Genomic DNA, 57671 nt, shown 5'->3' on the forward strand with positions numbered 1-57671 from the left:
TGCCCGAGAAATGTATTTTGACTTTGTGGTGCAGTTAAACCGGCTCGGCTGCCAGCTGGTGATTTTAGCCGGCAACCATGATTCGGTTGCCATGCTCGGGGAATCGAAACAGTTGCTGGCACACCTGTCCACCCGGGTGATCCCGGCGGTCAGCGAGGACTTGGAGCAGCAAGTCTTTGTAGTTCAAAATAAAAGCGGCCAAGATGCCCTGGTGTTATGTGCCATTCCCTTTATCCGGCCAAGAGATGTACTCAAAAGCCGGGCCGGACAAAGCGCACAGGAAAAACAGCAGGCACTGCAGCTGGCCATCAGCGAACATTACCAAAAGCTTTACCGCCGGGCCGGGCAACTGGCAATAACTCCCGCCGGGCAAAAACTGCCGATCATGGCAACAGGACACCTCACCGCCTTGGGGGTCACAACCACAGAGTCGGTGCGGGACATTTATATCGGCACCCTGGAAGCTTTTCCCGCCCGGGAGTTTCCCGAAGCCGATTATATTGCCCTGGGACACATTCACCGCGGGCAAAAAGTTGCCAAAAGTGAACATATCCGCTACAGCGGCTCTCCTTTGCCGTTAAGTTTCGATGAGGCCGGGCAGGGCAAGCAGGTCTTGCTGGCAGACTTTGCCGGCGGCGCGCTGGATAAGGTGACCTCAGTAGCCGTTCCCTGTTTTCAACCCCTGTTTATGGTGAAAACGTCGCAGGAGCGCTTAGGGCAGGAAATACAGCAGCTGGCAACGGAGCACCAGCAAGGGTTGTTGCCGGGACAAACACTGTGGCTGGATATCGAGATCGACAGCGGCGATTATCTGCAGGATGTACAGGGGCGGATAGAAACTTTGCTTGAAGATCTGCCGATAGAAGTGTTGAGGATAAGGCGCAGCAAGAAAAACCGGCAAGCGCTGGGCAGTGTCCGGGAGAAGATCACGTTAGACGAATTATCAATATCCGATGTTTTTACCGCCCGCTTGGCGCAGGAAAACTGGCAGACGGATGCAGAGTTTGAGCGCGAACAAAGGTTAACGACGCTCTTTTTACAGGCGGCGGAAGCGGTAAAAACGGAGCAGAATGCATGAAGATCTTAAGCCTGCGTTTTGAAAACATTAATGCCTTAAAGGGCAGCTGGAAAATTGACTTTAGCGCTTCGCCTTTTGACAGCAACGGGGTTTTTGCCATTACCGGTCCTACCGGTGCCGGTAAAACCACAATATTAGATGCCATTTGCCTGGCTTTGTATCATCAGACCCCGAGATTAACGGTGTCGGATAAGCAAAACCAGCTGATGACCCGTAATACCGCGACTTGTCTGGCGGAGGTGGAATTTGAAGTGAAAGGCCAGGGATACCGGGCCTTTTGGAGCCAGCGCCGGGCCAAAAACAAGTTAGACGGAAAATTACAATCCCCTAAAGCTGAGCTGGCCTTACTCGACGGCAGTATAGTGGCGGAAAAGCTATCTGTGGTGCGCAGTGAAATTGCCCGTATTACCGGACTGGATTTTGGCCGCTTTACCAAGTCGATGATGTTATCCCAGGGGCAATTTGCCGCTTTTTTAAATGCCCCCGCCAATGAACGGGCAGAGCTGCTGGAAGAGCTCACCGGTACCGAAATTTATGGCCTGATCTCGCAAAAGATATATGAAGACTTTAAAAGTGAAAACGAAGCGTTAAGACTCCTGATGGCGCAAAGCCAGGGCGTGGTGGTGCTGACAGAAGAAGAGTTAAGGCAAATTCAGCAAGCGCTCGAACAAAATGAGTTCAGGGAAAAACAGCTGCTGACACAGCAGGAAAAAGCCCAGCAGGCCCTGAATTGGCAACAGCAATATCAACAAGCGTGCACGCAATTGGCAAGTGCCAGGGATGCCCTGGCACAGGCGCAGGCAAAAGAAAATGACTCCCAGGATTTGCTGGTGCAGTTACAAAGGGCCGAGCCTGCCGAAGCGTTGCGCAGTACTTATGAGCAAAAACAGGCCCTTGATCAGGCTCAGGTGCAAAACCAGCAGGCGATTGAGAAAATCAGTGCAGCGTTATCGGCAGCCGAAGAGAAAGCCCAAAGCCAGCATGCGCAATTAGCGCAGCTTACTCAAGAGCAGGCGGTTAAAGAGCAGGATTTTACCCGCACCGAAACCTTAGTGGTAGAGACCATTATTCCCCTGGATCAGGCGATTGATTCAGATCTGGGGCAGGTTAATCGCCAACAGCAAGTACTGACACAAATAAAAGAAAAACTCGGTGGTGCTCAACAGCAATTACAGCAAGATCAGGTTCAGCATAAGGCCTTGCTTGATGACTATGAAAAAAACACGGCTTTTATCGGCCAGCATCCCTTTTATCCGCAACTGGCGGAAAAATTACCCCTGTGGCAGGAGAAGTTTGCCCAAATCAATCAGCAAAGGAGCGAACAAAGTTCCCTGGGCGGAAAAATAGCTGAGCTTGAGCAGCAACTGATACAGGCCCGGGATGAACATGAGCGCCAGCAAAAAAGCCGTGAACAGGCCGGCGTCTTATACCAGCAGGCGCAACTGAAGATGCAAGCGCTTAGCGATGAAAAGCAAGGGCTGTTCGCACAAAACAGCGGACTTGATGAGCAGCAGCTCATTGATGAGTTAACCCGGCTGCAGGGACAACAAGCGCAAGCGGGTCAGGCATTGCAAAATGTCCGGCGTTTTGCCCGGCTGGCACAGCAAATCAATGAGCAAGAACAGCAGAGCAAAGGGATCACCCTCGAATTATCAGGCATTACCGCCAAGCGGGATCAATTAAGGCAGACATTTTCCCGGGAGCAGCAACAGTTAAGGGATTTAGACGCCTTGGTCTTGCAGCAGCAAACCATTATGTCCTTGTCACAGCACAGGCAAGCCTTACAGGCCGGGCAGGCCTGCCCGTTATGTGGTTCGAAGGAACATCCGTCTGTTGTTGAATATGCCGGTGCAAGCAGCAATGAATATCAGCAAAGACAAGAGCAGCAAAAGCAGCTGTTAAAGGAGATTGAAAAGCAGGGACTGGAGCTGAATAACCAGGGCAGCAAGCTCCAGGGACGCCATGATACCTTGCTCGAAAGTATTAACGTTAATCGCCGGGAGCAGGAAGAGTTATTGCTTGGCTGGCAGCAATTCCAGGATGTGTTGCAGCTCTCCTATCCGTTAAGCCAGCTTGAGGCTATTGAGGAAAATTTACTGAAAAATGAGTCAAGGTTGGAATGGCTGACGGCACAAAATCAGCAATTACAACAGCTTAATCAGCAAATAAACCAGCAGCAGCAAGAAGTCACCCGGCTGGACAAACAAGTGATGGCGCTGCAAAACCAGTTTGACTTATCGGGCAGTAAGCTCAGCTTTGATCAGAATGCTATCTCCCAGATGAAGCAGCAGTATCAGCAGCAGCAAGCGGCGCTGGAGGAAATTACGCAGCAGTTAACCGGCGAGCTTAAAGGCTTGGCGCTGCATTATCCTGCGCCGGAAAGCTTTGATGCCTGGTGGCAGCAGCAAGTGACTAAGGTACAAAGTTATCAGGATGCCTTAACCAGGCAAGGGGAGCAAAAAGAGCAACTGGCAGCACATCAGCAAAACCTTGCGGTGCAGGAAGAGCAGGTACGCTATTTAGGCCAGGAGCTGCAACAGGCACAGGATTTACTCAAGCAATATCAAGAGTTGCTTGGGCAAAAACAGGCCCAGCGGCAGGCATTGTTCGGCACTCAGTTGGTGGCGGATGTCAGGGGCGATATCCAGGAGCAGCGTAAGCTGCTTGAACAGCAGTTACTCGGCTGTCAGCAGGCCCTGGCGGATGCCCAGCAGCAGCTTAAGTTATTGCAGGGGCAGTTACAGGTCAGTCAGCAGCAGTTACAGCAGGGGATGCAGCAAGTAGCAAGCAGTCAGGAGCAATGGCAATCCCTGCTGAGTGCCAGTCCGTTCGAGCTTGAAAGTGACTTTCTTGCCGCCTTGCTGCCGCAGGAAAAACGCCTGGAGTTAACCCGGTTAAAACAGCAAATTAGCGAGGAAATACAGCAGGCGCAAACCCTGATAAAGCAGGGGGAGCTTGAAAGTGAAAAGCTGCTAGCCGCTAAAGCCGGTTTCGGCGATGGCCAGGATAATGCCGAAATGTTAAAGCAGCAGCTGGCTGCCGTGCAGCAAGAGCTTAAGCTGCTGCAGCAAAAGCAGGGGGAGCTTAGCCAGAAACTCGCCCATGACAGGCAATTGCGTGAACAGCAGGCAGAAATTCTGCAGCAAATCAATGAGAAACAAGATCAACTGGAAGACTTATCCTGCCTCAATGCCATGATAGGCTCTGCCGACGGGGCCAAATTCCGGCGTTTTGCCCAGGGGTTAACTTTGGCGCACCTGGTTTATCTGGCGAATTTACAGCTTGAGCGTTTACATGGCCGCTACCAATTGCAATGCCAGCAAACGGATGCTCTGGCACTGGAGGTGCTCGATACCTGGCAGGGGGATACTGTCCGGGATACCAAAACTCTCTCCGGCGGGGAAAGCTTCCTGGTGAGTCTGGCGCTGGCATTGGCGTTATCTGATCTGGTGAGTGCAAAAACCAGCATCGATTCCCTGTTCCTGGATGAAGGCTTTGGCACTTTAGATAATGAGACATTGGAAATCGCCCTGGACGCCCTGGATAACCTTAATGCCAGCGGTAAGATGATCGGGGTGATCAGCCATGTGGAAACCTTAAAGGAAAGAATTGCGGTACAGATTAAAGTGAAAAAGTTCAATGGACTGGGGGTTAGTGAACTGCAAAGCCAGTTCAAATATGCCCCTGAACACTGATTTCGCGACTTTAACTTTTTCTTATTGAATATTTTGCCATGAATGCCCCGGGATTCATGGCAAGTTGTGATTATTTTTAAGGAGGATTTAATTGCAAACCTGGATTTATTTTACCTTGCTTGCCGCCTTGATGCAGGCGGTACGCACCGCGGGTCAGAAGCAGTTGTCGGGTCATTTAAATGCGATGGCGACAACGGGAGTGCGTTACCTTTATGCTTTACCTTTTGCCTGGTTTTATTTATATGTTTTGCTCGAATATCATCAGATGGAGATTCCCAAACTAAATCAGGCCTTTATTCAATATGCGACCATTGCCTGCGTGACGCAAATCCTGGGCACGGTTTTTTTGGTTGCGGCATTCAAATACCGTAATTTTGCCGTGGCCACCAGTTTATCTAAAACCGAGGCGATCCAGGTGGCAGTGGTCGGGGCTTTATTTTTTGCCGCTCCTTTGAGTCTCTGGGGCTGGTTTTCGGTGATTTTAGGCGTGGTCGGTGTCTTGATTTTATCTAAGGTCAAACTCTCGGTCAGGGAGTTATGGCAAAGCCCCGGCGCGGGTTTCGGGCTGGCTTCCGGGCTGGCGCTGGCGATCACCACGTTATTGATCCGCCAGTCGAGTCTGGCACTGGCAACCAACTTAATAGTGAGTGCGGCGTTGACCCTGGTTTTTATGATCACAGTGCAATCGCTGATCTCCCTGGTGTATTTATGGCTGAAGGATAAAGCCCAGTTGCCCCTTATGCTTAAACACTGGCGTTTATGCCTGTTTGTCGGGATCACTAGCGTGCTGGGTTCCATTGGCTGGTTTACCGGCGCCAGTTTGCAAAATGCCGCTTATGTTAAGGCCTTAGGACAGGTGGAGTTTTTTATTACGCTCGTGCTTACCTACCGGCTGTTTAAAGAAAAAATCGCTTTCGCTGAATATATCGGCATGTTGCTGGTCCTTGCCAGTGTGGTGATCCTCTTGCTTTGGGCCTGATGTCGCCCTGCTTTGTTAACACATGCTTATCAGGGATAAAAGATTAGGGATTTTAGAGGGTTTTTGCTACACTCGCGGCCAAATTAACGAAAAGAACATTTTTGGAATTGCTATGAAAATTGCAGATAAAACCGTTGTCCAGTTTCATTACACGTTAAAAGATGAAGCGGGTAAAGAAATCGAGTCTTCAGTGGGCGGGGATCCGCTTGCCTACCTGCACGGTTTTAATAATATGTTGGTGGGGGTTGAGAAGGCATTAACCGATAAAGCCGCCGGTGATAAGTTTTCTGTCACGCTTCAGCCCGAAGAAGCCTACGGCGAGCGCCAGGAAGATGCTATTCAGCGGGTACCGGTTAAACACCTGCAGGGAGCCGATAAATGGCAGCCGGGTATGACTGCCCTGGTGCACACGGAGCAGGGGGAGCGCCAGGTTACGGTTGTTAAAGTAGGTAAATTTATGGTAACGGTCGATATTAATCCGCCGCTTGCCGGCAAGGTGCTGACCTTTGATTTAGAAGTGCTGGATGTGCGTGAAGCTACAGCTGAAGAAATTGAACATGGCCATGCCCACGGCGTTGGCGGTCACCAGCACTAATTTTTCCATAACATTTTTATTACTTGGTGCCGGCTTACCTTCAGGCCGGCATCTTATGTTCATTTGCAGGTTTTGTCCTGCTCTTTTTTCTGCCCTGTGTAAATTTCGTCCCTGTTTTCCCGGGATAATTTTATACTCATTTTAGCTGCTGACCCTTATTTATCCGGGGGGCTGGGGAAAGGTTAAGTTTGTCTTTCTAAAAAGAGCATCTACACTTAAGTCACTTGAAAAGTAATTCATTAAAACTGGTTCTTAAGGATAATTCTTCTTAACTGGCAGTCGTTAACAATGAAAAGCATCTCAGTAAAAAATAAGCTTTATGTCTTCTCTTTTGTCGTAACCCTCTTTTTTGTCATCATAGGTTATTCCGGGATCAACCTTACCGGCCAGGTAGCACAATCCACCTCGGTTATCTTTAAGGAAAGCACTATCCCCTTAGCCAAACTGCAAAATATCCGCAGTATGATTTGGAATGTCTACTACCGGCTTATCGTCCATGCCAGTACTTTTGAAGATGAAACCATGACTCAGATGCAGGCGGAAATAACCGATCTTTCCGCTCAGATAGAAAAAGGCTTGCTCGGTGTTGGAAAAATCGATGCTGCCAGTAAAAAAGCCAGTCAAAAAATCCTTGGTTTGTGGCAGCCTTTTATTACCGATATTGGTTTGCAGGCCATAGATATGAGCAGTAATTTTGCCAAGGAAGATGCCATGAACAAGCTGCTTGATACCGGTAATGAGCAGTTTCAGGCATTGCTACAGGTACTGGAGCAGGAAATAGCTAAAATTGACAAGCAAACCATGGTTAACTTAGATACTTCAACACAAGATATTCAAGAAGATGCCATCACCCAGTCTATCCTTTACACCTTGGTGTTAGGCGCCATCGTTATTTCCACCTCTTATTTTATTATCCGCTCTATCGTTTCGCCGTTGGTGTTAATGAAGGATGCGGCCCAAAATGCGGCGGAGCATTCAGATCTTAAGGTCAGGGTCAATTATGATAAATCCGATGAAGTGGGCTTTGCGGTTGAAGCTTTTAATTCCATGCTCGGGCATTTTTCTACCGCCTTGAAAAATATAGAAGACACCGCCAGCTTGCAGCTGGGGGAGTCGCTGAAAATGTCTGAAGTCACCGAAGACAACAAAACCGGCATCCTGGAGCAAAGCCAGGAAATTAATATGGTAGCGACCTCAGTCACCGAGATTTCCGCCTCCATTAATGAAGTAAAACGCCACGCCAAAGAAGCCGAAGAAGCCGCCAATGATGCCATGAATAATGTCAAAGACGGTACTAAGGTGGTGGGGCAAACTATCGAAGAAATCCATTCTTTGGCGGACAATGCCAAAACCACTTCCAACGTATTAAGCACCCTGGAGCAGGAAGGGGAAAATGTCGGTAAAATGCTTAATGTGATCCGCGATATTGCCGACCAGACCAATTTATTGGCATTAAATGCCGCCATTGAAGCGGCCCGTGCCGGTGATATGGGGCGGGGATTTGCCGTGGTGGCGGATGAAGTCAGGACCCTGGCGCAGCGCACACAAAATTCCACCGGAGAAATTGAAAGTATGATCAATCATTTTCAGGCCGGAACCAATCAGGCAATAGAAGTGATCCAGGTCAGTATAGAGCAGACAAAAAGTTCGGTGGAAGTCGCCAATAAAGCAGGAGAGTCATTAAATCAAATAGTTGAAGCGGTCAATGTGATCCAGACCATGAATTCTGAAATTGCCCACGCCTCAGCGGAGCAGGCCCTGGCCATTGACAATGTCAATGAAAGTACTGAAAGGATACAACACATCGCCAGCACAGTCATCGAAAGCTCGGAAACGACAGTGACTTCATGTCGCAGTGTTACCGATATGGCACAGCAGGTTAAAGAAATGGTATCTCAATTTAAAGTATGACATTTTTGGAGGCTTCCCATGAGTATTACCCGTCGCAGATTCGTACGCAACTGTTCAGCGGCCGCCCTGGCATTGGCACTGCCTTATCCTGTTTGTTTTGCCAGGCCGGCGCCGTCCTCGGATGAAATTCGCATCGGTTTAGTGCTTTCCTCCACCGGGTTTATGGGCATAGTGGAGCCCTATCAAATAGCGGTTTTGCTGATGGCGATTGAGGAAGTTAACAGCAAAGGCGGCATCAATGGTAAGAAAGTGGTACCTGTGATGCGCGATCCCGCCAGTAACTGGGGAAATTATGCCAAACAGGCAAAGGAGTTGGTGGAAAGCGGGGTGTCTATTTTCCATTCCTGTTATACCTCGGCCAGCCGAGAAGCGTTATTGCCCATTATTCAAAAAGCCAACGGTTTATTGTTCTACCCGACTTATTATGAAGGCCGGGAATGCACCGACAATATGATCATGACCGGCTCATGTCCTAACCAGCAGGTGGATAACTCAGTCCCCTGGATGATTAAACGCTCGGGAAAAAATATTTATTTGATCGGCTCAAACTACATTTATCCCCGTACCATGAACAAAGCCGCAAAATATGCAATATCTGCCAATGGCGGCAAAGTGGTGGGGGAAAAATATGTTGACTTGAATGTGACTACTACCGCCGGATACACAGATATCGTTAAAGATATTAAAGCGAAAAAGCCCGACTGGGTATTATCCAATGTCGTTGGCGCTTCCGGCGATGCCTTTATGCAGGAATATACCAAACAGGGACTTAACAGCACCAATATGCCTATTTTATCTTACCCTATGACGGAGCCGGAAGTGTTATCCGCCGGCATTAAAAACTGTGTCGGTCACTATACCTCCTTTACTTATTTTCAAACCGTCGATTCAGTCGAGAATAAAGCCTTTGTTTCTAAATTTAAAAGCTTCCTTGAAGCGAATAAAAAACAGTTTCCGTTGCCGGCGGTGACTTCCGGGGTGATGCAGGCGGCCTATAGCGGCTTTTTAATGTTTGCCAAAGCGGCACAAATGAGCAAAAGTTTTGATCCCGCTGCTCTGGTTAATGCGTGTAAGGGCATGGAAATCAATGCCCCCGAAGGCAAGGTCAGGGTTAACAGTAACAACCTACATACGGCATTAAGGCCCAGGATAGGGCGGGTAAATGATGCCGGGTTATTCGACATTCTCGATGAATCGGCCAATTTGGTTGAGCCCATGGTTTTTAATCCTAAGATAGACCCGGGTAAAACCTGTGAAAATGGTGGTGAGTACTACATCAAAGGAAGAAGGGTGCCAACTTAGCTATTCAGCAGAAGAGCTGCGCTGAAAATGGCAATTATGCTTGATATTCAGGGGAATAAAGATGTGAACGTACTTATCTTGGACTATGTTTGTATAAAAGGTGGTAGAGCTTAACGAGTAAAAAATATATTGAAGGTATACAGCTTAAACGTGTAGTAAGTCGTACAGAAAACGGTAAATCCTAGCTTGTAGTAAGTCGTAATAAAAAGTGATGCAACTAACTTTGTAGTAAGTCGTAATAAAAATACTGAAAAACTTATTTCGCAGTGAGTCGTAATAATAATGCGGTAAAACTTAATTTAGGTAATTTTTGGAGAGGACTTAATATATGAGAGCATATACGTGTTTAACCTTATCAAGCCTGGCATTAATTTCAGCGCAAACCCTTGCGGCAACACATGATCCGATTTCGTTTTCGGGTTACCTGGATGCTTCATTTGTTTCAGAAGATGTTGATGATAACACCGAAGATGATTTTACCCTGGATGCGCTGGAATTAAGGTTTTTATATCAGGGAAAGGATAACTTAAGTGTTGTGGCGCATGTTCGCGGCAGCAGTGACGAAGACTTTGAACTGGAACAGGCCCACCTTAATTACCAGGTGAATAAAAACCTCAATATTGTTGCCGGTAAATTCTTGAGTATCCAGGGCTGGGAAGCCTTTCACGCTCCTGACTTATATCAGTTCTCTACGTCCGCAACTTTGGTATACCCCGGCATGATGAATGGCGCCAGCGTAACCTACAGTAATGATGATTTTACCTTTCACGGCGCAATAGTCGCCAGTGCCTGGGACTCCAAAGATACGGAAACGGATGATAATGCCTACGACTTTGCGGTTAAGGTGAAATCTATTCCCGACGTGACCATCCATCTGGGTTATACCACAGAAGAAATAGCCAATTATGATCAGGCGCTGACTAACCTCTGGGCCAGCTATAGTAAAAATGGCCTGACCCTGGCGGCGGAATATAATCATCTGGAAGATTGGGGCGGCAAAGATTATGAAGGGGATGGTTGGCTGGTAATGGCAAATTATGAATTTACCAGCAAAATAGGCCTGACATTAAGGACCAGTGCCCTGGAAGTTGAAAATGATGCCGACTTTGACATCACGGACATTGAAAAATGGACCATTTCACCTTCTTATAAAGTGTCTGATGACTTACTGCTTGTTTTTGAATATTCCGAAACAGAAAATAACTTGTTATCTAATGGTGATTCTGACTTATTTGCTATTGAAGCTATCGTGACTTTTTAAATAGATTTATCGGCTCTGCTGCTGGTTTAAGCCATAGCCGGAGGCAGGGGAAGAGGAATTTCGATATTAACTTGTCGATATTCTTCTTTGCCCCTGTGCATATTGTCAGACGATCACATCAATAGTGCGTGCATTTCTTTCCTGTGCGGCAATTCGGTTTTCTTCCTCTCTTTCCCTTTGCTGCACCTGAGCTTGTTGTCTTTGTTGCTGTAATGCTTCCTGTTCGCGGCGCTCTTGTGCGGCCCGCTCTGTTTGCTGTTGACGCTCGGTTGGGGTGACAGATAATTGTGTTTGAACACGATTGATTGAAATAGCCATATTAGCTCCCGTGCATTTAAGCCGTCGTTAACTCACGGTAATCTAAGTATAGTATCAATGTCGCAGGTAAGTAGGGGACAGGGCCGTTGGCAAGCTAAGCTATTGATTGACGGCTTATGCCCAGAAAAGCATGTTTGGCTTTGCTCCAATACCGGGAGCAACAAATTTATTGCTGGAAAAGAAAAAGCCGCCTTGAAGGCGGCTTTTGCTATATGGTGGGTGCGACTGAATTCGAATCAGCGACCTCATCGATGTCAACGATGCGCTCTAACCAACTGAGCTACGCTCCCAAAATTCTGTGCAATTCGCTTAATTTAAGCTGGATGCGAATCCATAAGGAGGGACTAGATAAGTTCTGCTATATCTTTGCCTCTCAACGGGGCGCTATACTAGCGATCTGTTTTCCCTGTTGCAAGCCTTTTTCTAAAAATAACATTAAATTAATGCTACTTTGCTTGTTAAATCAACACGCTGCATTTAATTTGAACGATTGCCAGCGTTTCATTCGCTGCCTTGTATCTGTTATTGGCGGATGACGGTTGTGATGTATTTGGCGAACGGACGACTGCAACATATAGGCGCAAGATGTTAAGGCACCAGGGCTGTTAAATGTAAAAGTTAATATGGCAGGATAGCTCTCATTAGCCAGTATTGTCATTGGTTTTTTATTGAATATTCATGACGGGTTGAAAAAGCAGCTTAACAATAATGCTTCATTAAGCGGTGAGGGAAGACTTTTTGCTGTAACTGAGCTTTTTGGGGGCAGAAAGAAAAATAGCCGCCCTAAGGCAGCTATTCTTATATATGGTGGGTGCGACTGAATTCGAATCAGCGACCTCATCGATGTCAACGATGCGCTCTAACCAACTGAGCTACGCTCCCAGAATTTTTTGTGCAATTATCGAGAGTCTATTCTTATCTTAATTAAGAAATACTTTAAACATCTCTTTGCCTCAACGGGGCGCTATACTAGCGATCTGTTTTTGTTGTTGCAAGTACTTTTATGCAGATTTTCTTAAACCAACAACTGTTTGCCTGTTAAAGCAACAAACCGTGTTTATTTTAAACACATGATGTCCGTTCAAACCGCTGTTGTACTATACGCAGCCGCCAAGCCAGGAAAAATGCTGCGGTGGTTAATCCTGAAATAAAGCCAATCCAGAAGCCATAAGCGCCGATGGCAGGCATTAACCAGTCGGTGACTCCCAGGATTAATCCTAAACTCAGGCCGATTAGCCAATAGGCGACAAAGGTGATCACTAAAATTGATTTGGTGTCTTTATAACCGCGTAACGCCCCGGCGGATATCACTTGGATAGCATCTGAGAACTGAAATAATGCCGCTAAAAACATTAAGCTGGCGGCCAACTCGATAACTTTAGTGTCTGTGGTATAGATAGTGGCAATCTGGGTTTTAAAAATAAGGGTCAGGGCTGCGGTGAATAAAGCGATCATCAAGCCCAAGATCACCGAATAGCGGCAGATGGTTTTTGCTTGCTGGTAATCTTTATTACCGACGGCAAACCCGACCTTAATGGTAACCGCCAGTGCCAGGCTTAAAGGCACCATAAACACCAGGCCGGAAAAGTTAATGGCTATCTGATGGCTGGCGACCACGTTAGCGCCAAAAGGAGCCAGGATCACAGCAACCACGGCAAATAAGCTCACTTCAAATAATAAAGACAGGGCGATGGGGACACCCAGGGCGAGAATGCCTTTAATTTCCGACCACTGGGGCCAGTAAAATTGTTTAAACAGTGGTGCGTGTCTTAATTTTTTAGAGACTAGAATGTAGATCAGCATACTGAAGAACATCACCCAGTAAACAATGGCGGTGGCGATGCCGCAACCGGCGCCGCCTAATGCCGGCATACCCAGCTCTCCATAAATAAAGATATAGTTAGCGGGGATATTGATCACTAGGCCGATAATACTGATGATCATGGTGGGTTTAGTATGGGACAAACCTTCGGAATAATTTCTCAGTACTAAATATAAACAAAAACCCGGGCCGCCCCAGATGATGTAACCCAGGTAGTCAAACATCAGTTGTTTTAAGTTAGCTTCCAGTGTGACCAGAGGATAAAGATAAGGGGCTACCAGGAAGTACAAGAAGATCAAAGATAAGCCTAATATCAGGGCTATCCACCCGGTTTGAAAGCTTGCTTTGGCAACCTGGTGATATTTATTTGCCCCGGCAAGTTGGGAGACTATGGTGGCCAGCGCCATGATCAGGCCATAAATGGTTAAAATCAAAGGTAACCAGACACTGCTGGCCACAGCCACGGCTGCCATATCGGTTGCGCTGACGCGCCCGGCCATTACGGTATCGGAAAACCCCATTAAATTCTGGATAAGTTGGGCAATTAAAATAGGGTAGGCCAGTTTAAGCAGGCTTTTACTTTGTTCGAGGAAATTATTTAAATTCATTCGGGTACTTATTACGAGGACTTGAGTTTGTTAATATGACGCTTTACTGATTTAACCTGACGGATAATATATGTTTACGGGCATAGTGCAATCACAAGCTGAAGTTTTAGCAATAAAAACAGAAAATAATTTATGTCGTTTAACGCTTGCTGTAGAGCCAAAAAATATAGATCAGCTTGAACTTGGCGCCAGTATCGCAGTTAACGGTGTTTGTTTAACTGTGGTGGAATTTGCCCCTTTGGATGAAAATCGCGCCTATATCAGTTTTGATGTTATCGATGAAAGTTTAGCGGTAACAAATCTTGGGGCGTTAACCCTCAATGGCCTGGTCAATATTGAGCGCTCTTTAAAAGTCGGGGATGAGCTTGGCGGGCATATGGTCAGTGGCCATGTCCATTGCCAGGCACAGTTAATCGAAAATCATGTGACCTCAAGCAATTGTCGGTTGGTTTTTTCTTGTTCGCCCAACTGGATGAAGTATATCCTGCCCAAAGGTTTTATTGCCATAAATGGCATCAGTTTAACCTTGGGGGAAGTGGTTGATAATCAATTTAGCGTGCACCTTATTCCGGAAACCCTGGCCCGGACTAACCTAAGCCGGTTGTCCATTAACGACAAGGTGAATCTGGAGTTTGACCAACAAACCATTACAATAGTGTCAACACTGGAGCGAATGAACCTGGTCTGAATTCAGTATGTTGACAAGGGAACTAAGCTGGATGACACATCATCTGTGAGTGTTATCTGCGAACGTCTTGATCCGGTAAAAATTAACTGAGTACCTCTGCCTTGATTGAAACCCTGCGGCAGTGAAAAAGGCTGATTGAATGATTTACCAGCTTTTATTTGCTGTTCAGCTATTGATAAGCCAATCTAGGTGAATATGGTAGCAGCCGTTAAAATACCTGTTCATCATCGCTGTCTACAGCCAGCTGAATTTTTTGCCGGTATTCGTCTATATGCAAGTTAAAATGAATATCGCTGCAGCAGGCGGGACATTCATCATAATAATCTTGATCACCTGAAGTGGTATCTAATGTGACATGCAGGTGATGGCCGCAATGCGGACAACGAATGCGTTGTTCGGTAATATCCTGGAGCATGATGCCTCCCAGATTTAACGCCAAAAAGAGTAAGACATGAGATCCTCAATACAAGGTGTAATGATTCATATCGTTTGTAATGGATAACTCAATTTAGCCATTAACTTTATCTCATTATGAACGGTTTTACCCAAAGTGCGAGCCGCTGCCCCTTTAATGATAAAGGGACAGCGGTAAATGCTTGCTATTGTAGAAAATAAACTTATTTGTAAATTGGTTTGAATGCTGGTTAATGAATGGCAAGGGCGAATAGTCGGCCTAACAGGGCTTTTGCCTGATCAATATAGATACCGCCAAAGAGGTTGGCATGGTTGAGTATATGGTAAAAATTGTAAATGTTTTTGCGGCGCTCATAACCTTCAGCTAAAGGAAAGACGTTCTGGTATCCCCGGTAAAATTCGCCGGGAAACTGGCCGAAAAGTTCGGTCATGGCGATATCAACTTCCCGGTCGCCGTAATAACAGGCGGGATCAAAAATTACCGGGCCCCGAGCGCAAAAACTGACATTGCCCTGCCAAAGATCGCCATGCACCAGGCAAGGGGTCGCATGATGATGGGCCAAGCCGTTATGACACATAGCTATGATATGCTCTATATCGCCCATATAGATGGATTGTTCGCTTAATAATTGTAGTTGCCAGCCGATCCTTTGTTCGGCAAAAAAACTGCGCCAGTTACTCTGCCAGTCGTTGGGTTGGCGGGTGCTGCCCAGATAATTATCATATTGCCAGCCAAATTGGCCATGACCGGAATTTTTATGCATTTGGGCAAGTTGCTGTCCCAGCTGGTACCAAAGGCCGCCATTGTCGCTACAAAAATCGATATGGGAGAGCACAATATAACTCTTATCCAGGGTTGTGCCCACGGCAATACATTCAGGTGTGATCAGGGTTTGGCTTGCCCTAAGCTGGTCAAGAGAGTAGGCCTCTGCTTCAAAGTGATGCAGACGATTTTTATCGTTGAGTTTAATAAAATAGCTGTGCTGCTCATCATTTACTTTAAAGGCGAGATTGATGTCACCGCCGGAAATAGGTTTTTTATCTTTGATAGAAAAGGATTGGCCGGTTTCTGACGCAATGGCCTGCCCGATACTTTGCCACATATAACCACCACTGAAGCTTATTGCAATATCTGTCAGGTAAAATCGTTACTCTTTGCTTAGTGTAGTCTATCTAAGTCGTTTTTTACGGTTTATTCGGCTAAAGCCGTTATTAGTCCTGTTCTTTGATGCCCGGAATGCTTTTTTGTTGCCATTTAGACAAGGGAAGCTGCTTATGTAAGGCTTGCAGGGTTTTCCACATCGCCCTGAGGGAGAGCTTATTTGCCAGCCATAAAGGCAAGTTTCCTTCGGGGCTGGCAATCAGGCGGTAGTGTATTTTAAGTTGTTTATCTGCCAGGGGGGTAAGTTGCCAATGGGCATTATGAATTTTGATGCGAATAGCATTTGTGTTGTTCTCCAGCGCATGACTTGCATCGTTGACGGCAATTTCCACGGATAAGTCAGGGTTTTGCCAGTAAGTGGAATGTATCAGCATTTCTCTGGCTTTTACCGGCCAAAAACCGTCAAAGTATGTGATGAAAATATTTTCCCGGGGGGTTATTTGTGCTAATAAACGGGCCTGGCTGGCATTGTCCAACCAGTTCGGGATATTGGGGTAATCTTGTAAAAACAGTAAAAAGCCCGACAAAGTCGAGCTGAGTTTGAGCTCTGCTGAAATTTCTATCAGTGGACTGTCATTGACGGGGCGGTACCGGACACGTGAGTGCTCATTTTCCCGCCAAAGCTGCCAGGCGTTTTGTGCTGCCGGATCATCCGCCGTCATACTTGATGCCGGTAACGGCATTTCAGCGGCTAGCCGGGCAGAGGGCAGGTTTAAAAACACCAGCAGATAAAGCGCGTAAATTCCGTGGAACAAATGGACACTCCTGAATGCATCGTAGGGCATGACTTATTTTTCCATTTTAAGCAATTGTTTGCCATAAAGATATTCAGTGCAATAACAAGGGAGATTTTGCTCCCGGATGTCGGCATTATATCTTTGCAAGTCGTTCCGTGTGATCCTGTAATTTACTTGAGCAAGCAACAGCTAAGTTAGTCGACTCTTGATAAATTGTACTATCCTTTCTTTACTTAAAGCCATTATCAACCGGCTGTCATTAGGGCCTTGTTGACTGGAGTATGACGGGGTGAAAAATTTAACCTTCACCGCTAAGATTTGGTTAGGGTTTTCGCTGGTATTGATGTTAATACTAGCCGTCATCCTGGTCATTCAAGTCAATTTTGCAGTAATTGCCCAAACAGAAAAAAGAATCGCCAAGACCCGGATCCCCACCGCCCACAGCTCTAAAGAAATGCTTATCGGTATCCAGGGAACCCTGGCTTCCCTGCGTGGCTGGATATTACTTAAAGATCCTGTATTTAAAAAACAGCGTGCCGGATACTGGCAAAATGAGATCGGCATGTCACTGGCGACCATGAAAATGTTATCGCTTGACTGGACCAATCCGGACAATATCAAAACTCTCAACCAGCTGCAGGCAGAGCTGGTTAAGTTCCGCCAGTATCAGGACGAAATAGAAGTCATTGCCGATAGTGATGACAATAAGCCCGCCGCTAAAATTCTGACATTAGAGCTCACGCCTGCCAATCAAGTGATTTTGGACAGTATCACCGCCATGATCAATGAAGAGGCCAGGCAAAAATCCGCTGAGGCCCGTATGCGCTTATTTAAGGCTATGGCTGACTTTCGCGCCAGTATCAGTCAGTCGCAGGTCTATATTGAACTCTATGTTTTGCTGGCGGATAAAAGTTATCTTCAACTCTATCAAAAACAGTGGCAAATCAATGAAGCCCGTTACCTGCAGTTAGTGGAGTTGAGTCCGTCTTTTAGCGCCAGGCAGCAACTGGCCTTTAGCCGGTTAACGGTGGCAAGAAACAAGTTTGCCCAGTTAGTGGACAGGATGCAGGAGATCATGCAGGGGCAAAAAAGCGATCTGGCCAACCATTGGCTGGCGACCCGGGCGATCCCTTTAGTGAGTAGCATAGAATCAAAATTAGCGCAAATGAGTAAAGATCAGGAAATGTTGCTTGTTGCCGACTTTAACCAGCACCAGCAAGGGCTGAACCGGCTGGAGCGTGAGTCAAGCATACTTTTTGGTACGGTTATCCTGCTTATCCTGTGTCTGGCAATCATGATAGTGCGTGCTGTGGTCCGGCCTATCCACCAGTTATTGGCCATGACGGTGAAAATAGGCAATGGTGAATATGCAATAGATACCCAGCTAACGGGCTCGGTAGAAATGATGAGGTTAGGGCGTGCGCTGGAGAAAATGAAGCAGCAAATCGCTGAGCGGGCTGAGCGTTTAGAGCAGCAAAATTGGTTAACTACCCAGGAAAACCGGGTGATGGAGCTTACCCAGGGGGTGTTGAGCCTGAGTGATATCTGCGAGCTGGTGATCTCGCATTTAGCCAGGAGCTTTGAAGCCGGGCATGGTGTCTTTTATCTGGCAAACCAGGTCGATAAGGACGGGCAAGAATCCCTTTCCTTGTCACTTTGTGGCAGTTATGCCTTTACCGAGCGCAAGGAGTTGTCTGCGCAGCTCCAGATGGGGGAAGGCCTGGCCGGGCAGGCGGCAAAAGAAGGTAAGCCGATTTTACTGACCCGGGTGCCGGGGGATTATATCCGCATCAAGTCTGCCCTGGGACAGCAGCAGCCGATGAATATCCTTGCCTATCCGGTGATGCATGAAAATAACCTGGTGGGGATCATTGAGCTGGCCAGCTTTGTCGCTTTCACCGACCGTCAGCTGCAGTTGCTGGAAAAAGTCAGTATTAATTTAGGGATCATTATTGACAATGTCGCCAACCGTAACCGCACCGAAAAGCTGTTGGTGGAAACCCAAAACCAGGCACTTGAGCTTAATCTGCAAAAAGAAGAGTTACGTTCGGTCAATGAAAACCTGGAGAGCCGGGCACAGCAACTGAAACTGTCCCAGGAAGAGCTGCAGCAGCAATCGGAAGAATTACGCGTTTCCAACGAGGAGTTGTCGGAAAAGCAAAAAACCTTAATCGAACAATCGAAAAACTTACAACATACTAAAGCTGAATTGGAGAAAAAAGCGGAAGAGCTCACCACCACCAGTAAATATAAATCAGAATTTTTGGCGAATATGTCCCACGAATTACGGACGCCGTTAAACAGCTTACTGATTTTATCCAAGTCATTGGCCAATAACGATGAAGGCAATCTGACGGATGAACAACTTGAAGATGCGAAAGTGATCCATGAAGGGGGCCTGGCACTGTTGATGCTCATTAATGACATTATGGACTTGTCTAAAGTGGAAGCGGGCAAACTCACCGTGCATATTGAGTCTATGTCCCTGGAAACGGTTTGCCGGGATCTAGAGCTGATGTTTGCCAAACTGGCGCAGCAAAAGCAAGTTGAATTTAGCCTCAGCCAGGATGCCGACGTCCCCGCCGTCATACAGAGCGATATCCAACGGCTGGAGCAGATCTTAAAAAACTTTATGTCCAATGCTTTTAAATTTACCAGCAAAGGCTCGGTCCGTTTGCGGATCCACCGGCCATTACCCGAACTACAGCAACTGCCGGATTATATTGAGGCGGACACTTCCCTGGCGTTTTCCGTGATAGACACCGGCATCGGCATTGCGGATGATAAACAAGTGGCGATTTTTGAAGCCTTTCAACAAGAAGATGGTTCCATCAACCGTAAATATGGCGGTACCGGCTTAGGGTTGGCGATATCACGGGAGCTGGCTCATCTGCTTGGCGGGGAAATAAAACTGCAAAGTACTCTGGGACAGGGCAGTGTTTTCACCTTGTATCTCCCCTTGCATTTACAAGAGATAACTCCGCCATCAGAGCCGGCTTTGCAGGAAGATAGAGTTTTTAAAGCCGCCAAAGCAGAGGCCCGGGTCAATGCTTGCTCCCCACCAGAGAAAATGACGCCGCCCGGCGATTTTCTCGATGATGACAGGGAGATTATCCAGGAAAGTGATAAAACTTTATTGGTGATAGAAGATGATATTCATTTTGCCCGGGTTCTTGTTAAAGTCGCGCGAAAGGAAGGCTTTAAGTGCCTGGCCACCGACAAGGGCAGGGAAGGACTGTTGCTGGCCCAGCAATTTTTGCCTATGGGCATTATCCTGGATTTAGGCCTGCCCGATATTAATGGCTTAACGGTGTTAGAGCAGCTTAAGTTCAACCTCAAGACCCGGCATATTCCGGTACATATTGCCTCCGGAGCTGATTGTGAGCAGGACTCTTTAAATTCCGGGGCTTTCAGTTTTCTGGCTAAACCTGTGGCTAATGAACAAATTGGGCATTTACTCAGTTCACTGGTTAAAACTTCATCTCGCCAATTCAAACAGGTACTGGTGATTGAAGATGATCTTGGTAACCAGCAGGCGATTACCAAGCTGATTGCGGCAGAGACCATCCGGGTAGATTGTGTCGATTGCGGCGCCAAGGCGCTTGAATACCTGGGTGAGCATAAGGTGGACTGTATTATTCTGGATTTGGGCTTGCCGGATATGAGCGGGGTGGAACTATTAACCACCATCAAGCAGTTTCGCGGGCAAGAGCGGGTGCCGGTGATTGTTTATACCGGTAAAGATATTCCGGACGATGAATATAAGGAATTGTGCAAGATAAGCGAAGACATTATCGTCAAGGGGGCCGAGTCACCGGAGCGGTTACTCGATGATGTATCCTTGTTTCTGCACAGTATCCAGAGCGCCTTTTCCATGGAGCAGCAAAAAACCTTAAAAATGCTCCATGATCAATCAACAACTTTGTCGGGACAGGAGATCTTACTGGTCGACGATGATATGAGAAATATTTTTGCTCTGTCGCGGGAGCTTGAAAAGTCCGGGGTGAATGTCACCATGGCGGAAAATGGCCAGGTGGCATTAGAAAAAATTGCTGAGCGTGATGCACCTTTTGATTTGATTTTAATGGATATTATGATGCCGGAAATGGACGGCCTGACGGCAATACGTGAAATCAGAAAAATCAGTGTCTATCAGCAGGTGCCAATCATTGCTTTGACGGCAAAAGCAATGCCGGAAGACAAGACCAGCTGTATTGAGGCGGGGGCATCGGAATATCTCACTAAACCTGTAGATATGGAGCGCTTATTATCTATGATGCAAATTTGGCTGTTTTAACAGGATGATGTTATGGATACACAATCCCGGGAAGCATTTGAAATTAAATGGCTGCTTGAAGCCATCTACGCCTGTTACGGCTATGACTTTCGTGACTATGCCGGCGCTTCGTTGAAGCGGAGGATACTCAACCGTCTGGAGCTGAGTGATTGCCGGCATATCTCGGATATGGTGAGTAAAATGCTTTACGATAGCGATTTTTTTGAGTTGTTCCTTCAGGATATGTCGATCACCGTCACTGAAATGTTTCGTGATCCCTATGTGTTTTTACAGCTCCGTGAACGGGTGATCCCCAGGTTAAAGACATATTCGCGTATCAATATCTGGCATGCCGGCTGTGCCACAGGGGAAGAAGTTTATTCCCTGGCGATATTACTGCATGAAGAGGGCCTGCTGGAAAAAACCCGGATTTATGCCACCGACTTTAACAACCATTCGTTAGAAATTGCCCGAAAAGGTATTTATTCCCAGGATCTGGCGAAGTACCAGGATAATTATCTGCTGGGGGGAGGGAAAAAGGCCCTGAGTGAGTATTACCAGTACAATTATGATGCGGTGATCATGAAGGCATTTTTAAGAAAGCGTATTACTTTTGCCTATCACAATCTCACCCGGGATCAGGTCTTTGCCGAAATGCATCTGATCATGTGCCGTAATGTGCTGATTTATTTTAATCAGGCCCTGCAGAATAAAGTATTAAATCTGCTTATCAACAGCCTGGTGCATAAAGGTTTTCTTGTCTTGGGGGATAAAGAAACCCTGGAATTTACCTCGATGACACATCAGTTTGATGATTTTGAGCCCAGGGCTAAGATTTATCGTAAAACCGCCGCTTTGCCTAAGGCAAATCAAGATGAAGATTAAGCAGTATCATATGCTGGTTATAGGGGCTTCTGCCGGCGGACTTAATGCTCTGGCTGTGGTGCTGGGCCGGCTTCCGGGATCTTTTCCTGTGCCCGTGCTGGTGGTGCAGCACCAGGGCGGGGGTAATGACAGTGAATATTTAGCCCTTTTGCTCGACAGCATGACCGCTTTACGGGTCAAGGAGGCCAGGCCTGGCGAAGTGCCGCTGCCGGGCTCCGTCTATATTTCGCCCGCCGGATATCATTTACAGCTCGAATTGTCGGGAAAGCTGAGTCTGTCGGTGGATTTGCCGGTAAATTTTTCAATTCCCTCCATCGATGTGCTTTTTGATACCGCGGCCGATGCGCTTGGGGCAAGCCTGGTGGCGCTGGTCTTAACCGGGGCAAGTTCAGACGGCAGCAAGGGGCTGAAAAATATTAAAAGCCGGGGGGGATTGACGCTGGTGCAATCGCCGCAAACAGCAGAAGCCCCGCAAATGCCCGAATATGCCATTGCCAATACCCGGCCCGACTTTATCGTGCCTTTGCAGGATATAGGCGCTTTGCTTTGCCGTATCTTTTTGGTGGAAGCTGTTAACGGCGGCAGACAAAGCGGTGATTGTCTCTAGCCTGGCGTAGGAAAGCGTGAGTTATGATCAAACAGAGTGTGCTTGTTGTTGATGATAAAAAAGAAAATCTTCATGCCATTAGCCGGGTGCTGGCCAGCTTAGATGTGAATATCGTGACTGCTGATTCCGGTGAAGAAGCGCTGCGCCGGGTGATTAAACAAGCCTATGCCCTGGTTTTGTTGGATGTGCTGATGCCGGGTATGGGCGGGTTTGAAGTTGCAGAGCTGATGCGTTCCAATAAAAATACCCGCAATATTCCTATTATCTTTGTCACTGCCATGAGCCGGGACGCCCAAAATGTCTTTCGGGGCTATGAAGCCGGTGCGGTGGACTATTTACTCAAGCCGATAGAAGCCGGGGTATTGCTGAGCAAGGTCAAAGTGTTACTGGACTTAGATCGCCAGAAGCAGGAATTGGCGCAATCGTTGGCGCAAAAGCAGGCAAGCGAAAAAATCATTCAGGTATTGATGAATGCGCAAACTGACTCGGCCCTGTTATTAGATAACACAGGTAAAGTCCTGGCCCTGAATGAAGTAATGGCCAGCCGTTTGAACAGGCCATTAGCCTCTGTGGTCGGTAATTGCCTGTTTTCCCTGTTGCCTGAGCAGCAAGCTGAGGGGTTGCAGGAACAAATGAGCCAGGTTCAGGAAAGCCACCAACTACAGCACTATGAAGAAAACGTCGGCGACTTGCTTTTTCAGGTGACCTTATTGCCTGTTGTCGAATTTTCTTCGGAAAAAATTCAAACCTTTGCCCTGTTTGCACGTGACATCACCCAAGAGCGCCAGGTAGCCCTGAGGCTTGAGCAGCTGGCCAATTATGATCAGCTTACCGGCTTGAGCAACCGCGCCACCTATTATACCTTCCAGGACAAGCTGATTGCCGGCGCCAGGCGTGAACAACATAGCTTTGCGGTGCTGTTTATTGATTTGGACCGTTTTAAACAGATCAATGACACCTTAGGGCATGACGCCGGCGATCATGTCTTATCCACGGTAGCGTCACGCATCACGGCAGGAGTACGAAAAAGTGATATTGTCGCCCGTTTAGGGGGAGATGAGTTTGCCATTGCCACCGATAAAATAGCCGACCAGCAGCATGCCGCCAATATCGCCGCCAAGCTGATCGCCTGTGTGATCGCGCCGATAGATTACCTGGGGGGTGAGGTTTTTGTTGGCTGCAGTATCGGCATCGCCTGTTTTCCCGATAACGGCAGCGATAAAGAAGCCCTTAACCGGGCGGCGGATATTGCCATGTATGCAGCGAAACGCCAGGGGGGTAACAGTTACTGCTTCTTTGATCCCGAATTGCAACAGCGTAATAATGAACGTACCCGCCTGGTTAACGGTTTGCGCCATGCCTTGGAAAAAGAGCAGATGCGGGTGTATTACCAGCCTAAGTTTTCTGCCTTAACCGGAGAAATGGTGGGGGTAGAGGCATTAATGCGCTGGTGCTTTGATGATAGCGGGATGATAGCACCGTCGGTTTTTATTCCCTTAGCGGAAGAATGTGGCTTGATCATTGAATTTGGCAGCTGGGTCTTTAACCGGGCCTGTATGGAAATAAAAGCTCTCAATGATGAAGAGTTGGCTCTTGGAGTTTTGTCTGTTTCTGTTAATGTCTCACCGAAACAGCTGAAAGTGGAAGGTTTTGATAAACTCATCAGTAAAGTGCTGGAGCAATGCGAGATCCCCCCGGCCCATGTCCAGATTGAACTCACCGAAAGTTTGATTATGGAAGACCCCGAAGCTTCCATTGAAATGCTCAGTATTATCCGTAGCTACGGGATCAGTATTGCGGTAGATGATTTTGGCACCGGGTATTCGTCGTTAAGCTATTTGCGCCGTTTGCCGATAGATACCCTGAAAATTGATATCAGCTTTGTCCGGGAAATAGGCAAAGACAGTGAAAGCGAAGCCATTATAAAAGGCATTATTGCCTTGGCCCATAGCCTGGGATTAGAAACCGTGGCCGAAGGGGTGGAAACCAAAGAACAGGTGGCATTTTTACAGCAGCACGGCTGTAGTTTGCTTCAGGGCTATTATTTTAGCAAACCGGTGGATATTGAAGCCCTGTACCAGTTTAGCCGTGATTATATTCCCATGAACAGCAAGTCTGAGAGTCGTGAATAAAAAGACGATGATAACGCGCTAAAATATTAAGTCTCGACGATTTTATACTTTATGCTCCCATTGATGATTATTTCATGAAAACCTGTTGTCCTTTCATAGCCTTCGGCTTATTATAAGCCCCGTTTTGTTGCCTTAATATAAGTAGGGCTTTTAAAGAAAGGTCTCTTTAAAGTAGTAAAGAGGCGAAATAAGAATTTTCATTAAGTACCAAGCTTTGAAAATAATACACGACAGCCTGAGTTAATCGGTTGTATTTAAAGAATAATATAGATAAACAAGTGACACTTGGTATGTGCCACCACTGTATAAAGGAAATTTCATGCCTGTAATTACTCTCCCTGACGGAAGCCAACGTAGTTTCGACAATGCCGTATCGGTAATGGATGTTGCCCTGGATATCGGCCCGGGTTTAGCCAAAGCCACCATCGCCGGTCGTATCGACGGCCAGTTAGTTGATGCCTGTGAATTAATCACCCAAGATGCGGCGCTGCAGTTAATCACCAGTAAAGATCAAGAAGGCGTAGAAATTATCCGTCACTCTTGCGCGCATTTATTAGGGCATGCCATCAAGCAATTATGGCCGGATACCAAAATGGCCATCGGCCCGGTGATCGATAACGGCTTTTATTATGATGTTGACCTTGAACATTCCATCACCGAAGACGATTTAGTGGTGCTGGAAAAGCGTATGATGGAATTGGCGAAAACCAACTATCAGGTGGTGAAGAAAACCGGCTCATGGCAAGACGCCCGCGATGCCTTTGAAGCGCGCGGTGAAAGCTATAAAATTGAAATCTTAGATGAAAATATCGACCGTGATGACAAGCCAGCGTTGTATCATCACGAAGAATACATCGACATGTGTCGCGGCCCTCATGTGCCTAGCATGCGTCATTGTCATCACTTTAAACTGATGAAAGTGGCCGGCGCCTACTGGCGCGGCGATTCAGACAATAAAATGCTGCAACGGGTTTACGGTACCGCCTGGGCCGATAAAAAGCAGTTAAAAGCCTATATCCAGCGTTTAGCGGAAGCTGAAAAGCGCGATCACCGTAAAATCGGTAAGACCCTGGATTTATTCCACTGGCAGGAAGAAGCGCCGGGCATGGTGTTCTGGCACAACGACGGCTGGACCATTTATACCGAGCTGGAAAAATTTGTTCGTGAAAAATTACACGAATACGACTACGACGAAGTCAAAGCCCCGATGATGATGGACAGATCCCTGTGGGAAAAATCCGGTCACTGGGACAAATACGCCGATGCCATGTTCACTACCGAGTCGGAAAAACGTGAATACGCCATAAAACCGATGAATTGCCCGGGTCATGTGCAGATATTTAACCAAGGCTTGAAGTCATACCGTGATCTACCCTTACGTATCGCCGAATTCGGCTGCTGTCACCGTAATGAACCTTCGGGCTCACTGCACGGCTTGATGCGGGTACGTGGTTTTACCCAGGATGACGCCCATATCTTCTGTACCGAAGATCAGGTGGCGGACGAAGTAGGCAAATGTATCCAGATGGTTTATGACGTCTACGGTTCATTCGGTTTTGAAGAAATCGTGGTAAAACTTTCCACCCGTCCGGAAAAACGCATCGGCAGCGATGAAATCTGGGACAAGGCGGAGCAGGGCTTAGCCCAGGTATTAACCGACTCTAATATCGAATTTGAATATTTACCGGGGGAAGGGGCTTTCTACGGTCCTAAAATTGAATTCACCCTGATGGACTGTTTAGGACGTGCCTGGCAGTGTGGAACGGTGCAACTTGATTTTGCTCTGCCTGAGCGTTTAGGCGCGACTTATGTCGGTGAAGACAATGAACGTTATACCCCGGTAATGATCCACAGGGCGATTTTAGGTTCATTAGAGCGTTTTATCGGTATTTTGATCGAAGAATACACAGGTAAATTCCCGACCTGGTTGTCGCCAATTCAGGCAACGGTAATGAATATTACCGACAAACAGGGTGAATATTGTGAAAAAGTAGTCAAAAAACTGAAAGAAAATGGATTTAGAGCCAAACTAGACTTGAGAAATGAGAAAATAGGCTTTAAAATCCGCGAGCACACTTTGAAGCGCGTTCCGTACTTGTTAGTTGTTGGTGATCAAGAAATGGTCAACGGCGAAATTGCGATACGTACCCGAAGTGGAGAAGATTTAGGTAAAATGTCTGTAGATGCGTTTATCGCAAAATTAACTGAAGAAGTTAATACACGGGCATAATTTTTTTTAATCCAAATACATATTTTAATTTGGTACAAAGTTCTTTGGAGGAACATGGCTATTAAAGGTGGTCAACGAGGCGGACAAAAAGAGCCGGCACATCGTTTAAATGAGTTAATTACAGCAGAAGAAATACGTTTGATTGGCCTTGACGGCGAACCTATGGGGATCGTGTCATTAAACGATGCCATGGATGAAGCCGAAAAAGCGGGTGTTGATCTCGTTGAAATTAGCCCAACGGCCAAACCGCCGGTCTGTCGCGTGATGGATTACGGTAAGTTTCTTTACGAAAAGAGTAAAGAGCAGAAAGAACAACGCAAAAAGCAGAAACAAATCCAGGTTAAGGAAATTAAATTCCGTCCTGGCACAGATGAAGGCGACTATCAGGTCAAACTACGCAACCTGAAGCGCTTTTTAGAAGGTGGCGACAAGGTCAAGGTAACATTACGTTTCCGCGGCCGTGAAATGGCACACCAGGAACTGGGGTTAGAACTTTTGAGTCGCGTTAAAAACGACCTGGAAGAGTTAACCGTAGTGGAGTTCTTCCCTCGCAGAGCGGAAGGTCGCCAAATGGTGATGGTCTTAGCCCCTAAAAAAGGATAATAATTGGTCACAAAAGTAGCCGGAAATAACCTTAGGTTAGATTCGGCTCACCATTATTATCACTATGAACCGGTAGTACGGGCCTACAAGTGAGATCGGCGGGTATTTATATTCGCGAGTATCTTCGCCTCTACTGCTTAATATTTGGCATAACAATGCGGAGTTATTAACATGCCTAAAATGAAAACCAATAAAGGTGCTGCAAAGCGCTTTAAAAAGACAGCTTCCGGCTACAAGTTCAAACAAGCGGGTCTTCGTCATATCCTGACCAAGCGTCGTACTAAAGTTAAGCGTCACTTACGTGCTAAGTGTCAAATCGCTGCTTCTGACATCAAGTCAGTTAAAAAACTTTTACGTCACGGTTAATAGGAGAGATATAAAATGGCAAGAGTAAAACGTGGTGTAGTCGCACGCGCGCGTCATAAAAAAGTTCTAAAGCAAGCTAAAGGTTACTACGGTGCCCGTAGTCGCGTTTATCGCGTTGCTTTTCAAGCTGTAACTAAAGCTGGCCAATACGCCTACCGTGACCGTCGTCAACGTAAGCGTCAGTTCCGTCAACTTTGGATTGCTCGTATTAACGCAGCAGCCCGTCAAAATGGTTTATCTTATAGCCGTTTCATTAATGGTCTGAAAAAGGCTTCTATTGAAATCGACCGTAAGATCCTGGCTGACATCGCTGTATACGATAAAGCAGCCTTCTCTTTCTTAGTTGAAAAAGCGCAAGCTTCTTTAGCTTAATTGAGAAACTGAGACTTTAGGTAAAGGACGCTTCGGCGTCCTTTTTCTTAACCTTAACGGCTTAGCCTGCCAGTTACCGATATTTTAATTGAATAAAGTAACGGATGATATTTTCTGATGTTGTTGAAACCTCAGCAAAGATGTTATCCGTTACTTTTAATTTCAATTTAAATATCAACCTGGAAAGGACTGAAGTCATGAGTCTTGCGGATAAAGTATTAGCAGTAAATAACGATCTTCCCATTCGTACCGACAGTGCCGTGCACAGTGGTAAGGTACGTTCTGTTTATTGGTTAACGGACGAGGACAGCCGCCGTTTAATCAAAGAAAAATCTTATGATGTCAGTGAAGATACCCCGCTGGCGATCATGGTGATCAGCGATCGCATTTCGGCCTTCGATTGCATCTGGCAGGGCGAGGGCGGCATGAAAGGTGTCCCGGGCAAAGGGGCGGCTCTTAATGCCATTTCCAACCACTGGTTTAAACTCTTCAAAGAAAACGGCCTGGCAGACAGCCATATCCTGGATATTCCCCATCCTTTTGTCTGGATCGTGCAAAAAGCAAAACCTGTCATGATCGAAGCCATCTGCCGTCAGTATATTACCGGCTCCATGTGGCGTTCCTACACCAAAGGCGAACGAGATTTTTGCGGTATTGCCTTACCCGAAGGTTTAGAGAAAGACAGCAAGTTACCTGAGCTGTTACAAACCCCGTCAACTAAAGGCATTTTAGAAGGTATTCCCGGTGTGCCTGCGGTAGATGACGTTAACATTACCCGTAAGAATATTGAAGACAACTACCAGGCCTTTAACTTCAAATCCCTCGAAGATATCAGCTTGTATGAAAAGTTATTAACCGAAGGTTTTGATGTGATCTCTGACGCGTTAGCAAAACTGGACCAAATCTTTGTCGATACCAAGTTTGAATTCGGTTATGTCAAAGGCAGAGACGGTAAAGACAAACTTATCTATATGGATGAAGTGGGTACGCCGGACTCTTCCCGTATCTGGGATGGCGAGCAATACCGCACCGGTAAGGTCGTGGAAAACTCCAAAGAAGGTTTCCGCCAGTTACTGCTTAATCATTTCCCTGATCCGGATATCCTGCTAAATAAAGACCGTATGGCGGAGCGTGAAGCCCTGGCCCGGGATAATGAACTGCCTGAGTCGGTGCTGATGGAAGTTTCAAACACTTATACAGCGATTGCCGAAAAAATTACCGGGGAAAAAATCACCCTTTCGGATAATCCTAAAGCGGAAATTATCAGTATCTTGCGTGACCAATACCAGTTAATTGATTAAAGTGTTTCTGACAGGAAAATATTCCTGTTGTTAATCTTTCAAACCCCGCCGATGCGGGGTTTTTTATGCTTGGCAGCTCGTCCAAACCGGGATGCTTTCACATGAGCTAGACTTAACAAACCTGCCTTGTGTTGATTTGGTTGCTCATGGTTTTTTTGTTATCCCGTTTGCTTGTCCTGACAGCCTGCCTTTCATTTATTACCTGTGCGTTTACCGACCCCGGGGTTAAAGCTCAAGGTGAAAAAGAGCAGAAAACCTTAACCATTCATGTCAGCAGTATCTGCCCGTTTCAATGCTTACCCTCAGAATATGGCGGTAGCAGGGGAATATTTTATGATATCAGTGAGCGAATCTTTACCGCGGCCGGCTATAAGTTGCTGCCGGTATATGCTCCTTTTTCAAGGGCTATCCTGCTGGCGCAACAGGGAGAGTTGGATGTTATGACCACTTTGTATAAGGATGAAATCGCCGGGTTATTGTATCCGGATGAAGCTGTCTGTTATGCCAAAGAAATGTTTTTTGTTCGTTCGGGGGATCCCTGGCGCTATACCGGTTTACCATCCCTGGCTGATTTGCACGCCAGTGGCGATAAAGTTTTGGTTTCCCATGGTTATGATTATGGTAATAGGGTATTTAAGCAATTTATGAAAGTTACCCCCGAGTTATTTTTTGTCTTGGGAGGGGCTAGTACCTTTGAAAGGGCGATACACCTGTTGTTGAATAAACGTGTTCGGGTGGTGGTCTTTGACCACTCTGTGATGGCTTATAGTTTAGCCCGGTTGCAGTTGGAGGGAGAAATCATTCCTGCCGGGGCTATGCACCAGGGCAAGAAACTCTATATTAGCATCTCGGCTAAAACGGCTGATGCCGGGAAATTGAGGGAAACCTTTGATGCCGGGTTAAAACAGTTAAAATCAAGCCGGGACTTTCAACAATTGCTGGCAAAATATAACATCAACTTCTTGTAGCCTAGCCGCTAACGTGACTGTTCCATTTGATTATGACCGCGATAAAGTAGTGGAAAATGATCAAGATTTGTTGCATGCAAAGGGTTCGTTATATTGCAAATACTTGTTATTTTCGTACTTATGTAAAATTTTTACTGAAAAGCCAATATTTTACCTACTTTCTCCATTGATTTTTGTGTAAAATCGTTCACCATTTTATTTATTAACTTAGTCTACCCAAATAGCGAATCATATTTCGCATCCGAGGAGATCATGAACTTAGACGACATTATTTTGCAGGCGGAACAAGCTGTCGCTGCTGCAACCGATCCAACGGCACTTGATCAAGTGCGAGTTAATTTTTTGGGTAAAAAGGGATTACTTACCGAACAGTTAAAATCTTTAGGTAAATTACCACCGGAAGAAAAACCCAAAGCAGGTCAGTTGATTAACCAGGCAAAGCAAAAAGTACAACAAATGATCAATGCTCGTGGCGAGTTATTACGCGCCGAGCAGATCAAAGCAAAACTTGCCGCCGAATCTATTGATGTTACTTTACCGGGTCGTGACAATGACTTGGGTGGATTGCACCCGGTTACCCGTACTATCGAGCGTATCGAAAGCTTTTTCGGCGATCTCGGTTTTACGGTAAAATCCGGTCCGGAAGTTGAAGATGACTTTCATAACTTCGATGCCCTGAACATTCCCGAGCACCATCCGGCCCGTGCCGATCATGATACCTTTTACTTTAATCCTAAACTGGTATTAAGAACGCAAACCTCCGGGGTACAAATCCGTACCATGGAAGTGGAAAAACCGCCGCTGCGTATTATTTCGCCGGGCAAGGTATACCGCAACGATTACGATCAAACCCATACCCCTATGTTCCACCAGGTAGAAGGTTTGATGGTCGATAAAGACATCAGCTTTACCCATTTAAAAGGGATATTGCACGATTTCTTACATAACTTTTTTGAAGAAGACCTGGAAATTCGTTTCCGTCCTTCATATTTCCCGTTCACTGAGCCTTCGGCAGAAGTGGATGTGAAAGGCAAAAACGGCAAATGGCTGGAGATCCTGGGCTGCGGTATGGTGCACCCCAATGTCCTGCGCAGTGTTGGTATCGATCCGGAAGTGTACACCGGTTTTGCCTTTGGTATGGGGGTAGAGCGTCTTACCATGTTGCGCTACGGCGTTAACGACTTACGCTCATTTTTTGAAAATGATCTTCGCTTCTTAAAACAGTTCAAGTAGGAAAGCCAACAATGAAATTTAGTGAATCCTGGTTACGTGAATGGGTGAATCCTGCCATTTCATCTGAAGAATTAACCCACCAAATCACCATGGCTGGCTTGGAAGTTGACGGTGTTGACCCTGTTGCCGGCGAATTTACCGGTGTTAAAGTCGGTGAAGTGATTGAATGCGGCCAGCACCCGGATGCCGATAAGTTACAGGTAACCAAAGTTAATTTAGGCGATGAAATTGTTGATATCGTTTGTGGCGCCAAGAACTGTCGTTTAGGGTTAAAAGTTGCCGTGGCCACCGTAGGTGCGGTATTACCGGGTAATTTTAAGATCAAAAAAGCCAAACTACGCGGCCAGCCTTCGTTTGGTATGCTGTGCTCTGAATCTGAGCTTGGCCTGGAAGAAACCTCAGACGGTATTATTGAATTGCCATCAGATGCGCCAATCGGTACCTGTGTGCGTGAATACCTGAACTTAGATGATGTCACTATCGATGTCGATTTAACCGCCAACCGCGGTGACTGTTTAGGTATTAAAGGTCTGGCCCGTGAAGTCGGCGTATTAAACTCACTTGCCGTGAATGAAGTTGAGACGCCTGCGGTATCGCCAAGCATCGATGATAAGCGCGAGATCACCATCAGCGCCGGTGAAGCTTGCCCGCGTTATTTAGGCCGTGTGATCAAAGGCATTAATGTCAACGCGGTATCACCGCTGTGGTTAGTAGAAAAACTGCGTCGTTGTGGTGTACGCAGCATAGACCCTGTTGTCGATGTGACTAACTACGTTCTGCTTGAGCTTGGTCACCCGATGCATGCGTTTGATTTGGCGAAAATTGATGGCGGTATCGATGTGCGTTTTGCCAACGAAGGTGAAAAGCTGGTACTGCTGGATGAAAATGAAGTGACGTTATCAAGCAATACTTTAGTGATTGCCGATACTGGTTCCGGTGAGAATAACGGCAACAGTAAAGCCCTTGCTATGGCGGGTATTTTCGGTGGTTTGCATTCAGGTGTTACCGCTGACAGCCAGGATATTTTCCTGGAAAGTGCCTTCTTTGCACCTCTGGCCATTCTGGGCAAAGCCCGCCAATACGGCTTGCATACCGATGCTTCTCACCGCTATGAGCGTGGTGTCGATCCCCAGTTGCAGCATCAGGCAATGGAACGTGCGACCGCGTTGTTATTAGAGATTGTTGGCGGTCAGGCCGGTCCTGTGATTGAAGCCAAGCATGAAAGCCATATCCCGGCAGAAAAAAACGTCACTCTTCGCCGTGAAAAACTCGACGGCCGTATTGGTTTCCATATTGAAGACAATACCGTGACTGAGATCTTAGCACGTCTGGGTTTCACCGTTGATTTTAGCAACGACCGCTGGCAGGTGGTTGTCCCCGCCTACCGTTTCGATATTTCAATTGAAGTGGATTTGATTGAAGAAGTCGCGCGTATTTTTGGCTACAACAATATCCCGAATGTTTCACCGACTGCCAAGCTGACCATGCCTACGCACCGTGAAGCCGAGTTGTCTGTGGCGAAATTGCGCAATACTTTAGTCAGCCGCGGTTATCAGGAAGCCATTACCTACAGCTTTGTTGATCCTAAGGTACAAGAGCTGCTTCACCCGGGTCAGGAAGTGATGACCTTGCCACACCCGATTTCCTCGGAAATGTCGGTGATGCGTCTGAGCATGTGGACCGGCTTATTGCAGGCGATGTCTTATAACCAGAACCGCCAGCAAAACCGGGTACGCTTGTTTGAAACCGGTTTGCGTTTTATTCCGGATGAAAGTGTTGAAAACGGCGTGCGCCAGGAGCAAATGCTTGCCGGTGTGATCTCCGGTCAGCGCAATGATGAGCACTGGCAGATGGAAAAAGCCGCCAGTGACTTTTATGATATTAAAGGTGATGTTGAAGCCTTATTGTCATTAACAGCCGATGCCGGCGCTTATGAATTTTCCCAGGCAGAAATTGATGCTTTGCACCCGGGACAGACGGCAGCGATCCATAAAAATGGCAAGCTTGTAGGCCACATTGGTACCTTACATCCTGAATTAGAAAGGAAATTAGGACTTAATGGCCGGACATTAATGTTCGAAATATTATTGTCTGAAGTATTAACTCAAAAACTACCTGAGGCACGCGATTTATCTCGCTTCCCGTCGAATAGACGTGACATTGCCGTGGTGGTTGAAGAGCAAATAAATGCTAATAAAGTGTTACAACTTATTGAAAAGGTTGGCGGAAATTATTTAGTTGATCTAAACTTGTTCGATGTATATCAGGGCAAGGGTATAGAACCCGGCTTTAAGAGCCTAGCGATTGCCATGATATTACAAGATCATGACAAGACTCTTGAAGAGAAAGATATTAACGAAGTCGTTAATCGCGTGGTTGATACGTTAAAAGTTGAACTAAATGCATCACTGAGGGATTAAGCAATGGCGCTGACCAAAGCAGAAGTAGCAGAACATTTATTTGAAAAAGTCGGGTTAAGCAAGCGCGACGCCAAAGAAATGGTTGAAGTATTCTTTGAAGAAATACGTGGAACCTTAGAAAGCGGCGAGCAGGTTAAACTTTCCGGATTTGGTAACTTTGATCTTCGTGAGAAAAGTGAACGTCCCGGGCGTAATCCGAAAACCGGTGAAGATATTCCTATCTCAGCACGTAAGGTAGTGACATTCAGACCGGGACAAAAATTAAAAAGTCGCGTAGAAGCGGGAAATCAGGATAACTAACTGATTTTCACGTGATAAACTTTACAGCTTATCACGCAGACTTTTGATATGGATATCCCGATAAAGGCCGCATTGCGGCCTTTATTACGTTATAAAGGATGTTCTATTAAGCTTATTTGGGTTTGATGCAGATAAGCGCAAAAACCTCCCCTAAACCTGCCCCTATCTCCCGCTCAGTGCTCAATTGCATAACCTTTCCTATACTTTTAGGGCTTGAATGTTCGATAGTGAGAGAGGTTATGAAAAAATTATTAATGCTCCTGGTTTTTTCGTTAATAACAACTGCGACCAGCTATGCTAAAAAACCTGTGATTTGCGGCTCCAACTGGCCGGTTTGGGAAGTGGTACATGCCATGGCTGAGCTCAATCAAATTGATGAGTTTGAGTATCGCTATGAAAAATATGAAACCTGTGTTGCTGCCTTTCAGTCGGGAGTCAGGGACATGACTTTTGTCACCCTGTATGACTTTATCGCGATGCAGCGCATAAAAAATAACGGTGTGGTTCTTGCCGCCACCGATTACAGCTCGGGAGGCGACGGCGTGGTGCTGCATGGCAACAGCGGTTCGCTAAACGGGAAAAAACTCGGGCTGCAGTCGAACTCGATTTCCCTGTATTTCACCCATCTTTTCCTGAAAAAACAGGGCTTGTCATTAAATGATATCCAAATCATCAATGTCAGCAGTGATAAAGTCAGCGAGGCATTCCTTAAAAACAAACAACTAGCCGGTGTCGTCGGCTGGAATCCTAATCTGGATGAGGCCATCAAGGGGGGAGGGAAGTTGACCGCCACCAGTGCTGATTTTCCGGAAAATATTTTTGATCTGGTGGTGGTAAACCGGGATGCGTATAAGAAAAACCCTGAGCTTTATCATAATTTTATTAAGAAGTATTTTAACGCCGTTAATGACAAAGCGGTGCTGGCTAAAATGGCGATGCTGTCGCAAGTGCCGGTGAAGGAGTTTGAACTTTGGCTCAGTGATGCACACATTTATAAAGATGCGACTGGTTCATTGGCTGCCTTTCCCCGAATGAAGGCGGTAGCCGACGAAGTACAGGCATTTTTTAAAATACCGCCAACATCCCTGAAAGGCCGGATACGTAAATCTTTCGGCGATGTGTCACTTAATACCGAGCAACTATTTGACGACTCGATATTAAAAAAGCTGAAATAGGTTTAAGCAATAAGCTTTGTCAGCCGGGGTAAATTTGCTTATGAGTTTATCCAGGTTGCGGGCTTGCCAGGACAAAGCTAAGTCAGCGGGCCCCGGGTAATGATTTGATTGTTTGCCGAGAGTCTGCGGATCAAGCGTTTCACCGCAATAGCGAGTAAATTGCCCAGTAACAGTAAGACAATGGCAAAAGTTGCGCCTGTGGCTAAGGCATGCATGTCCAGCGGCACAGCCAGCTGATATTGCCTGAGTGTGGCAGTTGCCAGCTCGGGATCGATTTGGGTGATAAAATAATATAAGCGGTTCAGGTAGTCCCCTTGCTGCAGATTAGTCAGGCTCTGGTTAAATCCTTCAATACGCAGCATCAGGTTTTCTATCATCTGTCCTGTCTGTTGGAACACATCATCGCTATTGCTTTGATAACGTTCGATCAGGGCCAGTAAATTTCCCTGAAACTGATTATCGGCAATGGCCTGGAATTGATCCAGCTGGTAATGGGCTTCGTGTAAATGGCCGGATAATCTTTGCATATATTGCTGCATAAATTCGGGTAACTGTAACCCCAGGATAAAAAAGACAGTAAACAAACAACGATCAATTAAAGTGGCTAGCATTTTAGGCATAAGCAGTATCTTTTGGCATAGTATCGCTCTTTAGACAAGGACTATTGCCGTCAAAGTCCTTGAACAACTAATATTATACGCGATTAATCTCAATATACGAGAAATCCACTCATAAAGTTATTTGCATATATATCAATGGCTAACAGAGAGTTTAAAACCGTGAAAATTAGCCAGGCAAGATACTGGTAACGGTTTAACTTGTTCATTCGAATAAATAGGATGATATCTTAGTTTTTTTGTGTTTTTAATCTTAATTATCGATAGATAAAATGGCCTCACAAATTTGAGGAGTAGCACATGTCTAAGATTCTAGTATTAAATACCGGCCTGAACGGCGAGCAAAGTAATTCCACTAAATTCACCCAAATGTACCTGGATGTCAGAAAATCATCGGGGTTAGTTGATGAGGTGACTGTGCGGGATCTCAATGATGAGCAACTGCCTCATTTAAGCGCACAGGAAATGCAGGCCTGGATGACCCCGGCGGAGCAGCAAACGCCGCAGCAACAGCAATTGGCTAAGTTATCGGATGAATTGATCGATGAGCTGATGGCCCATGACATTATTGTTATAGGTATGCCCATGTATAACCTCGGCGTACCTTCTACTTTTAAAGCCTATATCGACCGGATTGCCCGTGCCGGTAAAACCTTCAGCTATACCGAAAATGGCCCGCAAGGTTTAGTCAATAATACCAAGGTGGTGGTGCTTGCTGCCCGCGGCGGCATGTATCAGGGAACCCCTATGGATACCCAAACCGGTTTTATTAAAGGTATTTATGGCTTGATGGGCATCAGTGAGGTGGACTTTATTTATGCCGAGGGCCTGAACATGGGAGAGGAAATTGCCGAAAAAGCCTGGGTAGCGGCCAATGAGCAACTCGAGCAAACGGTATAAGTAGTAATATTTGTTAACAATCAGCCTTCGGGCTGATTTTTTTTGCCATATCGCTGAGATCCCCTTGCCTGTGCTGTGTCGACCTTAGCGACAAGGGGATAGTGGGTTAACTAAGTCTCTGATAACTACAGATAAAGCTAGACTTCCTGTTATCTGGCTTTTATGATTTCCCGGCCAGTACCGGTATTTTTAAAATCATTGCTGGCGTGCATGCTGAACCCAAGATAGACGGTTCAGGTATTTTAGCATTGCGTAAGCCGGTTTCCCGATAAAAATACCGCGGCAATTTTCCATCAAATAAAGAGTCACTTTATCTATGCGCAGCAGCCAGTACCCGGAGCGTGATACCACTAAAATCAACTGGGGCGTAGCTAAAATGCTCTGGCCCTACCTGCTTGAATTTAAGACAAGAATAAGTTTAGCCATTGCCTGTTTGATTTTAACCAAAGTTGCCAGTGTTTATTTACCTTTTGTGCTTAAGGATATTGTCGATACCCTGGATAACAATCAAGATAACCGGGTCTATCTGGTGCCTTTTGCGCTGGTGGCGGCTTATGGCTTGGTACGTTTTTCTGTCATGTTATTTGCTGAAATTCGCGATACTTTGTTTGGCAGGGTGACCGAGCGGGCGATGCGCCGTATTGGTTTGCAGGTTTTTCGCCATTTGCACAGCCTGGACCTTGATTTTCATCTGAACCGGCAAACCGGCGGTTTATCCCGGGATATAGATCGCGGCACTTCGGGGATCAGTTTTTTACTGAGATTTATGGTGTTTAATATCGTGCCGACCCTGATAGAGATCATCATGGTGGTGTCTATTTTACTGGTCAATTACGGCATCTGGTTTGCGCTGATCACCCTGGCTTCTATCTTTTGCTATATTGCCTTTTCGGTGGTGGCCACCGAGCGGCGTACCCGTTATATCCGCGCCGCAAATAAGGCAGACTCCTCCAGTAATACCCGGGCCATCGACAGCCTGATTAATTTTGAGACCGTGAAGTATTTTACCAACGAAGATTACGAGGCCAGGGCTTATGATAAACAACTGGCGGTGTGGGAGCAGGCCAGGGCACAAAACCGCTTATCTTTGTTTGCCTTAAACGGTGGTCAGGGGCTGATTATTTCTTTGTCGATGACGGCCATGCTGGCATTATCGGCCTACCAGGTGACCTATGGGGAAATGACCTTGGGGGATTTTGTGCTGATCACCGCTTTTATGATGCAACTTTTTATCCCGCTTAATTTTCTCGGCTTTGTTTACCGTGAAATTAAAGGCTCCCTGGCGAATATTGAACATATGTTTGATTTATTAAAGAAAGTGCCTAAAGTGCAGGATAAAGCCGGTGCCGGTCAGTTGCAGATCAATGGCGGCAATATAGAGCTCAACGACATCAGTTTTTCCTATGACGACAAACGGACGATATTACAAAAGGTCTCTTTTTCGGTTGGCGCTGGCCAGAAAGTCGCCATTGTTGGTGAAAGCGGCTCGGGTAAGTCTACCCTGGTTAAGATGCTGTTTCGCTTTTATGATGTCTCAAGCGGCAGCATTGCCATAGACGGGCAGAACATTACCGAAGTGACTCAGCATTCCCTACGCCATAATATCGGCATCGTGCCGCAGGACACGGTATTGTTTAACGAATCATTATTTGAAAATGTCCGTTACGGCAATCCCGAGGCAAGTGATAGTGATGTTTATAAGGCGATAGAGCTGGCACACCTTAGCGCTTTTGTCGCTTCTTTACCTGAAGGTGTCGATACCCTGGTGGGGGAGCGTGGATTAAAACTCTCTGGCGGTGAGAAACAAAGAGTCGCCATTGCCCGCACTATCTTAAAAGATCCGGCGATCTTAGTGTTTGATGAGGCGACTTCGTCGCTGGACAGCCACTCGGAGCAGGCGATCCTATCCGCTATCAAAGAAGTGGCGCGCGAGCGCACCAGTGTGGTGATCGCTCACAGGTTATCGACTATAGTGGATGCCGATCATATTATTGTCATGAATAAAGGCAAAGTCGTGGAGCAGGGGCAGCATAACCAGTTGCTGGCTCAATCTGGTTATTACCAAAAAATGTGGAAAATACAGCAATCGCAGTCATAATTGTTAGCGAAAAGCGCAGGCGTTAAATCATACTATGCAGGATATTTTGTTATGGACAATAAAAAATATTGGCTAACAGCCGTGTTGCTGCTTTGTCCTTTACTGCTCTGTTTTATACTGCCGGGGAGCAATGCAGTGGCTTTTGCCCGGGAAAATACCATGGTGCCCGCCAAAGCAGCTAACCAACTCAGTATTGAAGAATTACGCCTGCCCAAGGCGATGGCGGCTATGCCGGGATTAACCCGGATATTAGAGCCCAGGATTGCACTTTTTAGCGAGCAATTATCCCGGGTACGCAATCTGACCGCTTTTACCCAGCTGGTGCTGCGCCACGGCAGCGGGCTTTGGCGGGATGCGGTTGCCGGTTTCGATCAGCAACAGGATAATGATGACCGGGCACTTTATTGGGCGCGGTTAAAAATGACCCGGGCCATCAGGCAGGCGCCTGTCTTTACTTCCCTGTTACCGGCGCAGCAGCAAAAACTACTCTGGCAATTTGAATTGTTATCCCGCGGCCAGCAGGATATTAAGTTTAACCGCAAGGCAAAGAAGAGGGTGCTGATCACAGGTTTTGATCCTTTTTTTCTTGACCGCAAAATAACACAAGCGAATCCCTCGGGAGCCATCGCCCTGGCGCTGGACGGTTTATCCTTATCCTTTGACGGCAGCAGCGCTGAAATTGAAAGTTTAATCTTACCGGTGCGTTTTCATGACTTTGATCAGGGAATGGTGGAAACCTTGTTAACTCCTTATTTTAAAGAGAACAAAATTGATATGCTGATCACTATTTCCATGGGTAGGGAGCATTTCGATCTGGAACGTTTCCCGGGTCTGCGGCGCAGTGCCTCAGCCCCGGATAACCTGAATGTTTACACCGGGGCTAGTGAGCAGGCGCCGCTATTGCCTAAACTTGGGAAAAAGCAGCTGTCAGGGCCCGAGTTTTTGGAATTCAGCTTACCGGCCGAGGCGATGCAAGCGGTTGCCGGCAGTTATCCCGTTAATGATAACCGTAAGGTACAAACTCTGGACGGAAAGGTTACCGCTGCGTCATTGACGGCATTGCAGGGACAAGTCTCGGTGGAGGGCTCCGGCGGCGGTTACTTATCCAATGAAATTTCCTATCGCAGTTTATTACTGCGTGAGCAATATGCGCCGCTGATCCCGGTAGGTCATATCCACACGCCAAAAATTTCCGGCTATCAGGCGGCTGAAAGTAAAAAAATCACCACCCAAGTCAAGGCGATGATCAGTGCCGCGCTAACAGGTATTTGAGCAGCTTGCTTATATACCCTTTGCTTTTCATACCTGCGAAAAATACCGTCCATCCTGGATATCAAAGTGACGGAGTTAGCGGAGAAGGCTTGGCGACTACCTGGCAAACCAATAAAGAATAACTTGTATTTTTCCCCCACGGACAACATGCCATTCAACGCTTTTTCTATGATATTTATCGTAAGCGACTAGGCATAGATCACGCCATTTCATAGACTGAAGTTTTACAGCAAAAAGGAGTTTATTATGTCTAAGTTGACAGCCGGGCAGATCGCCCGCCAATATCACCAAGGTCAACAGGATAAAGCGACATTTGTGTTTGTGCATGGCAATACGCAAAATGATACCTGTGGCGAAGGGTTAATAGACTACTTTCAGCGTAAGGGGCATACAACATTAAGTTACGACTTGCCGGGACATGGCGACTCACCATTGCAAACGGAAGATTATTGTTATTCTGATCTGATTGATTTAAACCAGGCAATACTCAAGCAATACCCAGCCAAACACTATATTTTGGCGGGTCACTCGCTGGGGGGCATGATACAGTCAGGCACTGTCGGTCGTTACAAACTCAGCAATGCCAGCTTGTTATTGTGCGGCAGTTTCGATAGCAATCCGATGGATGAGCGTGCCAGAATGGCACATGAGGACGTCAGTGAAATGCGCAAATTAATTCATGATTATGTACAGCAAGGGTATGAGTTATTTCAAGAGCAGCGTAAATTTGATTACTACGCCAACAAAGCATTAGACGATGACAACTTAAAAAATATTAACCGTCAAAACACCCACCCCACAGCCAATGCCAATAATCTCTTGACCTTGTCTGGTTTCAGTGCCCGAACCGAGCTGGTGCAGCTGGGGTTACCTATGTTAGTGCTGCACGGGGAAGATGAAGATGTCATAACCTCTGCCATGATACAAGCCATGGCATCACATTATACAAACATGCAGATAGCCTGGTATCCAAATGCAGGTCATTATGCTTTTTATCAATACCCAGAGCTGACTGAATCATACCTGGACTCACATTACGACTTTCTTATTGGGGCGGACTAATGCCCGGGATGGCCAATGGGGGAGGAGGAGTTTATCCCATTGCTTATCTTTGATGTCCCTATTACCGCAAAATACCGTCCATGCTGGTCATTATTGCTCTTTGATATCCTATCACCGCAAAATACCGTCCATGCTGGCCGTTATTGCTCTTTGATATCCTATCACTGCAATATATCATCCATCCTGGACATAAAAAAGCGGATAGGGCGTTAATGCCGTATCCGCTTATATGCCTAAGTCTGGATTGAGCTCAGCCTAGATATTGTTGGTGACATCCACCGAGAGTTTTAATATTTGTCCGGGCTGCAGGTATTTCTTGCGGCTGAGGCTGTTCCAGCGCTCAATGTCCCGGATGGTGACATTAAACTTATCGGCAATGCGGGCAAAAGAGTCGCCACGGCGTACCCTGTAGGTGATATTACGCATCACTGCCTGTTCCCCCGTTGAGGCATTGGCGAGTTTCGCCTTGGTAAGTTTGGCATTTTGCCAAATCACCAGTTGCTGGCCGGGTTTGATGGTATCGCGTGGTGCTATACCGTTCCATTTGGCGATATTGCGGCTGCTTACCTTATAGCTTTGGCTGATATCCCACAGGGTATCACCGGATCTGACGGTATGTATGGTTTTTACGCCCGCCTGTTTTCTGTTTTGGGTACTGGCCAGGCGTTGATCCTGGGACAAAATATAGTGATCCAGCGAGGTGGCGGCGACCGGGATCAATAAATGTTTCCCGGCGCGGATGCGGGTGCCTTTGACATTATTGACCTGTTTGATCAGCTCAGGTGTGGTATGAAACTTGTTCGCTATCTTGATCAAACTGTCGCCGGATTTTATTTTATAACGCTGCCAGGCCAGCCTGTCCTGCTCACTGAGTTTATTTAAGCCGGCGGTAAAGTCCGCTTCTTTATGACTGGGCAATAACAGGTAATGGGGGCCGTCGGGATCTGTGGCCCAGCGGTTAAAGCCGGGGTTTAATCTTTGCAGCTCTGCCAGCGATAAACCGGATAAACTGGCGGCCTTGGCTAAATCAAGCTGGGAGCCTATATCCACCTGGGTGATCACTGCCTTATTTTCAATTTCATAAAGTTTGAGATCAAAGTCTTCCGGGCGTTTGACCAGATCTGCCAGTGCCAGTAATTTAGGTACATAGGCGCGGGTTTCCTTGGGCAGGTCCAGTGACCAGAAATCGGTTTTCTTATTTTTACGGGCGTTGTTTTTCACCGCGCGTTTCACCCGGCCTTCGCCGGAATTATAGGCGGCCAGGGCCAATAGCCAGTCGCCGTCGAAATACTTGTGCAGATACTTCAGGTAACTGATGGCGCCTTTGGTGGAGGCGACCACATCCCGGCGCCCGTCATACCACCAGTTTTGTTTCATACCAAACCGGGTGCCGGTACCGGGGACAAACTGCCACATGCCCGAGGCGCGGCCGTGGGAATAGGCAAAGGGATCAAATGCACTTTCGACGATCGGCAGCAGTGCCATTTCGATCGGCATATTATTGGCTTCTAATTCCTCAACGATATAGTAAATGAAAGGTTCGGCGCGCTTGGCGACCCGATCCAGGTATTTGGGATGTTTGGCATACCAGTTACGCTGTGCCAGTACACGTTTGTTCTCAGGCACATCGAAAGTGAGCCCGTCGCGGACACGCTGCCAGATATCGTCAGAGACATGGGTATCGTTTTCAGACAGGGTAATGTCGACATCTGCCACCGGGTGGATAACGTCAACGGCTTCATCTGCCAGTAATGCCTGGCTGATTTCCACCGGGCTGGCGATGTTGGCGGCTAACTCGGTATTGACGGCTTCAGGGATTTCCTGCTCCTGGGAAAATGGCGTATTTTGACAGCCAAGCAACAATAAAGAAGCCGGGAGTGAGAGTAATAAATGTTTCATGAAAATTCTATTTTTTTGTTCGTAGCGCAAGTTTTACTTATTTAACCGCTTTATTCAAGTCAAAGTCATCATAACGGCAGGCTCTGGCGTCTGTTTGTTGATGGGTTTGTTAATTTAAAGTAAATATATTGCCTGTTATGATTTTATTTATTAACATATCATTAACTCGCAAACGGATGCGGGTTTTAAATAAAAATAAAATGTAAAAGGAATAAAAATGAATTTAGTTAAGAGGTTATCTTCGGCCGCGTTAATGTTATTGCTACCAGCTGCTGGCGCCTATGCCGATGAAGTTTGTACCACTAAGCAAGTTTCAGTGCCGGTATACTCAGGTTGGGCAAGTTGTACTACCTATTCAAATGGTCAATGGGTTGAGCTTGAGGAATACATAGGGCTGAGTTATTCCAGCACCACAAGAATTTACTCGGGTGCCCTGAGCTGTAATGCACAAGTTCCTTATGCCGGTACCCAGCTGGTTAATGTTGAAGAGTGTACTACAGTGATCAGTGCTGATATTTCTGTTAGCCAAAACTATAAAAACAACATAGGGCATAACATTGTCACGGTATCGAGTAATTCCGAAGCGAATGAAGGGGAAACCCTGACCGGCTATAAATGGTGGGTTAACGGCGCCTACAAAGGCTCATCTTCAAGCTTCTCTATGGATAACTTTGACGGCGGCTATTATGCCAATATTGAGTTGCAGGTAACCGACAGCTCTGGCGCCACGGCATCAACAACCAGTCGTGTCTATATCTATCCTTATACCAGCTCCGGCTCAGGTAACTGCGGCGGAAAAGGCACCGGCAACTACGCCATTAAAAAGGTTGGTGAAGAAGATCAAAAGGCCGTTATTGTGCCGGCGAAAGATGTGGTAATGCCTGCGTGTTACTAGCGCGACAGTAAAATAGCGGAACATACCGGCTATATTTCGAAAGAGGTGCATATTGGCACCTCTTTTTTTTGGCTTGTTGTTTTCTTACTTTAGCCGCTAAATAAGCGCGTAATTAAAAATTATCCTTTCTGTGTCGCACTTCGGTGAAGGTTGCCAGGGTTAGGACCCGACTATCGCCGGTGTTCGACGGGTGATCTGCCAAAACATGCTTTTGTATGCCCGCCTGATGGCAACGCAGGAAAGGGTTGATTTCCTTCTCCCGGGCAATCGTACTGGGTAAGGTAGCTTTATCCTGCGTCCTTAATGCCTGTACCTGCTGGCGATAGGCAATCAATTCCTGGTTGTCCGGCTCTATGGTTAGGGCAAAGTCGAGGTTTGCACTGGTATATTCATGAGTACAATATACTAAGGTGTGCCCGGGCAGGGCGGCGAGCTTTTCCAGGGAAGCGAGCATCTGTGCCGGACTGCCTTCAAACAAACGGCCGCAGCCGCCGGAGAACAGGGTATCACCGCAAAATACAAGGTGCTCGCCGACATAGGCAATATGCCCTGAGGTATGGCCGGGGACATCGATGACTGTTAAGGTCAGCCCCTGGGAGTTGAGACTGATTTGCTCCCCTTGCGTGAGTTTAACATCGCAATAGGGGATATTTTCTTTTGCCGGACCGTACACTGTCAGCGGCCAGTCCTTTTGACGGCAATAGTCAACCAGGGCCTTGATGCCGCCAACATGGTCGTGATGATGGTGAGTGATCAAAATACTGGCCAGTTGTAACTGATTTTTTTCTATAAATTCAATACATACCTTGGCATCGCCGGGATCGACCAAAGTAATTTCATTACTTGCCTTTGAGCCGATAGACCAGATATAGTTATCCGAGAAGGCTTTTATTCCTGTGATCGTTGCAGGAATAGTCGAGGTGACACTTGGATGAGCAGTTGCTGTGCTTCCTGCATTGATTTGGGTGTTATTTTCAGTCATGACCGATCCTTAAAGGTTGTGTAACACAAATTATACCGATATTGACTTATATTAAAACTTAATGAAACCGGCTTTAGCATTTAGACAACCCCATTATCCCAAATCCTGGCAGTCTTTGCCAAATGGAGAGTTGATCCTGGCGGCGATTAATAAACAGCTTGAACCCTGGTGGCCGAAGTTTTTTGGTTATTATTTATTGAAAATAGGCGCTTTAAGCGGTGCCATCAGCTGTGACGATTCGCCTATCCCGCAGCAGTTGACCGTGACTCAACAGTCAAGTCAGCAAACCAGCCAACAGGCGATGCAACAGGAAAACCTGCAAACGACCAGTCAAGAAGGGAGTAGCCTTGCGGGACAGGGAGATATCATTGCCGATATCGATGATCTGCCGTTGTTAAAACAAAGTGTTGATGTTTGTGTATTGAGCCATGCGCTGGAGTTTTCCCTCGACCCTCACCATGTGGTCAGGGAAGCTAACCGGGTGCTGATGCCAAACGGCTACCTGGTGATCACAGGCTTTAATCCCTTTAGCCTGGCGGGAGTGAATAAACTTATCCCTTACCGGAAAAATAAAAACCCCTGGAATGAGCGCTTTTTCTCGCCGATGCGGGTAAAGGACTGGCTGCATTTAATGGGTTATGAAATTATTGCCGATCACAGGTGTTTGCATCATTCGCTGGCAACGAGTGTCGGCCAGGGCAAGCTCAGCGGCTATTGGCAAAGCTTTGCCAATAATTATCTCACCAGTTTGGGCTCAGTGTATGTGATTATCGCGAAAAAGCGGGTGTTGCCGTTAACACCGATCAAGCCCAAATGGCAGCTGCGGCCAAGTTTCCAGCCGGTGAAAGTCTCCACCATGAATTCTTCGAAAATAAAGCGCTAATCACAGTGTTGACAGGAAAAGCACAACAAAAAGCCCGTTAATAATAACGGGCTTTTTAATGGGTAAAAATCAGTTTGTGATTAACTGAATTTTATTTTCCTAGAACTTATAACTTGCCTGAACATAGGCAAAACGTCCCTGGGCATTATGAATGCTTTGCACATAACCCATGTAATCATGGTAGCTAAATGGCGGCTCTTCATTGAACAGGTTGGTTGCACCTAACGTCAGGGTGGTATTGTCAAACCCGGTATAGTTAATGGCAGTATCTACCGTTACCATGGAATCGATATCGGATAAGGTGACGGTAGCGTCATTTACGCCATCACCGTCGGTATCCACGTCTTGGATACGTACCGAAGGATCCTGCTTGAATTCACCGATGTAGTTCACGGCGACATTGGCATTCCAGTCATCTTTTACCCAGTTGGTAGAAAAGCTCCAGCGGATTTCCGGTTGCTCGAAATCACCTTCCTGTGTATCCAGGCGACGTGGACCAGGTGTGCCGTCTTCATTGGCGGTAGGGCGGGTATCTTCGTATTTCAGTACATAGTTCATGACATAGCTGAATTTGAAATCACCCCAGGCATTGCTGTGGTTATAGCTCAGGTCAAGATCTAAGCCCGTGGTTTCAACATTACCTATGTTTTCAAACTGATCGTGAATTTCAACGATTTCACCCGGATCCCCCGGGATCTCAGATGGCAGACGTATGGTCGCACCCGGCACGGTATCTAACTTATACTGGGTATCTTTGGTGATGATGTCTTCGATATCATAACTGTAGTAATCCAGTGAGAAAGACAGATCTTCGGTGATCTGATAAATCATGCCCAGGTTATAGCTGGTAGACTCTTCAGGACCTAAATCTTCGTTACCGGATAAGATCGCAGTATACTCTTGCGGCTCACAGGCTTTATTGATATTACCAACAGCATTACAGCGCGGGTTATCTACCAGGTTGGGAGACTCGTCGGTATTACCTAAGCTGATTTGGTGCAGGGACGGTGCACGGAACGCTGTACCATATGAACCCCTGAAAGATAATTCATCCGTCGGGTTCCATAAGAAAGCGACTTTAGGGTCTGTGGTGGTGCCAAAATCGCTGTAATCTTCATGACGAAGGGCCAGCTGAACTTCCAGCTCATCCAGTACCGGAATGGCCAATTCGGCATAAATCGAAGTATTGTCACGGCTGGCAGCGGCTTGTGTTGCTTCTGTGCCGAAGATTTCACCGCGGATATATTGATCGTCCGGATTATCGCTGATGCTCTCTTCCCGGTACTCGGCGCCGACGGCTAACATCAGTTCACCGGCTTGCATTTCCATGATCGGGCCTGAAACGGTGACATCAATGGATTTATTGGTGGACTTACCATAACGTGTGGTTGTGGTTTCCATATAATCCAGGGTTTCCTGGGAGTTCATTGACGGTTCAAACGGGTTAAAGCTGCCGTTATCGATAGACTCCTGAACCCGGCGCATATTGGCAAAACCATTAACGCCCTTTTCCAGGGAGTCACTTTTGATATAGCTATAGGCGGCTTCCCAGCTCCAGTCGCCGATTTCCCCTTCAAGCCCCAAGACGGTGCGGTAGTAGTCTGAATCTACGCGTTTCTCGCGGTTACCCAGCTCTACCATGCGGCGGCGCATAGTTAAGTCTTGCTGATAGAATTCATGGGTAGGATCATCGGCAAACGGATGATTGACGTTATCGCCGTCCATAAAGAATTCATTAAAGCTCGGGCTGGCGGCGCCGCGGATAGTGGTTTTGGAATTTTGGCCGTTAAACTCGGCAAAGGCTCTTAAATCATCGCTGATCTCATGCTTACCGGTGTAAATAATACTAAAACGCTGTGAAGCCGGGGTTGAACTGGACATGGGGGCATAATCGTAGCGGCAAAGATCGCCAACTATGTCTCCGGGAGCACAAACATCATTGCCAAAGGTATCCGGCATACGGTTGGTGCTGTCACTTCTTAAAGCAATGGTACCGGGATAACCGGATGAACTGCGAAAATCTGTGGCATAGGGATCGTTTGGTCTCAGGGCTGTTTGGTTGGCCGTTTTGGAGTAATCACGGTCGCCAAAAAGAATCTCTTCACGGTCGAAATAGTCAACGATAAAGGTATGGCTGGTAGTGTCGCTGTGGCTGCCCCATAACAAACTGATGCTTTCTTCACGGCCACCGCCGTCTGCTGTATCGCCGGCTTTGGCGGTCACTTCCACCCCTTCGAAATCATCCTTGATGATGATGTTGATAACACCGGCAATCGCATCCGAGCCATAGGTGGCGGAGGCGCCGTCTTTAAGCACATCTACGCGCTTAATGGCGGAGATCGGGATGTTGTTGATATCAACAAATGCCGTGTCTATGGTGTTGGCAAAAGGTGATACCGATACCCGGCGGCCGTTAATCAGGATCAAGGTTGAATCTGCACCTAAACCACGCAATGACACACTGGAACCACCATTACTGGTGCCGTCACTGCTATTACCTTGGGTAGAGAAGGTTCCCTGACCCGCCATAGGCAACTTGGTAAATAAGCCGATTAAGTCGGTCACACCGGTATCGGCGATATCCTTGGCACTTAATGAGGTGATGGGGGAGGGGCCTTCCATATCCTGGCGTTTGATATGTGAGCCGGTGATTTCAATACGCTCAACTTCTTGCTCTTCGGCGAGCGCCTGATAACTTGGCAGCGCCAAGACAGCAGTTGCTACACTTAAGGCGAGAGACGTACGTTTAGTAAATAACTTGGTCTTTTCCATTTCCGTTCCCTTTACTTTGTTATTATTTTACTCTGAAAGTTTCCAATCAAAGTAACACTCTTTTAACATCTTGTTCTAAAAGTCATTTTACCGCCCAAGTTTTAGCGAAAAACACTGCATTTGGCAATGAAAGAATCGGCAATGAATGTGTCGTGTTAAGCATCTCCTGCTTGCCTTTTATTAATAATGCTTCTCTATCTGACTGAAAAATAAGAAATAAAAAAATGATAAAAAGGCTATAATTTGAAATATTTTGTTATAAAACAAATTGGAACTTTTCTTGGTCACCAGTATCCGGCGATCAAAAAGCCTGCAAGTCTTGGTGTGTTTTTCAGCACCCGCTATCAGCTCTGGCTAAAAAACGGGCCCGTTTAAGGAAGATTATGATGCTGATCTTGTAGTTATATTGCCGAGACTTAGGTAAATGCCTTATTATGCAGCCAATAGATCAGTCATCCTTAAAAGATATTAAAATATGCTACGCAATGAACTTGAGCAACAACTGAACCAGCTGTTAAAACCGGAACAAATTAAAGACTTTTGTCCTAACGGTTTACAGATACAGGGCAGCAATGACATTAAAAAGGTCATTACCGGGGTTACTGCCAGCAAGGCACTTATTGACCAGGCCATCGCCCATCAAGTCGATGCGCTGGTGGTGCACCATGGTTTTTTCTGGAAAAACGAATCTTATGTGATCCGCGGTATGAAACATGACCGTATTAAGGCGCTGTTAGAAAATAATATTAATTTATTTGCCTATCACCTGCCGCTGGATATCCATCCCGAGCTGGGTAATAACGCGCAACTGGCCAAGCTGCTGGGCATTGAAACCACAGGGCCGCTGGAGCTGGGTAATCCGCTGAGCGTTGCGGTGCAGGGGCAGCTTGCCGATGAAGTAAGCGGGGAAGCCTTATCGGCACGTATCACTGAAACCCTTAACCGCCAGTGTCTGCATATACCGCCGCCGTCGAATAAACCGATACGCACCGTGGCCTGGTGTACCGGCGGTGGTCAGGGCTATATCGATCTGGCGGCTGAGCAGGGCATAGATGCCTTTATTACCGGTGAAGCCTCGGAGCAAACCACACATGTTGCCCATGAAATGGATATCCATTTCTTCGCCGCCGGCCATCATGCCACCGAGCGTTACGGCGCTAAAGCCCTGGCGGCATACCTGGCAGAGCATACCGATTTATCGGTGGAATTTATTGATATCAACAACCCGGTGTAGATAAACGGCTTTAAATCAGGGATTTGAACCATAAGGCCAGCTGGCCCAGAGACTCATACCAGGCCCGGGTGCTTTGCACCAGGGTTTTGGCATGGGGAAAGTAATAATGCCACTCTTTGTTTTGCTGCTCTCCCTTGACCCAAAAAGCCGCCGGCGCCGGTGTCGGGTTTAACCCCTGCGCTTTAAAGTAGGCCATCGCCCGGGGCATATGATCGGCATTGGTCACCAGCACCATATGTTTGCCCCGTACCCTGGGGGCGACTAGTTCGGCTTCTTCTTCGGTATCGCGGGCATTATTTTCATTGATGACTTTATGCTCGGGTATGCCCAAACTGATGGCTGCCTGCCTGACCTTTTCGGCATTGGTTGTCCCTTGAGTCACGGCGCTGCCGGTAGAGACTAAGGTGGCTTCCGGATGTAACTTATATATCCTCACAGCTTCAGCCAAACGCTGCAGCGAGCAATATTCCAGCTGGGCGATGGCGGGCAGGGCATCGTCGTTGCTGTGGCTACAACCTAAAATGACAATATAATCGACAGGTTTGCTCGAGCGGCGAAAGGCCTCGTATTGGCTTTCTATCGGCGCCATCATCTTATCGGCGACCGGCGGCAGGCTTGACAGTAACAGGGTGAAAAAGCCTAAAACTAAGCACTTGAAACTCAAACCCGGTTTGACTTTGTAGAAAATCAGGGCAAAGAGCAGCAGCAGTAAAATGAGATTGACCGGCATCAGCAAAAGGCCGATCACTTTTTTCAGGAGAAATAAATCCATCTTGGGGCTTGAATGTCTTCTATCAGGTAATTTCGCCCACTATAGCAATTTTCCCTTCGTTAATCATAAGCTTTGCCCTTTTTTGAAATAAAATTACATAGACGTCTAAAAGGCTATTGCAATTAGCCGAAAAATAGGCTGTAATGGCCCCGTTGTTTGCTTTATCGCGTAAGCGTACGAAAGCAGCAGCACCAGAAGAGGCGCGTTAGCCAGGTAGATAACACGAGGAACCACTTTTCCTGAGACGGTTATTGAGGGGGACTAACGCCGAGAGCGCTATTGCTTGTGGTCAATAGCACTCGGTTACCAGGGTTGAATCCCTGGGACTGTCACTCGTTTTCGGCAAGTTTTTGGGTATGTTTAAAAACCTTAGCTTGCTATTCGGTGGAGAGCTTCTGGCTGAAAATGTAAGGTCACAATTCTTCATGAATGCTTATCTGCTCAGTCACGCTCTTCCTTAATGTTTTCAGGTTTATGCCTGTTAGGGAGAAGTTATATGTTTTCTTTTATTAAATCTTTTATTATCAAGCCTTTTGTCGCCTATAGTAGGGCTATCACAGGTAATGTTTGCAACCTTGTTTATGCGGGGGTCTCATGTCACTAGGGGTAAATGCTTCAAACCAGGATGCGGTAAATGCTTTGACCGTGGCAAAATTTGGCGGCACCAGTGTCGCCGATTACCAGGCGATGCTGCGCTGCGCCACTATTATCAAAAATGACCTTGCCAACAAAGTGGTGGTGGTTTCTGCCAGTGCCGGGGTGACTAACTATCTGGTGCGCTTAAGCCAGGAAAATGTCGGCGCGCAGGAGCGGGAGCAAATCATCACAGCCATCTCGCAAATTCAGTTTAATATCCGGCGAGAATTGCCGGAGGAAGCCGGACTGGACTTGCAAATACAGACACTGCTTAGCGAGCTGGAAGTCCTTGCTGCGCAGCAGGCAAATGAATACAAGGCCCAGACGGCGGATGCCATCTTATCCTATGGCGAGCAGTTCAGCTCACTGCTTTTTTCTCGGGTATTGCAGTCTTTAGATATCGCCGCCAGCTGCTTTGATGTGCGCCGGGTGATGAAAACCAACAGTTTATACGGTAAGGCGGTGGTGGATTTAGCCGAACTAAAACGTAACTGTCAGGAGCTTTTGCTGCCTGAGCTGGCAAAGCAAGTGATAGTGACCCAGGGCTTTATCGGCAGTGACAGTTTAGGCCACACCACTACCTTAGGTCGGGGCGGCTCGGATTACAGCGCGGCCTTGCTCACCGAAGCCCTTGACGGCGATAACCTGGCGATTTGGACCGATGTTGTCGGTATCTTTACCACAGATCCGCGCATTACCGACCAGGCACGGGCCATTAAAGAAATCAGTTTTGGTGAGGCGGCGGAAATGGCCACCTTCGGCGCAAAAATTCTGCATCCGGCGACCTTGATCCCGGCAATGCGGCAAAATATCCCGGTGTTTGTCGGCTCCAGTAAAGAGCCGGAAAAAGGCGGCACGTTAATTAAACAGCAAGTGGAGTCAAACCCGACTTACCGCTCGATAGCGCTGAGAAAAGAGCAAACCCTGGTGACGGTAAAAAGCCCGGCGATGCTACATGCCAGCGGTTTTTTGGCCAAGGTATTTTCTATTTTGGCGAAACACGAACTCAGTGTTGATTTGATCACCACCAGTGAGATAAGTGTGGCGCTGACCTTTGATAACCCCACTGGCACTACCCAGGCGCTGCTAACCAGTACCGTAGTGGCGGAGCTGGAGCAGCTGTGTGAAGTCTCGGTAGAGCACGGTTTGTCTTTGGTGGCGGTGATAGGTAATGGCCTGCATGCCGCAAAAGGGCTAGGCAGCAATATCTTCGATAAGATCAACGACTTTAACATCCGCATGATCTGCCACGGTGCCAGCGACAACAACCTGTGTTTCCTGGTACCGGAAAGCGATGCCAATACCGTGGTCGAGCAGCTGCACAATACCCTGTTTTAGGAGATAAAAACGAAGTGCTCCGGTGAGCCCAAATCCTGTCAGCAGACGGGCTCAGCCGGAGTAAACAGCGGTTAGCTTTCGCTTAACCTGGTTAATAGCTGATCTAACTTATTATTCAACATCAAAAACTCGTCCAGGGGCAGCCCGGTTTTGGCAAACATTTTGGCCGGGATCAACTTGGCCTTGCTGCGAATATTTTTGCCGTGGGCACTGAGGGAGACTTGCACGCTGCGCTCGTCAAACTCGCTGCGGCTGCGATGCAGCAGCGCTTGTTTTTCCATGCGTTTTAACAGTGGCGAGAGCGTACCCGAGTCAAGATCCAGCATCTCTCCCAGCTGCTTTACCGTCACTGCTTTGGGCTTGTCCCACAAGGCCAGCATCACCAAATACTGGGGGTAGGTTAAGCCCAGCTCTTTGAGCATAGGGGCATATAAACGGTTCATGGCCTTGTTGACGCTGTAGAGACGAAAGCAAAGTTGTTTTTCCAGTTGCAGGGTGTCGCTCATAGCAGTTTTTCAATATCTGCTTCAATTGCCTGCGGCTTAGTGGCCGGGGCGTAACGCTTGATCACCTTGCCTTCTTTGTTGACTAAAAACTTGGTGAAGTTCCACTTGATACCTTTACTGCCCAGAATGCCCGGCGCCTGTGCTTTAAGGAAGTTAAACAGCGGATGGGCGTTATCGCCGTTGACATCAATCTTGCCAAACAGTGGAAACTTGATATTAAATTGCAGATCGCAAAACGCCTTTATTTCGGCGTTATCGCCTTTTTCCTGTTCGCGGAACTGATTGCAGGGGAAGGCGAGTATTTCAAGTCCCTGATCTTTGTGTTTGGCATATAACTCCTGCAAGCCTTTATATTGCGGGGTGAAACCACAGGCACTGGCGGTATTGACGATTAACATTACCTTGCCCTGATAGTCCTTTAATTCAACCGGATCGCCTTTATAGTCCTCGGCGCTAAAATCATAGATGTTTTGGCTCATTTTCTTTCCTGAAGGTTATGAAGCTAGATAATGAATAATAGTAGTGTCAAATTAAGTTGCGTACAACTTAATTTGTTTTTGCTGATTTTTACAGGCGGGAACGGGAAGGCGGATGTTGCTGGCTGGTAAAAGATAAGGCCCTTAATTTCAATATGTTAAGGGCCTTAGTATCACATCTTAGTGCAGCTTTTTTTATGGTTTATACCAGACCATAATAATCCCTGAACAGGTTAACGATATATTGTTTGCTCTGGTGATCGCTAAACTCGGGCAAATACAGGTTGACGGCATTGCGTACCCGGGCATCGAGTTGGCCACTGGTGAGATCATCGGCGTAAACATAAGGTTCGAGTAATCTCAGTAACTGGTGGTTACTGCCGAATTTGCTGCCGACTTTCTGCTCTGTGGTGGTTTCCCCGGAGGTCCCGCTGACCGGCGGTAAAATACGGCTGACATAGGATACCCTGTGCATGATGCGCCAGGGTTTGGACTTCTCGTTCTCCCTAAGCGGCACCCCCGGTTTGAGTACCTGGCGCAGCGCGGCCGCACCGGGATCATTACTTTCCCTGAGCCAGGCCTGGTCTATCACCATCTCCCGCAGGTAATCAAAGGAGGCTTCTTTGGGCTGCAGGAAGAAGGAATAGAAGCGGTAGGCATCGACTTTACCGGGGCGGTTGATGGCGGTGCCCGGGGTATATTCGCCATGCGGGGTGCTGATGGCGGTGTCAAGATCATAGGCGGCATCACCGACTTCTGCCGCACCGTAAAAGCTGCGCTCGGCTTCATTGATGGTGTAAAGCTGCAGATCTTTCTCCCCGGAAACGCTGGCGGACAGGCTAAAGCCGTCCTTGCTGCTTTTAGACTTAGTGGTAGACAGGTTCAAACTGGCATCGACACTCAGGCCCAAGCCGATATCAAAGGCAACGGCGGTGAGCACGATATCGGTTTTAAAGCCGGCCTTGGCGCTGAATTTAAAGTTGAACTTACCGGTATAGGAATTTTTTACTTCCTCGGTATAACCTGAGCTTTCCTTGTACATGCCGCCTTCGGCGGTCCAGATATAGCGGTTGTACAAGTCGACGGCAAATGCCAGCTTCGGCGGCTCGTATTGCTGGCGGTTTTGCTCGCCCTGATCCGAACTGCCGACAATGGCATCCGAGTTCTGGCTCGGCAGGCCTCCCAGGCTGTAATCAAAGGTCCTGAGTTTGCCGGTATCCCACTGGTTATATTTCTCCTGGATCTGCGCCTGGTTATCGTCGATCTCCTGGATCAGGCGATAGGTTTCTTTGGGTTTGAAGTAGCTGTATTCGCCGTAGGTGGCGGCCTGCGGATAATTGGGATCTTTGATCAGCACAAACTGCGAGTCCTGGCTGCTAAAGCCCAGCTTGCCGTCCAATGTGCCCTGTTTGGTGTATTTGGGGTTGATGGGGAAATGTATGATATTCCGGTCGCGGGGAATATCTTCATTGGGCACTACGCTGTAACCCACCAGTGCCTTATTGCGTTTTATTCTCAGGGCAAACAGATCTGCGGTCAGCGACTCTACCAGTGCCGTCCCCAGGTTATCCGGCTGGAAGCGCCGCTGGGGCGTCAGGTAGTAGTTTTGTTTTCTTTCCTGTTCGCCTCCCAGGCTTTGCTGCAGCTCCTGGCTCAGGCTCAGGTTGGCGGAAAGACTCTTGCTGGCATCGAAACCGCCGCCAAAGGAAGCATTAAAGCCGAGGTTAAAGCGGGATTTGGCCTTGATCACTTTCAGGCTGGGGCCAAAGCCCAGCGGCGAGAAGTTATTGGAGGCATCTACGGTCGGTCCTATGCCAAAATCAAAGTTAATGCCGACAGACCCTGAGTCGGAGCGGCTGCGGCCCCAGCTGTAATTGTCGCTTTCACTGGTGCTGACCGCCACCGAAGTCGCTCCTTTATAATCGCCGCCGGTGAGGTTTTCTCCCGGCACCGGCGGCGCCCCTTCGATAAAGCCGACGATCTGCGGATCTGTCTGTACCTGGCTTAGCCACTCGGTATAAAGCTCCGCTACCGGCTGGCCGGTATAGATTTTCAGCTCGCCGTTATCCACATAGGCATAGGCTCCTTTATACAAGCCGCCTTCAACCCCGGTAGAACCTTGATTGGCGACGGCATAGTAGGCGACATCCAGCGGTGAGTCGGTTTTCATCTCGATATGCATCGGCGAGTTGGCATCGAGGAAGACATTGCGGATAAAGGGCGCATTGTAACCCACAGGCGCTACCGACTGGCTGACCACGAGATCGGTATTTTCGGCATTGCTCGGCTCTACGATATTCAGGGCAAAGCCGTTGGCCGCCTGGTTAAAAACCTGGTTATCGTCGGAGCGGTTAAGGTCATAATGCAGCAATAAGTCCTGGCTGCTGCCGGGGGTGGCGGAGAAGGCGGCTTCTATGATCTGTTCATAGCTGCGCACCGAGCGCCACAGACGCAGATCCCCCAGATGGCCGACACTATGGTTATCCTGGCCGGCATCACATCCCAATTGCAGGCCGATTACGGCATCTCCGGCAGATATATGATCGACAGCCACGCTGTCCAGCCCGGTTTCCCTGCCGTTGACATAGAGGTTGATGCCCTGATCGGCGCTGCCCAGCTGCCAGTTAAACCCGGCCGCGGGTGTGCCGGGAGCACCGGAAAAGTCCAGGCTCAGCTGGTCGTTTTGCCGGTTGGCGGCCACTCCGCCGGCATTTTCCGAGAACGGCCACCAGGCGGTCAGGCCTTCTTCACTGCCGGAAATCAGGGTATTTTGATCCGCCTTGGCCCGCAGCAGGGACCAGAAGGCGGCCTGGTAGATGGTGCGGGAGCTGCCGAGGTTGGTCATCAGCTCAAAGGCGGAGTTATCCTGCTGGTCGAGGAAGTTACCGCAATAATGTTTGTCCGGGCTGTCCAGGGACAGGGAGGGCACATCATCGCCGGCGTCCAGGTTATACACTTCCAGGTTCACTGCCACTATATATTGTGAGTTGGCCCCGCCGCTGCTGTCTGTGCTGGTGTCCGGCAGACTGGGTACGGCGAAGTTGTCTATGGTGTAGTTGTCGGCATTGTTGAGCCTGAAGCTGGTGCCGTCGGGGATCAAGGAAGTCAGATCTGTGGCGGAGCCGACATTGGTGCTGCTGGCGTAGATATCGTTAAGGGCGGCGCGGGTATTGACCGCCTGATCTATGCTGACAAAAATCCGGTAGCGGGTATTGTTTTGCAAGACTGTACCGCTCGACAGCTTAGTGGTGAACTCGTGGGCATCTTCGTCGCGGAAAGTCAGCGCCAGGTTGCCTGTGGTGTCGACAAATACCTTAAAGTTATTGCCTTTTTGCATCAGCACCTGGTTGACATCCTTGCGGGTGTTGGCCAGGGAGAAGGTGAGATCTAAGGTAGTATCGCCTTTTAAGGCAAAGGTGCCGCTGGTATCGTCAACGGTGAGCTTGCGCGCGCGCGGTGCCAGCTCCAGCCCGCCTTGTTTTTTCATCACCACGGCATAATGGGCCAGGCTGTTAAAGGCATAGCTGGTGCGGGACTGGAACTGCTTGCCGGCATGCTGGAAATTGATCTTATATTTCAGCGGATCGCTTTGCGGCACCAGTTTCAAACGGATATCCGCCTGGCGGTTTTGTGGGTCCCGGTAGGCCATTAAAGTCTGGGGTGAGGCGGTTAGCTGCGGCAGGTACCAGGCTTCCAGCGTCATGTCCTGCAGGGCGTTGATCAGTACCCGGCTTTGCTCGTCCGCAGTGGCCTGCAGGTGGTTGCTGCCGTTAAAGTTCAGTCCTTTATCTACCTTGTCCGTGGTCCAGCTGTTGGCTTTAAAGACCGCATCCGGCAGGGCGTTGCTGACATTCTCCAGCAAATTGTTGGCAGGGGAGATGCTCGATGCCG

At 47.4% G+C, this 57671-nt stretch carries 43 protein-coding genes, 2 tRNA genes and 1 riboswitch (2 of these 46 cut by a window edge); of the genes, 30 read left to right on the plus strand and 15 right to left on the minus strand.

All coding sequences use genetic code 11. The features are described 5' to 3' along the window. From sbcD to QL234_RS07845, 7 genes are all read left to right on the plus strand, one after another. On the plus strand, positions 1-1078 hold the 3' portion of the coding sequence (sbcD, locus tag QL234_RS07815; RefSeq protein WP_281557269.1) for an exonuclease subunit SbcD. It extends 173 nt beyond the left edge of the window; only the last 1078 of its 1251 coding nucleotides appear in the window; its start codon lies beyond the left edge, outside the window; its stop codon occupies positions 1076-1078. After that, on the plus strand, positions 1075-4773 hold the full coding sequence (locus QL234_RS07820) for an SbcC/MukB-like Walker B domain-containing protein (protein ID WP_281557270.1): 3699 nt from the start codon (positions 1075-1077) through the stop codon (positions 4771-4773). The genes sbcD and QL234_RS07820 overlap by 4 nt, the downstream gene beginning before the upstream one ends. Before the next feature lie 91 nt (positions 4774-4864). Then, entirely contained in the window at positions 4865-5752 is an 888-nt protein-coding gene (locus QL234_RS07825) for a DMT family transporter (protein ID WP_281557271.1), read from the plus strand. Between the two features lie 112 nt (positions 5753-5864). Then, the gene (locus QL234_RS07830; protein WP_044834837.1) at positions 5865-6347 is read left to right on the plus strand and encodes a peptidylprolyl isomerase; all 483 of its coding nucleotides are present in this window, start codon (positions 5865-5867) and stop codon (positions 6345-6347) included. Positions 6348-6635: 288 nt separating this feature from the next. Continuing rightward, positions 6636-8258 (plus strand): methyl-accepting chemotaxis protein, encoded by a 1623-nt coding sequence (locus QL234_RS07835; RefSeq protein WP_281557272.1) that lies wholly within the window; start codon positions 6636-6638, stop codon positions 8256-8258. Positions 8259-8276: 18 nt separating this feature from the next. Next, positions 8277-9560 (plus strand): transporter substrate-binding domain-containing protein, encoded by a 1284-nt coding sequence (locus QL234_RS07840; protein ID WP_281557273.1) that lies wholly within the window; start codon positions 8277-8279, stop codon positions 9558-9560. Positions 9561-9888: 328 nt separating this feature from the next. Then, the gene (locus QL234_RS07845) at positions 9889-10821 is read left to right on the plus strand and encodes a porin (protein ID WP_281557274.1); all 933 of its coding nucleotides are present in this window, start codon (positions 9889-9891) and stop codon (positions 10819-10821) included. A gap of 105 nt (positions 10822-10926) precedes the next feature. On the opposite strand, the gene QL234_RS07850 is transcribed toward QL234_RS07845, so the two are convergent. The 4 genes from QL234_RS07850 to QL234_RS07865 all read right to left on the minus strand — a co-directional run bounded on the left by QL234_RS07850 (position 10927) and on the right by QL234_RS07865 (position 13569). After that, a complete protein-coding gene (locus tag QL234_RS07850; protein ID WP_044834839.1) occupies positions 10927-11139 on the minus strand; it encodes a hypothetical protein in 213 nt (70 codons plus the stop codon). A 213-nt stretch (positions 11140-11352) separates the two neighbouring features. Then, positions 11353-11429: transfer RNA gene (locus QL234_RS07855), tRNA-Val, on the minus strand. Between the two features lie 515 nt (positions 11430-11944). Beyond that, positions 11945-12021, minus strand: a tRNA-Val gene (locus QL234_RS07860). Between the two features lie 180 nt (positions 12022-12201). Further along, a complete protein-coding gene (locus tag QL234_RS07865; protein WP_281557275.1) occupies positions 12202-13569 on the minus strand; it encodes an MATE family efflux transporter in 1368 nt (455 codons plus the stop codon). A gap of 70 nt (positions 13570-13639) precedes the next feature. Here QL234_RS07865 and QL234_RS07870 point away from each other — a divergent pair, with 70 nt between their 5' ends. Further along, positions 13640-14257: a riboflavin synthase subunit alpha gene (locus tag QL234_RS07870; protein ID WP_281557276.1), complete on the plus strand. Its 618-nt coding sequence runs from the start codon at positions 13640-13642 to the stop codon at positions 14255-14257. Between the two features lie 208 nt (positions 14258-14465). Here QL234_RS07870 and QL234_RS07875 read toward each other — a convergent pair whose 3' ends face one another. The 3 genes from QL234_RS07875 to QL234_RS07885 all read right to left on the minus strand — a co-directional run bounded on the left by QL234_RS07875 (position 14466) and on the right by QL234_RS07885 (position 16618). Next, entirely contained in the window at positions 14466-14672 is a 207-nt protein-coding gene (locus tag QL234_RS07875; RefSeq protein WP_044834842.1) for a CPXCG motif-containing cysteine-rich protein, read from the minus strand. A 229-nt stretch (positions 14673-14901) separates the two neighbouring features. After that, positions 14902-15774, minus strand: coding sequence for a fructosamine kinase family protein (locus QL234_RS07880; RefSeq protein ID WP_281557277.1), 873 nt, complete (start codon positions 15772-15774; stop codon positions 14902-14904). Between the two features lie 109 nt (positions 15775-15883). Beyond that, entirely contained in the window at positions 15884-16618 is a 735-nt protein-coding gene (locus QL234_RS07885; protein WP_281557278.1) for an START domain-containing protein, read from the minus strand. Positions 16619-16859: 241 nt separating this feature from the next. On the opposite strand from QL234_RS07885, the gene QL234_RS07890 reads away from it, so the two are divergent. From QL234_RS07890 to QL234_RS07955, 14 genes are all read left to right on the plus strand, one after another. Continuing rightward, on the plus strand, positions 16860-20867 hold the full coding sequence (locus QL234_RS07890) for a response regulator (RefSeq protein ID WP_281557279.1): 4008 nt from the start codon (positions 16860-16862) through the stop codon (positions 20865-20867). Between the two features lie 12 nt (positions 20868-20879). Next, entirely contained in the window at positions 20880-21731 is an 852-nt protein-coding gene (locus tag QL234_RS07895; protein WP_281557280.1) for a protein-glutamate O-methyltransferase CheR, read from the plus strand. Continuing rightward, positions 21721-22338: a chemotaxis protein CheB gene (locus QL234_RS07900; RefSeq protein ID WP_281557281.1), complete on the plus strand. Its 618-nt coding sequence runs from the start codon at positions 21721-21723 to the stop codon at positions 22336-22338. Before QL234_RS07895 ends, QL234_RS07900 begins: the two co-directional genes overlap by 11 nt. A 23-nt stretch (positions 22339-22361) precedes the next feature. After that, entirely contained in the window at positions 22362-24470 is a 2109-nt protein-coding gene (locus QL234_RS07905; protein WP_281557282.1) for an EAL domain-containing protein, read from the plus strand. A 319-nt stretch (positions 24471-24789) separates the two neighbouring features. Beyond that, the gene (gene thrS, locus QL234_RS07910; RefSeq protein ID WP_281557283.1) at positions 24790-26700 is read left to right on the plus strand and encodes a threonine--tRNA ligase; all 1911 of its coding nucleotides are present in this window, start codon (positions 24790-24792) and stop codon (positions 26698-26700) included. A gap of 54 nt (positions 26701-26754) precedes the next feature. Then, the gene (infC, locus tag QL234_RS07915) at positions 26755-27303 is read left to right on the plus strand and encodes a translation initiation factor IF-3 (protein ID WP_281557284.1); all 549 of its coding nucleotides are present in this window, start codon (positions 26755-26757) and stop codon (positions 27301-27303) included. 171 nt (positions 27304-27474) lie between these two features. Next, a complete protein-coding gene (gene rpmI, locus QL234_RS07920) occupies positions 27475-27669 on the plus strand; it encodes a 50S ribosomal protein L35 (protein WP_044834847.1) in 195 nt (64 codons plus the stop codon). Positions 27670-27684: 15 nt separating this feature from the next. Next, complete coding sequence (gene rplT, locus QL234_RS07925) at positions 27685-28041, plus strand: 50S ribosomal protein L20 (protein ID WP_044834848.1); 357 nt, start codon at positions 27685-27687, stop codon at positions 28039-28041. Positions 28042-28238: 197 nt separating this feature from the next. Continuing rightward, the gene (locus tag QL234_RS07930; protein WP_281557285.1) at positions 28239-29342 is read left to right on the plus strand and encodes a phosphoribosylaminoimidazolesuccinocarboxamide synthase; all 1104 of its coding nucleotides are present in this window, start codon (positions 28239-28241) and stop codon (positions 29340-29342) included. Positions 29343-29488: 146 nt separating this feature from the next. Beyond that, positions 29489-30310 (plus strand): transporter substrate-binding domain-containing protein, encoded by an 822-nt coding sequence (locus tag QL234_RS07935; RefSeq protein ID WP_281557286.1) that lies wholly within the window; start codon positions 29489-29491, stop codon positions 30308-30310. 252 nt (positions 30311-30562) lie between these two features. Next, on the plus strand, positions 30563-31543 hold the full coding sequence (gene pheS, locus QL234_RS07940) for a phenylalanine--tRNA ligase subunit alpha (protein ID WP_281557287.1): 981 nt from the start codon (positions 30563-30565) through the stop codon (positions 31541-31543). Between the two features lie 11 nt (positions 31544-31554). Beyond that, positions 31555-33963: a phenylalanine--tRNA ligase subunit beta gene (pheT, locus tag QL234_RS07945; RefSeq protein ID WP_281557288.1), complete on the plus strand. Its 2409-nt coding sequence runs from the start codon at positions 31555-31557 to the stop codon at positions 33961-33963. 3 nt (positions 33964-33966) lie between these two features. Then, on the plus strand, positions 33967-34263 hold the full coding sequence (locus tag QL234_RS07950; RefSeq protein ID WP_281557289.1) for an integration host factor subunit alpha: 297 nt from the start codon (positions 33967-33969) through the stop codon (positions 34261-34263). 239 nt (positions 34264-34502) lie between these two features. Beyond that, positions 34503-35438 carry an ABC transporter substrate-binding protein gene (locus QL234_RS07955; RefSeq protein ID WP_281557290.1) on the plus strand — a complete coding sequence of 312 codons (936 nt, stop codon included), beginning with the start codon at positions 34503-34505 and terminating at the stop codon, positions 35436-35438. A gap of 77 nt (positions 35439-35515) precedes the next feature. Here the strand turns inward: QL234_RS07955 and QL234_RS07960 are convergent, their stop codons facing one another. After that, positions 35516-36058, minus strand: a complete 543-nt coding sequence (locus QL234_RS07960; RefSeq protein ID WP_281557291.1) for a DUF2937 family protein — start codon at positions 36056-36058, stop codon at positions 35516-35518. Positions 36059-36355: 297 nt separating this feature from the next. Between QL234_RS07960 and QL234_RS07965 the strand changes: the two genes are divergently transcribed. The 4 genes from QL234_RS07965 (at position 36356) to QL234_RS07980 (ending at position 41387) form a co-directional block, all read left to right on the plus strand. Next, positions 36356-36955, plus strand: coding sequence for an NAD(P)H-dependent oxidoreductase (locus tag QL234_RS07965; RefSeq protein WP_281557292.1), 600 nt, complete (start codon positions 36356-36358; stop codon positions 36953-36955). 316 nt (positions 36956-37271) lie between these two features. After that, complete coding sequence (locus QL234_RS07970) at positions 37272-39053, plus strand: ABC transporter ATP-binding protein/permease (protein WP_281557293.1); 1782 nt, start codon at positions 37272-37274, stop codon at positions 39051-39053. Positions 39054-39104: 51 nt separating this feature from the next. Beyond that, complete coding sequence (locus QL234_RS07975) at positions 39105-40325, plus strand: hypothetical protein (protein ID WP_281557294.1); 1221 nt, start codon at positions 39105-39107, stop codon at positions 40323-40325. Between the two features lie 246 nt (positions 40326-40571). Then, entirely contained in the window at positions 40572-41387 is an 816-nt protein-coding gene (locus tag QL234_RS07980) for an alpha/beta hydrolase (RefSeq protein ID WP_281557295.1), read from the plus strand. 255 nt (positions 41388-41642) lie between these two features. Here the strand turns inward: QL234_RS07980 and QL234_RS07985 are convergent, their stop codons facing one another. After that, positions 41643-43286 (minus strand): LysM peptidoglycan-binding domain-containing protein, encoded by a 1644-nt coding sequence (locus tag QL234_RS07985; RefSeq protein ID WP_281557296.1) that lies wholly within the window; start codon positions 43284-43286, stop codon positions 41643-41645. A gap of 217 nt (positions 43287-43503) precedes the next feature. On the opposite strand from QL234_RS07985, the gene QL234_RS07990 reads away from it, so the two are divergent. Continuing rightward, complete coding sequence (locus tag QL234_RS07990) at positions 43504-44181, plus strand: hypothetical protein (RefSeq protein WP_281557297.1); 678 nt, start codon at positions 43504-43506, stop codon at positions 44179-44181. 112 nt (positions 44182-44293) lie between these two features. Here QL234_RS07990 and gloB read toward each other — a convergent pair whose 3' ends face one another. Next, entirely contained in the window at positions 44294-45163 is an 870-nt protein-coding gene (gene gloB / locus QL234_RS07995; RefSeq protein ID WP_281557298.1) for a hydroxyacylglutathione hydrolase, read from the minus strand. Between the two features lie 61 nt (positions 45164-45224). On the opposite strand from gloB, the gene QL234_RS08000 reads away from it, so the two are divergent. Continuing rightward, a complete protein-coding gene (locus tag QL234_RS08000) occupies positions 45225-46046 on the plus strand; it encodes a class I SAM-dependent methyltransferase (protein ID WP_281557299.1) in 822 nt (273 codons plus the stop codon). A gap of 99 nt (positions 46047-46145) precedes the next feature. On the opposite strand, the gene QL234_RS08005 is transcribed toward QL234_RS08000, so the two are convergent. Further along, the gene (locus QL234_RS08005) at positions 46146-48818 is read right to left on the minus strand and encodes a TonB-dependent receptor (RefSeq protein ID WP_281557300.1); all 2673 of its coding nucleotides are present in this window, start codon (positions 48816-48818) and stop codon (positions 46146-46148) included. A gap of 475 nt (positions 48819-49293) precedes the next feature. On the opposite strand from QL234_RS08005, the gene QL234_RS08010 reads away from it, so the two are divergent. Continuing rightward, positions 49294-50052 (plus strand): Nif3-like dinuclear metal center hexameric protein, encoded by a 759-nt coding sequence (locus QL234_RS08010; RefSeq protein ID WP_281557301.1) that lies wholly within the window; start codon positions 49294-49296, stop codon positions 50050-50052. Between the two features lie 10 nt (positions 50053-50062). On the opposite strand, the gene QL234_RS08015 is transcribed toward QL234_RS08010, so the two are convergent. Next, entirely contained in the window at positions 50063-50824 is a 762-nt protein-coding gene (locus QL234_RS08015) for an ElyC/SanA/YdcF family protein (RefSeq protein ID WP_281557302.1), read from the minus strand. Between the two features lie 187 nt (positions 50825-51011). Continuing rightward, positions 51012-51227, plus strand: a riboswitch (Lysine riboswitch). Between the two features lie 191 nt (positions 51228-51418). On the opposite strand from QL234_RS08015, the gene lysC reads away from it, so the two are divergent. After that, positions 51419-52798 (plus strand): lysine-sensitive aspartokinase 3, encoded by a 1380-nt coding sequence (lysC, locus tag QL234_RS08020; protein ID WP_281557303.1) that lies wholly within the window; start codon positions 51419-51421, stop codon positions 52796-52798. Between the two features lie 71 nt (positions 52799-52869). On the opposite strand, the gene QL234_RS08025 is transcribed toward lysC, so the two are convergent. The 3 genes from QL234_RS08025 to QL234_RS08035 form a co-directional block, all read right to left on the minus strand. Continuing rightward, entirely contained in the window at positions 52870-53304 is a 435-nt protein-coding gene (locus QL234_RS08025; protein ID WP_281557304.1) for a MarR family transcriptional regulator, read from the minus strand. Beyond that, positions 53301-53783 carry a glutathione peroxidase gene (locus QL234_RS08030; protein WP_281557305.1) on the minus strand — a complete coding sequence of 161 codons (483 nt, stop codon included), beginning with the start codon at positions 53781-53783 and terminating at the stop codon, positions 53301-53303. Before QL234_RS08030 ends, QL234_RS08025 begins: the two co-directional genes overlap by 4 nt. Positions 53784-53982: 199 nt before the next feature. Beyond that, positions 53983-57671 carry the final stretch of a LamG-like jellyroll fold domain-containing protein gene (locus QL234_RS08035; protein ID WP_281557306.1) on the minus strand. 6049 nt of this gene lie beyond the right edge of the window, so 3689 of the gene's 9738 nt are visible here — the last part of the coding sequence; its start codon lies off the right edge, out of view; it ends in the stop codon at positions 53983-53985.

The sequence above is a fragment of the Thalassomonas sp. RHCl1 genome (assembly GCF_947387555.1).
Classification (GTDB): domain Bacteria; phylum Pseudomonadota; class Gammaproteobacteria; order Enterobacterales; family Alteromonadaceae; genus Thalassomonas.

Bases quoted from the DNA above. Each gene is read 5' to 3' on its own strand.
- QL234_RS07820 (WP_281557270.1), top strand. From the start codon at position 1,075: ATGAAGATCTTAAGCCTGCGTTTTGAAAACATTAATGCCTTAAAGGGC.
- QL234_RS07830 (WP_044834837.1), top strand. From the start codon at position 5,865: ATGAAAATTGCAGATAAAACCGTTGTCCAGTTTCATTACACGTTAAAA.
- QL234_RS07835 (WP_281557272.1), top strand. From the start codon at position 6,636: ATGAAAAGCATCTCAGTAAAAAATAAGCTTTATGTCTTCTCTTTTGTC.
- QL234_RS07840 (WP_281557273.1), top strand. From the start codon at position 8,277: ATGAGTATTACCCGTCGCAGATTCGTACGCAACTGTTCAGCGGCCGCC.
- QL234_RS07845 (WP_281557274.1), top strand. From the start codon at position 9,889: ATGAGAGCATATACGTGTTTAACCTTATCAAGCCTGGCATTAATTTCA.
- QL234_RS07850 (WP_044834839.1), bottom strand. From the start codon at position 11,139: ATGGCTATTTCAATCAATCGTGTTCAAACACAATTATCTGTCACCCCA.
- QL234_RS07865 (WP_281557275.1), bottom strand. From the start codon at position 13,569: ATGAATTTAAATAATTTCCTCGAACAAAGTAAAAGCCTGCTTAAACTG.
- QL234_RS07870 (WP_281557276.1), top strand. From the start codon at position 13,640: ATGTTTACGGGCATAGTGCAATCACAAGCTGAAGTTTTAGCAATAAAA.
- QL234_RS07875 (WP_044834842.1), bottom strand. From the start codon at position 14,672: ATGCTCCAGGATATTACCGAACAACGCATTCGTTGTCCGCATTGCGGC.
- QL234_RS07880 (WP_281557277.1), bottom strand. From the start codon at position 15,774: ATGTGGCAAAGTATCGGGCAGGCCATTGCGTCAGAAACCGGCCAATCC.
- QL234_RS07885 (WP_281557278.1), bottom strand. From the start codon at position 16,618: ATGCCCTACGATGCATTCAGGAGTGTCCATTTGTTCCACGGAATTTAC.
- QL234_RS07895 (WP_281557280.1), top strand. From the start codon at position 20,880: ATGGATACACAATCCCGGGAAGCATTTGAAATTAAATGGCTGCTTGAA.
- QL234_RS07900 (WP_281557281.1), top strand. From the start codon at position 21,721: ATGAAGATTAAGCAGTATCATATGCTGGTTATAGGGGCTTCTGCCGGC.
- QL234_RS07905 (WP_281557282.1), top strand. From the start codon at position 22,362: ATGATCAAACAGAGTGTGCTTGTTGTTGATGATAAAAAAGAAAATCTT.
- thrS (WP_281557283.1), top strand. From the start codon at position 24,790: ATGCCTGTAATTACTCTCCCTGACGGAAGCCAACGTAGTTTCGACAAT.
- infC (WP_281557284.1), top strand. From the start codon at position 26,755: ATGGCTATTAAAGGTGGTCAACGAGGCGGACAAAAAGAGCCGGCACAT.
- rpmI (WP_044834847.1), top strand. From the start codon at position 27,475: ATGCCTAAAATGAAAACCAATAAAGGTGCTGCAAAGCGCTTTAAAAAG.
- rplT (WP_044834848.1), top strand. From the start codon at position 27,685: ATGGCAAGAGTAAAACGTGGTGTAGTCGCACGCGCGCGTCATAAAAAA.
- QL234_RS07930 (WP_281557285.1), top strand. From the start codon at position 28,239: ATGAGTCTTGCGGATAAAGTATTAGCAGTAAATAACGATCTTCCCATT.
- QL234_RS07935 (WP_281557286.1), top strand. From the start codon at position 29,489: ATGGTTTTTTTGTTATCCCGTTTGCTTGTCCTGACAGCCTGCCTTTCA.
- pheS (WP_281557287.1), top strand. From the start codon at position 30,563: ATGAACTTAGACGACATTATTTTGCAGGCGGAACAAGCTGTCGCTGCT.
- pheT (WP_281557288.1), top strand. From the start codon at position 31,555: ATGAAATTTAGTGAATCCTGGTTACGTGAATGGGTGAATCCTGCCATT.
- QL234_RS07950 (WP_281557289.1), top strand. From the start codon at position 33,967: ATGGCGCTGACCAAAGCAGAAGTAGCAGAACATTTATTTGAAAAAGTC.
- QL234_RS07955 (WP_281557290.1), top strand. From the start codon at position 34,503: ATGAAAAAATTATTAATGCTCCTGGTTTTTTCGTTAATAACAACTGCG.
- QL234_RS07960 (WP_281557291.1), bottom strand. From the start codon at position 36,058: ATGCCTAAAATGCTAGCCACTTTAATTGATCGTTGTTTGTTTACTGTC.
- QL234_RS07965 (WP_281557292.1), top strand. From the start codon at position 36,356: ATGTCTAAGATTCTAGTATTAAATACCGGCCTGAACGGCGAGCAAAGT.
- QL234_RS07970 (WP_281557293.1), top strand. From the start codon at position 37,272: ATGCGCAGCAGCCAGTACCCGGAGCGTGATACCACTAAAATCAACTGG.
- QL234_RS07975 (WP_281557294.1), top strand. From the start codon at position 39,105: ATGGACAATAAAAAATATTGGCTAACAGCCGTGTTGCTGCTTTGTCCT.
- QL234_RS07980 (WP_281557295.1), top strand. From the start codon at position 40,572: ATGTCTAAGTTGACAGCCGGGCAGATCGCCCGCCAATATCACCAAGGT.
- QL234_RS07985 (WP_281557296.1), bottom strand. From the start codon at position 43,286: ATGAAACATTTATTACTCTCACTCCCGGCTTCTTTATTGTTGCTTGGC.
- QL234_RS07990 (WP_281557297.1), top strand. From the start codon at position 43,504: ATGAATTTAGTTAAGAGGTTATCTTCGGCCGCGTTAATGTTATTGCTA.
- gloB (WP_281557298.1), bottom strand. From the start codon at position 45,163: ATGACTGAAAATAACACCCAAATCAATGCAGGAAGCACAGCAACTGCT.
- QL234_RS08000 (WP_281557299.1), top strand. From the start codon at position 45,225: ATGAAACCGGCTTTAGCATTTAGACAACCCCATTATCCCAAATCCTGG.
- QL234_RS08005 (WP_281557300.1), bottom strand. From the start codon at position 48,818: ATGGAAAAGACCAAGTTATTTACTAAACGTACGTCTCTCGCCTTAAGT.
- QL234_RS08010 (WP_281557301.1), top strand. From the start codon at position 49,294: ATGCTACGCAATGAACTTGAGCAACAACTGAACCAGCTGTTAAAACCG.
- QL234_RS08015 (WP_281557302.1), bottom strand. From the start codon at position 50,824: ATGGATTTATTTCTCCTGAAAAAAGTGATCGGCCTTTTGCTGATGCCG.
- lysC (WP_281557303.1), top strand. From the start codon at position 51,419: ATGTCACTAGGGGTAAATGCTTCAAACCAGGATGCGGTAAATGCTTTG.
- QL234_RS08025 (WP_281557304.1), bottom strand. From the start codon at position 53,304: ATGAGCGACACCCTGCAACTGGAAAAACAACTTTGCTTTCGTCTCTAC.
- QL234_RS08030 (WP_281557305.1), bottom strand. From the start codon at position 53,783: ATGAGCCAAAACATCTATGATTTTAGCGCCGAGGACTATAAAGGCGAT.